Source organism: Paraburkholderia elongata (assembly GCF_013177735.1).
Taxonomy (GTDB): domain Bacteria; phylum Pseudomonadota; class Gammaproteobacteria; order Burkholderiales; family Burkholderiaceae; genus Paraburkholderia; species Paraburkholderia elongata.
This window is the reverse complement of sequence record NZ_WOEZ01000134.1, coordinates 1-57671: the sequence shown is the minus strand read 5'-3', so window position 1 is coordinate 57671 and position 57671 is coordinate 1. Positions and strand designations below refer to the sequence as shown.

Annotated in this window: 48 protein-coding genes (1 of these 48 running past the window's edge); 30 read left to right on the top strand and 18 right to left on the bottom strand. The window is 61.9% G+C overall.

What is annotated here, in order from left to right; genetic code table 11:
• On the bottom strand, positions 1 to 361 hold the beginning of the coding sequence (locus GNZ13_RS24955; protein WP_172169221.1) for a LacI family DNA-binding transcriptional regulator. Its footprint begins 656 nt before the window's first position; 361 of the gene's 1017 nt are visible here — the first part of the coding sequence; its start codon is at positions 359 to 361; the stop codon falls past the left edge of the window.
• A 205-nt stretch (positions 362 to 566) separates the two neighbouring features.
• Between GNZ13_RS24955 and GNZ13_RS24950 the strand changes: the two genes are divergently transcribed.
• From GNZ13_RS24950 to GNZ13_RS24925, 6 genes are all read left to right on the top strand, one after another.
• On the top strand, positions 567 to 1706 hold the full coding sequence (locus GNZ13_RS24950) for an ABC transporter ATP-binding protein (protein ID WP_172169218.1): 1140 nt from the start codon (positions 567 to 569) through the stop codon (positions 1704 to 1706).
• 126 nt (positions 1707 to 1832) lie between these two features.
• The gene (locus tag GNZ13_RS24945) at positions 1833 to 3086 is read left to right on the top strand and encodes an ABC transporter substrate-binding protein (protein ID WP_172169215.1); all 1254 of its coding nucleotides are present in this window, start codon (positions 1833 to 1835) and stop codon (positions 3084 to 3086) included.
• Positions 3087 to 3151: 65 nt separating this feature from the next.
• Positions 3152 to 4057 carry a carbohydrate ABC transporter permease gene (locus tag GNZ13_RS24940; RefSeq protein ID WP_172169212.1) on the top strand — a complete coding sequence of 302 codons (906 nt, stop codon included), beginning with the start codon at positions 3152 to 3154 and terminating at the stop codon, positions 4055 to 4057.
• Between the two features lie 19 nt (positions 4058 to 4076).
• Positions 4077 to 4928, top strand: a complete 852-nt coding sequence (locus GNZ13_RS24935; protein ID WP_172169209.1) for a carbohydrate ABC transporter permease — start codon at positions 4077 to 4079, stop codon at positions 4926 to 4928.
• Positions 4929 to 4965: 37 nt separating this feature from the next.
• A complete protein-coding gene (locus GNZ13_RS24930) occupies positions 4966 to 6930 on the top strand; it encodes a beta-galactosidase (RefSeq protein WP_172169206.1) in 1965 nt (654 codons plus the stop codon).
• Positions 6931 to 7076: 146 nt separating this feature from the next.
• Entirely contained in the window at positions 7077 to 8237 is a 1161-nt protein-coding gene (locus tag GNZ13_RS24925; RefSeq protein WP_172169203.1) for a glycoside hydrolase family 53 protein, read from the top strand.
• Positions 8238 to 8287: 50 nt separating this feature from the next.
• Here the strand turns inward: GNZ13_RS24925 and GNZ13_RS24920 are convergent, their stop codons facing one another.
• The gene (locus tag GNZ13_RS24920; RefSeq protein WP_172169200.1) at positions 8288 to 8617 is read right to left on the bottom strand and encodes a hypothetical protein; all 330 of its coding nucleotides are present in this window, start codon (positions 8615 to 8617) and stop codon (positions 8288 to 8290) included.
• 466 nt (positions 8618 to 9083) lie between these two features.
• Between GNZ13_RS24920 and GNZ13_RS24915 the strand changes: the two genes are divergently transcribed.
• From GNZ13_RS24915 to GNZ13_RS24905, 3 genes are read left to right on the top strand one after another with little or no spacing between them, the layout of a single operon-like run.
• Positions 9084 to 10403 (top strand): MFS transporter, encoded by a 1320-nt coding sequence (locus GNZ13_RS24915; protein ID WP_172169197.1) that lies wholly within the window; start codon positions 9084 to 9086, stop codon positions 10401 to 10403.
• A gap of 60 nt (positions 10404 to 10463) precedes the next feature.
• The gene (locus GNZ13_RS24910) at positions 10464 to 11414 is read left to right on the top strand and encodes a dihydrodipicolinate synthase family protein (RefSeq protein ID WP_172169194.1); all 951 of its coding nucleotides are present in this window, start codon (positions 10464 to 10466) and stop codon (positions 11412 to 11414) included.
• Positions 11415 to 11451: 37 nt separating this feature from the next.
• The gene (locus GNZ13_RS24905; RefSeq protein WP_172169191.1) at positions 11452 to 12528 is read left to right on the top strand and encodes a LacI family DNA-binding transcriptional regulator; all 1077 of its coding nucleotides are present in this window, start codon (positions 11452 to 11454) and stop codon (positions 12526 to 12528) included.
• Between the two features lie 6 nt (positions 12529 to 12534).
• Here the strand turns inward: GNZ13_RS24905 and GNZ13_RS24900 are convergent, their stop codons facing one another.
• From GNZ13_RS24900 to GNZ13_RS24885, 4 genes are all read right to left on the bottom strand, one after another.
• Positions 12535 to 13893: an MFS transporter gene (locus tag GNZ13_RS24900; RefSeq protein ID WP_172169188.1), complete on the bottom strand. Its 1359-nt coding sequence runs from the start codon at positions 13891 to 13893 to the stop codon at positions 12535 to 12537.
• A 75-nt stretch (positions 13894 to 13968) separates the two neighbouring features.
• Positions 13969 to 15171 (bottom strand): porin, encoded by a 1203-nt coding sequence (locus GNZ13_RS24895; protein WP_172169233.1) that lies wholly within the window; start codon positions 15169 to 15171, stop codon positions 13969 to 13971.
• A gap of 335 nt (positions 15172 to 15506) precedes the next feature.
• Positions 15507 to 16481: a M14 family metallopeptidase gene (locus GNZ13_RS24890; protein WP_172169185.1), complete on the bottom strand. Its 975-nt coding sequence runs from the start codon at positions 16479 to 16481 to the stop codon at positions 15507 to 15509.
• Between the two features lie 37 nt (positions 16482 to 16518).
• Positions 16519 to 17601: a tartrate dehydrogenase gene (locus GNZ13_RS24885; protein WP_172169182.1), complete on the bottom strand. Its 1083-nt coding sequence runs from the start codon at positions 17599 to 17601 to the stop codon at positions 16519 to 16521.
• Between the two features lie 124 nt (positions 17602 to 17725).
• Between GNZ13_RS24885 and GNZ13_RS24880 the strand changes: the two genes are divergently transcribed.
• Positions 17726 to 18667: a LysR substrate-binding domain-containing protein gene (locus GNZ13_RS24880; RefSeq protein WP_172169179.1), complete on the top strand. Its 942-nt coding sequence runs from the start codon at positions 17726 to 17728 to the stop codon at positions 18665 to 18667.
• A gap of 55 nt (positions 18668 to 18722) precedes the next feature.
• Here GNZ13_RS24880 and GNZ13_RS24875 read toward each other — a convergent pair whose 3' ends face one another.
• Positions 18723 to 19427, bottom strand: coding sequence for a response regulator (locus tag GNZ13_RS24875; RefSeq protein WP_172169176.1), 705 nt, complete (start codon positions 19425 to 19427; stop codon positions 18723 to 18725).
• 4 nt (positions 19428 to 19431) lie between these two features.
• Positions 19432 to 21120 carry an ATP-binding protein gene (locus GNZ13_RS24870; RefSeq protein ID WP_236002173.1) on the bottom strand — a complete coding sequence of 563 codons (1689 nt, stop codon included), beginning with the start codon at positions 21118 to 21120 and terminating at the stop codon, positions 19432 to 19434.
• A gap of 253 nt (positions 21121 to 21373) precedes the next feature.
• On the opposite strand from GNZ13_RS24870, the gene GNZ13_RS24865 reads away from it, so the two are divergent.
• Positions 21374 to 21736, top strand: a complete 363-nt coding sequence (locus tag GNZ13_RS24865) for a DUF2866 domain-containing protein (RefSeq protein ID WP_172169173.1) — start codon at positions 21374 to 21376, stop codon at positions 21734 to 21736.
• 143 nt (positions 21737 to 21879) lie between these two features.
• Here GNZ13_RS24865 and GNZ13_RS24860 read toward each other — a convergent pair whose 3' ends face one another.
• Entirely contained in the window at positions 21880 to 22773 is an 894-nt protein-coding gene (locus GNZ13_RS24860) for an AraC family transcriptional regulator (RefSeq protein WP_172169170.1), read from the bottom strand.
• 179 nt (positions 22774 to 22952) lie between these two features.
• Here GNZ13_RS24860 and GNZ13_RS24855 point away from each other — a divergent pair, with 179 nt between their 5' ends.
• The gene (locus tag GNZ13_RS24855; protein ID WP_172169167.1) at positions 22953 to 23735 is read left to right on the top strand and encodes an SDR family NAD(P)-dependent oxidoreductase; all 783 of its coding nucleotides are present in this window, start codon (positions 22953 to 22955) and stop codon (positions 23733 to 23735) included.
• Between the two features lie 73 nt (positions 23736 to 23808).
• On the opposite strand, the gene GNZ13_RS24850 is transcribed toward GNZ13_RS24855, so the two are convergent.
• Positions 23809 to 24186: a LysR family transcriptional regulator gene (locus GNZ13_RS24850; protein ID WP_172169164.1), complete on the bottom strand. Its 378-nt coding sequence runs from the start codon at positions 24184 to 24186 to the stop codon at positions 23809 to 23811.
• A 201-nt stretch (positions 24187 to 24387) separates the two neighbouring features.
• Positions 24388 to 25479 (bottom strand): alkene reductase, encoded by a 1092-nt coding sequence (locus tag GNZ13_RS24845; protein WP_328807286.1) that lies wholly within the window; start codon positions 25477 to 25479, stop codon positions 24388 to 24390.
• A 104-nt stretch (positions 25480 to 25583) separates the two neighbouring features.
• On the opposite strand from GNZ13_RS24845, the gene GNZ13_RS24840 reads away from it, so the two are divergent.
• Positions 25584 to 26495 (top strand): LysR family transcriptional regulator, encoded by a 912-nt coding sequence (locus GNZ13_RS24840; RefSeq protein ID WP_172169161.1) that lies wholly within the window; start codon positions 25584 to 25586, stop codon positions 26493 to 26495.
• Between the two features lie 146 nt (positions 26496 to 26641).
• Here the strand turns inward: GNZ13_RS24840 and GNZ13_RS24835 are convergent, their stop codons facing one another.
• Together GNZ13_RS24835 and bamA are read right to left on the bottom strand one after the other, a co-directional pair.
• Entirely contained in the window at positions 26642 to 27421 is a 780-nt protein-coding gene (locus GNZ13_RS24835) for a winged helix-turn-helix domain-containing protein (RefSeq protein ID WP_172169158.1), read from the bottom strand.
• A gap of 346 nt (positions 27422 to 27767) precedes the next feature.
• A complete protein-coding gene (bamA, locus tag GNZ13_RS24830) occupies positions 27768 to 30077 on the bottom strand; it encodes an outer membrane protein assembly factor BamA (RefSeq protein WP_172169155.1) in 2310 nt (769 codons plus the stop codon).
• Positions 30078 to 30414: 337 nt separating this feature from the next.
• Between bamA and GNZ13_RS24825 the strand changes: the two genes are divergently transcribed.
• The 3 genes from GNZ13_RS24825 (at position 30415) to GNZ13_RS24815 (ending at position 33440) form a co-directional block, all read left to right on the top strand.
• A complete protein-coding gene (locus GNZ13_RS24825; protein WP_172169151.1) occupies positions 30415 to 30606 on the top strand; it encodes a hypothetical protein in 192 nt (63 codons plus the stop codon).
• Complete coding sequence (locus GNZ13_RS24820; RefSeq protein ID WP_172169148.1) at positions 30599 to 30997, top strand: hypothetical protein; 399 nt, start codon at positions 30599 to 30601, stop codon at positions 30995 to 30997. The genes GNZ13_RS24825 and GNZ13_RS24820 overlap by 8 nt, the downstream gene beginning before the upstream one ends.
• A gap of 157 nt (positions 30998 to 31154) precedes the next feature.
• Positions 31155 to 33440, top strand: a complete 2286-nt coding sequence (locus GNZ13_RS24815; RefSeq protein WP_172169145.1) for an LPS-assembly protein LptD — start codon at positions 31155 to 31157, stop codon at positions 33438 to 33440.
• 14 nt (positions 33441 to 33454) lie between these two features.
• On the opposite strand, the gene GNZ13_RS24810 is transcribed toward GNZ13_RS24815, so the two are convergent.
• From GNZ13_RS24810 to GNZ13_RS24795, 4 genes are all read right to left on the bottom strand, one after another.
• Positions 33455 to 33952, bottom strand: coding sequence for an Lrp/AsnC family transcriptional regulator (locus GNZ13_RS24810; protein ID WP_120295970.1), 498 nt, complete (start codon positions 33950 to 33952; stop codon positions 33455 to 33457).
• 53 nt (positions 33953 to 34005) lie between these two features.
• The gene (locus tag GNZ13_RS24805; RefSeq protein WP_172169142.1) at positions 34006 to 35403 is read right to left on the bottom strand and encodes an aspartate aminotransferase family protein; all 1398 of its coding nucleotides are present in this window, start codon (positions 35401 to 35403) and stop codon (positions 34006 to 34008) included.
• Between the two features lie 183 nt (positions 35404 to 35586).
• Positions 35587 to 36513: a 2-hydroxyacid dehydrogenase gene (locus GNZ13_RS24800; RefSeq protein ID WP_172169140.1), complete on the bottom strand. Its 927-nt coding sequence runs from the start codon at positions 36511 to 36513 to the stop codon at positions 35587 to 35589.
• 6 nt (positions 36514 to 36519) lie between these two features.
• On the bottom strand, positions 36520 to 37419 hold the full coding sequence (locus GNZ13_RS24795) for a GNAT family N-acetyltransferase (protein WP_172169138.1): 900 nt from the start codon (positions 37417 to 37419) through the stop codon (positions 36520 to 36522).
• A gap of 279 nt (positions 37420 to 37698) precedes the next feature.
• On the opposite strand from GNZ13_RS24795, the gene GNZ13_RS24790 reads away from it, so the two are divergent.
• The 11 genes from GNZ13_RS24790 (at position 37699) to GNZ13_RS24740 (ending at position 50225) form a co-directional block, all read left to right on the top strand.
• A complete protein-coding gene (locus GNZ13_RS24790; protein WP_172169136.1) occupies positions 37699 to 39225 on the top strand; it encodes an aldehyde dehydrogenase family protein in 1527 nt (508 codons plus the stop codon).
• Between the two features lie 211 nt (positions 39226 to 39436).
• Positions 39437 to 40105, top strand: a complete 669-nt coding sequence (locus GNZ13_RS24785) for a haloacid dehalogenase type II (RefSeq protein ID WP_172169134.1) — start codon at positions 39437 to 39439, stop codon at positions 40103 to 40105.
• A 39-nt stretch (positions 40106 to 40144) separates the two neighbouring features.
• The gene (locus GNZ13_RS24780) at positions 40145 to 41419 is read left to right on the top strand and encodes an NAD(P)/FAD-dependent oxidoreductase (RefSeq protein WP_172169132.1); all 1275 of its coding nucleotides are present in this window, start codon (positions 40145 to 40147) and stop codon (positions 41417 to 41419) included.
• A gap of 66 nt (positions 41420 to 41485) precedes the next feature.
• On the top strand, positions 41486 to 43102 hold the full coding sequence (locus GNZ13_RS24775; RefSeq protein WP_172169130.1) for an ABC transporter substrate-binding protein: 1617 nt from the start codon (positions 41486 to 41488) through the stop codon (positions 43100 to 43102).
• A gap of 124 nt (positions 43103 to 43226) precedes the next feature.
• On the top strand, positions 43227 to 44180 hold the full coding sequence (locus GNZ13_RS24770) for an ABC transporter permease (protein ID WP_172169128.1): 954 nt from the start codon (positions 43227 to 43229) through the stop codon (positions 44178 to 44180).
• On the top strand, positions 44177 to 45145 hold the full coding sequence (locus tag GNZ13_RS24765) for an ABC transporter permease (RefSeq protein ID WP_172169126.1): 969 nt from the start codon (positions 44177 to 44179) through the stop codon (positions 45143 to 45145). The genes GNZ13_RS24770 and GNZ13_RS24765 overlap by 4 nt, the downstream gene beginning before the upstream one ends.
• Positions 45146 to 45168: 23 nt before the next feature.
• Positions 45169 to 46998: an ABC transporter ATP-binding protein gene (locus GNZ13_RS24760; protein ID WP_407945662.1), complete on the top strand. Its 1830-nt coding sequence runs from the start codon at positions 45169 to 45171 to the stop codon at positions 46996 to 46998.
• Positions 46995 to 47309 carry a (2Fe-2S)-binding protein gene (locus tag GNZ13_RS24755; protein ID WP_172169120.1) on the top strand — a complete coding sequence of 105 codons (315 nt, stop codon included), beginning with the start codon at positions 46995 to 46997 and terminating at the stop codon, positions 47307 to 47309. Before GNZ13_RS24760 ends, GNZ13_RS24755 begins: the two co-directional genes overlap by 4 nt.
• Positions 47294 to 48664 carry an FAD/NAD(P)-dependent oxidoreductase gene (locus tag GNZ13_RS24750; protein ID WP_172169117.1) on the top strand — a complete coding sequence of 457 codons (1371 nt, stop codon included), beginning with the start codon at positions 47294 to 47296 and terminating at the stop codon, positions 48662 to 48664. Before GNZ13_RS24755 ends, GNZ13_RS24750 begins: the two co-directional genes overlap by 16 nt.
• Positions 48661 to 49830, top strand: coding sequence for an NAD(P)/FAD-dependent oxidoreductase (locus GNZ13_RS24745; protein ID WP_172169114.1), 1170 nt, complete (start codon positions 48661 to 48663; stop codon positions 49828 to 49830). The genes GNZ13_RS24750 and GNZ13_RS24745 overlap by 4 nt, the downstream gene beginning before the upstream one ends.
• Positions 49827 to 50225 (top strand): helix-turn-helix domain-containing protein, encoded by a 399-nt coding sequence (locus GNZ13_RS24740; protein ID WP_172169111.1) that lies wholly within the window; start codon positions 49827 to 49829, stop codon positions 50223 to 50225. The genes GNZ13_RS24745 and GNZ13_RS24740 overlap by 4 nt, the downstream gene beginning before the upstream one ends.
• On the opposite strand, the gene prpR is transcribed toward GNZ13_RS24740, so the two are convergent.
• Positions 50182 to 52152 carry a propionate catabolism operon regulatory protein PrpR gene (gene prpR, locus GNZ13_RS24735; RefSeq protein WP_172169108.1) on the bottom strand — a complete coding sequence of 657 codons (1971 nt, stop codon included), beginning with the start codon at positions 52150 to 52152 and terminating at the stop codon, positions 50182 to 50184. The genes GNZ13_RS24740 and prpR overlap by 44 nt on opposite strands.
• Before the next feature lie 290 nt (positions 52153 to 52442).
• Here prpR and prpC point away from each other — a divergent pair, with 290 nt between their 5' ends.
• The 3 genes from prpC to prpF form a co-directional block, all read left to right on the top strand.
• A complete protein-coding gene (gene prpC, locus GNZ13_RS24730; protein WP_172169105.1) occupies positions 52443 to 53612 on the top strand; it encodes a bifunctional 2-methylcitrate synthase/citrate synthase in 1170 nt (389 codons plus the stop codon).
• A gap of 314 nt (positions 53613 to 53926) precedes the next feature.
• Complete coding sequence (gene acnD / locus GNZ13_RS24725; RefSeq protein ID WP_172169102.1) at positions 53927 to 56524, top strand: Fe/S-dependent 2-methylisocitrate dehydratase AcnD; 2598 nt, start codon at positions 53927 to 53929, stop codon at positions 56522 to 56524.
• A 35-nt stretch (positions 56525 to 56559) separates the two neighbouring features.
• Positions 56560 to 57671, top strand: a 1112-nt coding sequence (prpF, locus tag GNZ13_RS24720) for a 2-methylaconitate cis-trans isomerase PrpF (protein WP_172169099.1), incomplete at its 3' end; no start/stop codon positions are given.

Genomic DNA, 57671 nt, shown 5'->3' with positions numbered 1-57671 from the left:
CGAGGACACCGTCCGCGAGCGTGCCGGCGATCTGGTTCAGATACGCGCGGCCGATCTCAGCATCATCGTCAGTATTGCAAACCATCAGGAAGTACCCCGCTTTGCGCGCCGCTCGCTCGGCGGCCGATACGAACTCGGGGTAGAACGGGTTCGAAATGTTCGACAACATCAAGGCCAGGGTCGACGAGCGGCCCTCGGCCAGCGCGCGTGCGTTCAGATTGGGCCGGTAGCCGAGATCGGCGATCGCTTTCAGCACGCGTTCGGCAGTCTCCGGGCGGACCTTCTCGCGGTTGCGCAGAACGTTGGAAACGGTTGCGGCCGTAACGCGCGCGCGCTTCGCTACTTCGGACAGGGTGACCATTTTCTGTTTATCCCATATTCAGGGAATGCGCTTCAAATGTTGCAAGCAACGGGCGACGTTGATAAGTTTCTGCAAAACACAGACGAGACACCCACCATGACTTTTTCCTTCGAGATCGAATTTAAGCGATTAAATGCCTGCTGCACAAGAGCGGGCCGTTTATTTTTCATAAAAATTTAAGCGGTTAAATCCGGGAGGCAGCAGCATGGCTACGATTCGTCTTACGAACGTGCAGAAGTCGTACGGTGACCATCCGCCGGTGATCCGGCGCGTGAATCTTGAGATCGCGCAGCACGAGTTCTGCGTGTTTCTGGGGCCCTCCGGTTGCGGCAAGTCGACCCTGCTAAGAATGATCGCCGGTCTCGAAGACCTGAGCGAAGGCGAGCTGCACATCGGCGGCCGCCTCGTGAACGATGTGCCCGCTGCCGGGCGCGGCGTGGCGATGGTGTTCCAGAGCTACGCGCTGTTTCCGCACATGACCGTGTTCGACAACATGGCGTTCGGCCTGAAACTCGCGAAGCAACCGAAGGACGTCATCGAGCGGAAGGTGCGCGAAGCCGCGCGCATTCTGCAACTGGACGCCTTCCTGGATCGCTATCCGAAAGCGCTCTCGGGCGGGCAGCGGCAGCGTGTTGCGATCGGCCGCGCGATCGTGCGGGAACCCGGTGTGTTCCTGTTCGACGAACCACTGTCGAATCTCGACGCCGCGTTGCGCGGCCAGACGCGTGTCGAAATCGCCCGCCTGCACCAGCGCTTTGCGAACGCGAGCGTGGTCTATGTGACCCACGATCAGGTCGAGGCGATGACGCTTGCCGACAGAATCGTGCTGCTGCACGCAGGAGCGGACGCGGAGCGCTTCGGCAGCATCGCGCAGACCGGTGCGCCGCTGGAGTTGTATCACCATCCGAAGTCGCGCTTTGTGGCGGGCTTCATCGGTTCGCCGCGAATGAATTTTATCGATGCGGTGGTCGATTCGATCGAAGCGGGCAAGGTGGCCGTCACGCTGACAAAAAGCGGCGAACGGCTGATTGCGAATGTCGACGGTCAACGTCTTCAGCGCGGCCAGCCCGTCACGCTCGGCGTGCGCCCGGAACATCTGCGTCTCTTTGGCGACGAGCAGTTCATTCAGTGCGTCACGGTGCTATCGGAACGGCTCGGCGAGCACAGCTATATTCACGCGGACCACGAGGCCGGCACGCTTATCGCCAAGGCCGCGGGCGATACGCCGATTGGTTCGGGCGAGCGCATCTGCATTCACGTTCCGCCGTCCGCGTGTCATCTGTTCGATGCCGAGGGCGTTGCACTGCGACGCAGCACGTTCGAACCCGAGCGAGTCGCCGCTTGAGGTGCCCAGTGCATCTCAGGCATCAAAGGCGCCACCGCATTCACAAATCCCTATTCCGCCACAGAGCGGGTACATCGTCTGGCAGCGAGTCGCTGTCAGCCAACAAGGTAGTCAAGGAGACATAAGATGATTTCTGTTCGCCTTCGTCGTCTGGCACATGCGTCGATTGCGGCCGCTTTGGTCGCAGGCGCACTCTGTTCCACAGCGGCCGACGCGGCCACGCTGAACGTCAACGTATCGGCGCGCGGCAATCAGCGCTCGACCTGGCAGGACGCGTTCGACAAGTTCAAGAAAGCCAATCCCGACGTCGACCTCAAGGTGACCTACATCACCGAGGAAGCTTACAAGGTACAGATGGGCGGCTGGCTCGCCACCGATCCGCCGGACATCGTGTCGTGGCACGACGGTGAACGCATGGCGTATTACGCGCAACGCGGCCTGCTCGAAGACCTGTCGTCTGACTGGAACAAGAACGGCTGGTCGCAGCAGTATGCGTCGGTGAAAGAAGCATCGACGTACAAGGGGAAGCAGTACGCCGCTCCGCTCGGGTACGACGCCTACGGCTTCTTCTATCGCAAGGATCTGTTCGAGAAGGCCGGCATCAAGGGCGAACCGAAAACGTGGGATGAATTTCTCGACGCCAGCAAGAAGCTGAAGGCAAGCGGCGTTGCACCGATCGCCGTTGCCGCACGCGATAGCTGGACGCTTGCCGCATGGTTCGACTATCTCGACCTGCGCGTCAACGGCAACGCATTCCACCAGCAGTTGATGGTCGGCGAAATTCCGTACACCGATCCGCGCGTTAAAAAGGTCTACGCCGCGTGGAAAACGTTGATCGACGATCACTACTTCATCGACAACGCGCTCTCCTACGACCTCGATTCGATTGCACCGTTTCTCGTGAACGGCAAGGCGTCGATGATGCTGATGGGCACGTTCTTCTCGGCGAGCATTCCGGCATCGATCAGACCGCAAACCGGCTTCTTCCGCTTCCCGGTGGTCGACGCGAACGTGCCGATGGCCGAAGACGGTCCGGTCAATGTGCTGCTGATTCCGGCGAAGGCGAAGAACAAGGCCGATGCCCGCAAACTGCTGGCCTTCATGGAACAGCCGCAGATCAATGCCGATCTCGCGAAGGGCTGGGGGCAGTTGCCGTCGAACAGCCAATCGGCGGAACCTGAAGATGAAATTTCGAAGGTCGGTTTCCAGACGCTCGCTAACACGAAGGGCGGCATTGCGCAGTTCTACGATCGCGACATGCAGAAGGAAATGGCCGACGAAGGCATGAAGGCGATGCAGCAGTTCTATAGCGATCCGTCGCAACTCGACGCCGTGCTCGTTCGCCTCGAAGCGACCCGCAAGCGCATCTACAAGAAGTAAGCCCCGCAGCGCCAGCAGCGTTGCAATAGCTGGCGCTCGTCTTCGATCTCTAACGAGGCTCGATCATGTCTCTTTCCGCAGCGCGCCGCTTACCCACGGCGCGGCACCGGCACGTCTCTACGACGCGCCGTCATCAGCACCGCGCGGCGCTTTTCTTCCTGTTGCCGGGTTGTGCGCTGTTTTGCCTGTGCGTGGTCTACCCGATTATCAGCAGCATTTCGCTCAGCTTTTACAACTGGGACGGAATGACGCCGAAGACGTTTGCGGGCTTCGATAACTACGTCGAACTGTTCCATGCGGACACCTTCTATACGGCGCTCAAGAACAACCTGATCTGGCTCGCGCTGTTCCTGTTGGCGCCGCCGCTCGGACTGCTGTTCGCGTTATATCTGAACCAGCATATCCGTGGCATGCGGGTCGTGAAGTCGCTGTTTTTCGCGCCATTCGTGCTCTCGGGCGTGGTGGTCGGCCTCGTGTTTAGCTGGTTCTACGATCCTGGCTTCGGCCTGCTGCGGCTGATCGTCGGTCACGGCATTCCGGTGCTCGGCGATCCGCACACCGTCACCTTCGGCATCATCTTCGCCGCGCTGTGGCCGCAAACGCCGTTCTGCATGGTGCTCTATCTCACCGGGCTGACAGGCATCAATCCGGAAGTGGTCGAGGCGGCGCGCATGGAAGGCGCGAAAGGCGTGCGTTTGCTATGGCACGTAATTCTTCAGCAACTACGGCCCGCGACATTCATGGCCGTCGTGTTGACCGTGATCGGCGCGCTGCGCAGCTTCGACCTGATTGCGGTGATGAGCGGCGGCGGTCCGTTCGACAGCTCCACCGTGCTCGCCTATTACATGTACGACCAGGCGATCAAGTACTACCGCGAAGGCTATTCCGCGGCGATTGCCGTCGTGCTGTTCGCCATCATGCTCGTCTACATCGTGTTCCATCTGCGCCGCATGCTGCGCGAAGAACGCTGATTTCTTGGAGTCACGTGTCATGTATCCGCTTCCCGTCGAACGCTGGAAACCGCTCAATCGCGCGCTGTACAAAGCGTCGTTGCCGCTCGCGCTGCTGGTATGGCTGCTGCCGATGCTGGCCGTGCTCGTCACGTCGATTCGATCTTCGGACGAGTTATCGCAAGGTGACTACTGGGGCTGGCCTAAGCATTTCGCGCTGGTCGAAAACTACGGCACGGCGCTCACGCAAACGCCGATGCTCCATTACTTCGCTAATAGCGTGCTGATTACGGTGCCGTCGGTGATCGGCGCGATCGTGCTGGCGTCGATGGCGGGTTTTGCGTTGGCCACCTACCGGTTCCCAGGCAATACCGCAGTGCTGTTCGCCTTTGTAGCCGGCAACTTCGTACCGATCCAGATTCTGATGATCCCGGTGCGCGACATGGCGCTGAAAGTGGGCCTCTTCAATAGCGTCTGGGCGTTGGTGATCTTTCATGTGTCGTTTCAGACCGGCTTTTGCACGCTGTTTCTGCGCAACTTCATCAAGCAGTTACCGTTCGAGATGATCGAGGCGGCGCGCGTGGAAGGGGCGAGCGAATGGACGATCTACTTACGGATCGTGCTGCCGCTGATCCGGCCCGCGCTCGCCGCGCTCGGCATTCTCGTATTCACGTTTGTCTGGAACGACTACTTCTGGGCACTGTGCCTCACGCAGGGCGATGAGGCCGCACCGATCACCGTGGGCGTCGCCGCGCTTAAAGGCCAGTGGACGACGGCATGGAATCTCGTCGCCGCCGGCTCGGTGCTCGCCGCCTTGCCCTCTGTACTGATGTTCTTCCTGATGCAGAAGCATTTCGTCGCCGGCCTGACTTTCGGTGCAAGCAAGGGCTGATCGCCCGTTTGCCGTTTTCTATCAAAGAGACTCTCTCATGCAACTTGGTGTTTGCTACTACCCGGAACAATGGCCGCGTTCAATGTGGGCCGACGATGCAAAACGTATGGTCGAGCTCGGCATTACGCATGTGCGGATCGCCGAATTTGCGTGGAGCCGGATGGAGCCGCGCGCCGGCGAATTCGCGTGGGGCTGGCTTGACGAAGCCGTCGAGACGCTGGCGGCCGCGGGACTGAAACTCGTGCTGGGTACACCGACCGCGTCGCCGCCGAAGTGGCTGATCGACGCGCACCCGGACGTGCTGCCGGTGCGTGCGGATGGCGTGCGCTGGAATTTCGGCTCGCGCCGTCACTACGATATTTCCAGCGAGATATATCGGCGCGAGTGCGTGCGTATCGTCACGGCAATGGCGGAGCGCTACGGACGGCATCCGTCTATCGTCGCGTGGCAGACCGATAACGAATTCGGTTGCCACGAGACTGTGCCGAGCTATTCGCGCGCTGCTCTGACGCGTTTTCAGAGGTGGCTGCAGCATCGTTATGAGAGCGTCGATGCGTTGAACGATGCATGGGGCAACGTGTTCTGGAGCATGGAGTACCCGTCGTTCGAGGCGATCGAGCTGCCTAACCTCACGCCCACCGACGCCAATCCGATCCATCTGCTCGATTTTCGCCGCTTCATGTCGGACGAGGTGGCGAGTTTCCATCGCGAACAGATCGACATGCTGCGTGAGCATGCGCCTGGCGCGGATCTGCTGCATAACTTCATGGGCTTCTTCACGACCTTCGATCATTACCGCTTCGCCGAAGACAATGCGCTCGACGTAGCGGCATGGGACAGCTATCCGATCGCGCGCACCGAATCGATCGCACTGCCTGAGGAGCAGAAGGCGCGTTACGCACGCACCGCGCACCCCGACGTCTCCGCGTTCGATCACGACCGCTATCGCGCGATCGGCGCTGGCCGTTTCTGGGTGATGGAGCAACAGGCAGGACCGGTCAACTGGGCGCCGTGGAATCCAGTGCCGGCGAAGGGCATGGTCAGGCTGTGGGCTTACGAAGCGTTCGCGCATGGCGCGGAACTGGTGTCGTATTTCCGCTGGCGTCAGTGTCCGTATGCGCAGGAACAGATGCATTCCGGCCTCAATCTGCCGAACAACGAGCTGTCGCCAGGTGGCCTCGAAGTGCAACAGGCGGCGCGTGAAATTGCATCGTCCGAGGCGCTGTCCGGACTCGGCGCGCCGGCGCGCGCCGCCACCGCGGTCGTGTTCGACTACGAGACGCAGTGGATGTTCGAGATTCAGCGTCACGGCAAAACCTTCGACTACCAGACGCTGGCGTTCGACTACTACGAAGCGCTGCGTGAACTCGGCCTCGACGTCGACATTGTGTCGAGCAAGGCCGATCTTTCGCCGTACCGGCTGGTGGTGGTGCCGAGCATCGCCGTGATCGACGACACGCTCGTCGATCAGATCGAGCGGAGTTCGGCGCAATGGGTATTCGGTCCGAGGAGCGGCTCAAAGACCCCGACCTTTGCCATTCCGCCGGGCTTGCCGCCCGGCGCGTTGCAACGCGTTCTGCCGATGCAGGTACTCGAAGTCGAAACACTGCGCCCGACACTCACGCCAGCGCTTTCGATCGGCGACATGCAAGGCGTCGCGATGCATTGGCGCGAACACGTTCGCGCCAATGGCGAGACGACCGTCGATGCGCAATTCGACGACACGTGGCCGGCGATTCTCACCCGCGGAAGGGTTCGCTATGTGGCGGGTTGGTTGTCGCACGCGTTGCATCGCGAAGTCTTGCAGCAGGCGGCAAAGGATGCCGGCATCGGGACGCAACGGCTGGCTGACGGCCTGCGCCTTCGCCGGCGCGGCGATCTGACCTTCGCGTTCAACTTCGGCCCGGAGCAAGTGCAAGCGCCCGCACCGGCCAATGCGACGTTTGTGCTGGGACATTCACAGTTGAAAACCGGCGATGTCTGCGCGTGGAGGAACGCGTAGCCCCTCGCGTCAATGGGCTTGAGCAAGTGAGAAGTGAGAAGAGGGCGCTATCGGAGGTAGAAATGGAGGCGGCAAAAATTTAAGCGCTTCAACCCAGAACAGGCGGCCTTTGAACGAGCCGTCATTCAATCGATGGAGGAAGACAAATGAACAGAAGAGAAATGCTCGGATGGCTCGCATCTGCTGGGGCCGCCGCTGGTGTTGGCGCAATTGTCGGCTCGCCAGCTGTTGCGGGTGAACTCGACCTGGCAGGCCGCGGCAACCGGCTTGCGAAGGGTGCGGACGTGTCGACGCTGCTGGAGCTCGAGGCCAATGGCGCGAAGTTTTACGAGCACGGTTTGCCGCTCGACTGTCTCTTCATTCTGAAGAGTCACGGCATCGATTCGATCCGTATCAAAGTGTGGAATGATCCTGGCAATCCGAACTTTTTTCCGTCCGACCAAAGTCCCGCAGCCGGTTATAACAATGCCGAGCATGTACGCGTGCTGGCTCGTCGCGCCGCCGCGCTCGGCATGCGCGTGCTGATCGATTTCCACTACAGCGACTGGTGGGCCGATCCGGGCAAGCAGTATCCGCCTCATGACTGGGCCGGCAAGGATATCGAGCAAACCTGTGCGTTGTTGTCCGACTACACGTCAAACGTCCTCAAGATGCTCAAGCGCGATGGCGTGCATCCGGAATGGGTTCAGGTCGGCAACGAAATCACGGGCGGCATGCTGTGGCCGCTCGGCAAATACGACCAGTGGGACAACCTCGCGCAATTGCTGAAGGCCGGGCACGACGCGGTCAAATCGGTCGATGAACGGATCAAGGTCATGCTGCATCTCGACAGCGGTGGCAACAATGCAACGAGCCGCTGGTGGTTCGACAGCGCGGTACAGCGCGGCGTCACGTTCGATGTGATCGGCCTGTCCTACTATCCGCAGTGGCAAGGCTCGCTAAGCGACCTGCAGAACAATGCGAACGATATGGCGACGCGCTACGACAAGGACGTGATGGTCGTCGAGACCGCGTATCCGTGGACAACCAGCGACGGCAATTCGGAACCCAACGCGGTGACCAATACCGGCTCCACGAATTTCCCGCAAACACCGGCGGGTCAGACACAGTTTATCGGTGCGGTGACGGATATCGTGAAGGCGATACCCGGCGGCCACGGCAAGGGCGTGTTCTGGTGGGAGCCGGAATGGATCCCGACGCCGAATGTCGGATGGAAAGTCGGCGCGGGCGATCAGTGGAGCAACAACACGTTGTTCGATTTTCACGGGAACGCGTTGACGTCGCTGGATGCGTTCCGGAAGAGGTAGCCCTGGCTCTGGCGGCTAGCGCGGCGAGATAGCCGTGCGGATAGCAGGCACTACTGCGCGGGTGCCTGCGATTTCTGCTGGTTTGCACAGTCCGAGGTGAACGCCATGCTGGCCTGATCGGGCGTCATTTGGGGGGCGTTCGGGCTGTAGATCTTTTCGACGATGGCGGAGACTGCTTGCCGGTCGGATTCACCTTTGTAGTACTTGGCCGCTTGGGCAAGCGCTTGTTCTTTCGTCTTCTTGTGTGCGCGCCACGACGCCACCTGGCCGGCGATGTCGCCGATCGCGAAACATTGATCGCTGACTGTTTGTGCAACGGCTTCCACGGCCGGTTGCGCGAGGCAAATCGCGAGCACTGCCGATACAACTACGCGTTTCATGACCCAAATCCTGGCGTTAAATGGTTGACGATGCGGAAACGATGGCATCCCCGTCTCGGCAACCGAACGAATCAAATAGCCGGTTAGTTTATCGGGAAGTGGGGCGTGACGACTTTTACCCGTGCTCCCGCACTTGCTTGTGGCTGTTTTGTCGATGTGGGGGGCGACGAGTTGGCGGTGGGTGGTTTTCGCCGAAGACAGCTCCCAAGGACGCGGGCCTTCCTTCGCGAACGGCTGGTGTTTACCCGTTAAACCGCCTCTGGCGCTTGCAAGCTCGCCAAAATTCAACCCATAATGTAAGCGCTATCATTCAAGTTGTTAAAGGAAAATTGGCTGCAGTAGTCCGCGAACATTTGAAAAATGATCCAAAAATGTAAGCGCTAACACACAAAGAGGAGGCACAAAGCGATGGCCGGTTGCGTCGCCCGCCCACCTCAACCGAAGACATGAAACGGAGACAACGATCATGAGCGCAACCCCGAGCCTCGAGCAGGCACCACCGCGAATTCGTCGCGCCCAGATCGTGGCGCTGACGCTGCTGATGGTGAGCGGCATCGTCAACTATCTGGACCGCGGGACGCTCGCAGTCGCCAACCCGCTGATCCGTCATGACCTGGGCCTGTCGCTGGGTGAGATGGGGCTGCTGCTTTCCGCGTTCTCCTGGAGCTACGCGCTATTTCAGCTGCCGGTGGGAGGCCTCGTCGACAAGATCGGACCGCGCAAGCTGCTTGGCATCGGACTCGTCGTCTGGTCGCTCGCGCAGGCGGCAGGCGGATTCGTTTCGAGCTTCGGCTGGTTCATCCTTGCGCGGATCGTGCTCGGCATTGGCGAGGCGCCGCAGTTTCCGTCGGCGGCGCGTGTCGTCAGCAACTGGTTTCCGCTGCGCGCGCGTGGCAAGCCAACGGGCATCTTCAACTCGGCGTCGCCGCTCGGCACGGCGCTTGCGCCGCTCTGCCTGTCGGTCCTCGTCGTGCAGTTTCACTGGCGCTGGGCGTTCATCGTGACAGGCGTGTTGGGGCTGATTGTGGCGATCGTATGGCTCGCGGTGTATCGCGATCCCGCGAAGGCCGCCATGACCGAAGCCGAGCGCCGCTATCTCGAAGGCGACGAAGCCGACCGCAAACCGGCACCCGTGCTCACCTTCGCGGACTGGCGTTCGCTGTTTTCACACGGAACCACGTGGGGGATGCTGATCGGCTTCTTCGGCTCGGTCTACCTGAACTGGGTGTACCTCACGTGGCTGCCGGGCTACCTGACGATGGAACGCCACATGAGTCTGATGCATACGGGAGTCGCCGCATCGGTGCCGTTTTTCTGCGGCTTTCTGGGCTCGCTGACCGCCGGCTGGTTCTCCGACCTCATCACGAGCCGAAGCACGAGTCCGGTCGCGAGCCGCCGTAACGCGGTCGTGATCGCGATGCTCGGCATGGTCGCGTTCACGATTCCGGCTGCCCTCGTCGAGAGCAATACGATCGCGATCGTGTGCATCTCGGTGGTGATCTTTCTGGCGAACGCCGCGTCTGCCAGTTCATGGGCGCTCGCCACCGCTGCCGCGCCGCCGAACCGCGTCGGCTCGCTCGGCGCGATCCAGAACTTCGGCGGCTTCCTAGGGGGCGCCCTTGCGCCGATCCTGACCGGCTATATCGCGCAAACATGGTCGTTCGTGCCCGCGCTACTGACCGCAGCAGGCATCGCGTTTGTCGGCGCGATGAGTTACCTCCTGCTCGTGCGCAAGCCGATCGACGACCAGCCCGCCCCCGCCGAGGCCGCGCGAGCGGCTGCATGAGCGGCTACATGAGCGAGCCAACCGTCCCACAAACCGAATCCTTTCCGGGAGAGCAATAGCATGACACCCTCCAAGCCAGCCTCAACTTCAATCGAAGGCATCGTGCCCGTGATGCTGACGCCGTTTAACGATGCCGGCGCGATCGACTACGCCGGGCTCGAACGCCTGATCGAGTGGTATATCGCGCACGGGTCGGACGCGCTCTTCGCCGTCGCGCAGTCGAGTGAAATGCAGTTCCTCACGCTCGCCGAGCGTGGCGCACTGGGGCGCTTCGTCGTCGAGAAGGTCGCGGGCCGCATTCCCGTTGTCGTCTCCGGCCATGTCAGTGACGACGCCCACGCTCAGGCCGAAGAATTGAACGTCGCCGCTTCGACGGGCGCACAAGGCGTCGTACTCGTGACGAACCGGCTCGACCCGCTGCACAATGGAACGGAGGTGTTCGCCGCGAATCTCAAGGGACTCCTCGCGCGCCTTCCGTCCGACATTCCGCTCGGCCTGTACGAATGCCCCGCGCCGTATCGGCGGCTTCTCTCCGACGACGAATTGAAGATGTGCATCGATACCGGCCGCTTCGTCATGCTGAAAGACGTGAGCTGCGATCTCGCTACCGTCAAGCGGCGCGTGGCGCTCGCACAGGGTTCGCCGCTGAAGATCCTGAACGCGAACGCGGCAATCGCGTGGGACGCCATGAAGGCCGGCTCGGCAGGCTTCAACGGCGTATTCACGAACTTCCACCCGGATCTGTACAAGTGGCTGCGCAACGATGCGGCACAAGACCCGGCTCTCGCGGAGGAACTGGCGACGTTTCTGGTGCTCGCCGCGGTGTCCGAGTCGCTCGGCTACCCCGCGCTCGCGAAGATCTACCATCAGCGCATTGGCACATTCGATTCGATTCGCTGCCGCGTGATCGACTATGACGTGCGCGAACGCTTCTGGGCGCTCGATGCGGTGCTCGACAAGATCGTCGCCGGCGCCGAGCATTTCCGCGCGCGCATCGCGGCAGTAAGATGACGGGCGTTCCCCGATTCACCCTTCGCTTTCTGATCCGATGCCCGACTTCCTCGACCCTCCGGCCACAGCCCGAACCCAGACGAGCCGTGCCCGCCGCAACACTGGCCGCACGGTGCTTTCCGATGTGGCCAAGCTCGCGGGGGTATCCACGGCGACTGTATCGCGGGTCTACAACGAGCCGGACAAGGTCTCCGCGAACGTGCGCGAGCGCGTCGAGCATGCCGCGCTCACGCTCAACTGGTTTCCGAATGCAGCGGGACGCGCCCTTGCTTCCACGCGCAGCCACATTGCCGGCATCATCATTCCGACGCTGGATGACCAGGTGTTCGCTTCACAGGTGAGCGGGATGCAGGCGGCATTCGCGGCACGTGGCATCACGCTCGTGCTCGGCTGCTCGAACTACGATCCTGCGCAGGCGCTCATGCAGGTGCGCGCGATGCTCGCGCGGGGCGTCGAGGCGATGGCTGTCGTGGGCGAGGCCCATCCGGCCGAACTGTTCGATGCCTTGCGGCGCTACCGCGTGCCTTATGCGGTCACGTACGCATATCGCGAGGGCAGTCCGCACACCTGCATCGGCTTCGACAATCACGCGGCCTACGTGGAGATCACCGAACATCTGATCGGCCTCGGGCACCGCTCGTTCGCGGTCTGCATCCAGCCTACGCGCGACAACGACCGCGTGCAGGCACGCGTCGCGGGCATCCGCGCGACGCTCGAACGCCACGGCCTCGCCGTGCGGCCAGAGCATATGTTCGAGGGTGAATCGACAATGGGATTCGGACGCCGCAGTCTGCGCACGATCTGGCAAGCGCCGTGCGAGCGTCCAACCGCGATCATCTGTGGCAATGACCACATCGCGCTGGGCGTGCTGCGCGAGGCGGAGGAACTGGCTATCGCGATTCCCGGCGAATTGTCCGTAACGGGCTTCGATGATCTCGAAATCGCGAAAGAGATGCGCCCCGCGCTGACGACGATGCGCGTCGACACCTACGAAATCGGACGGCTTACCGCGCAACATCTGCTCGACTCGCTCGACGGCAAGCGCCCTCTAAACGGCCAGAAGGTGAATGCGCTATTGCAACTCAGGCAGTCGACAGGGCCGTCCGCGAGATAACCGGGCTTAGTGTCCGAAGGACTCCGCTTTCGCGCCAGCCTCCGCCGCCACATGCGGCCGTGCCGCCTGCTTGATCAGCAAGGCCACGCACGAGATCAGACCCGCCGCCGCGACCGTCGCGAAGATGCCGCCAAACGTGAAGTGGCGGCGCGTCAGCTCGGCCACTAGGAACGAGCCCGCGATCCCGCCGAAGCGGCCGATCCCCAGCATCCATGCCACGCCCGTGCCGCGACCTTGGGTCGGATAAAACGCTGCAGCAAGTGCCGGCATCGACGATTGCGCCGTATTCATTAGCACGCCCGCCACGAACACGATGAACACCAACCCGCCGACGTTGCCGACCGCCTGGCCGATGAAGTACACGCTCACCGCCGTCAGCGCGTAGCAGGCCGCAATGATGCGGTTCGCGTTGAAGCGGTCCATCAGCACGCCGCACAGCACGGCGCCCACGCCGCCGAGCGGGAACAGCGCGGAAATCAGCGTCGCGCGTTGCGGCGTGAGTCCGGCGTCCTTCAGCAGAATCGGCATCCAGTTGATCGACGCGTAGAAGATCACGAGGCCCATGAAGTAAGCAATCCACAGCATCACCGAGCCGATGATGTACGAACGCGACAGCACCACGCCCATGCCCTTGCCGCCGGTTTGCGGCGCGGTTTCGGTCATGACGAAGCTGCCGGCCTGCGCCGCTTCGCTCGAAATGCGCGCAAGCGCTGCACGGATTCGTTCGACCGGCTTGTTATTGGCCACCATATAGCGGACCGATTCCGGCATCTTCAGCACCAGCACGATCAGCAGCAACAGCGGCGTGACACCGCCGAGCAGCAGCACACTGCGCCAGCCGAAGTGCGGAATCATCCACGCAGCAAGAAAGCCGCCGAAGGCTGCACCCAGCGGGAAGCCGCAGAACATCAGATTGATCACGGTCGCGCGGCGGCGATCCGTGCAGTACTCGCCCATCATCGTCACGGCGTTCGGCATGGCCGCGCCGAGGCCGACGCCGGTGATGAAGCGCAATATCGTCAGGTGTTCGATGCTGTTCGAGAACGCCGAAGCGAAGCAGGTCACACCGAACAGCAGCACGGAGCCGAGCAGCATCGAGCGCCGGCCGAGCCGGTCGGACAGCGGTCCTGAGCCGAGCGCGCCGCACGCGAGACCGAACAGCGCCGCGCTGAGCACCGGTGCGAGGGCCGGCCGGGTGATGCCCCATTCGGCAATCAGCGACGGCGCGATGAAGCCGATCGCGGCTGTGTCAAAACCGTCCAGCAGGACGATGATGAAACACATGAAGAAGATGAGCCACTGGAACGGCGAGAAGGGATGTTCGTTGATAAACGTTTGAACGTTCACAGCGGTGCTGCGGCTCATGATGGTCTCCTGACTGCAGAATATGGAAAGGCCCGCCGTAACGAGCCCATCCTTTCTTTTACGATCGTACGCCGTTTAGAAGCGGTGCACGATGCCTATGCCGGCGGCGAACTGGCTGCGCGACGACGACGGCGCGCTCTGGAAACCGTCGCCGATGGTCGCGGTGGCCGTGATGATGTGGCCCGAACCCGCCGTGCCGAGCGTGTTGCCGTTAGTGCGCTGGAACGCCTGCAGCGCATAGAGGCCGGTACGCTTCGACAGTGAATAGTACTCGGACAGGTTGACCTGCTGGTACTGCGCCGAACTCGTGATGCCGTTCGCCTTCGTGGCGCGCGTGTAGCTGTAGCCGGTCGCGAAGTCCCATGCAGTTGTCGGCTTCCAGTGCAGCACGGCGCCGGCCGTGTTGAAGATCGCCGTATCGCGGAAGCTCGAGCCTACACCCGGAATGTACTGCACGTTCGAGTAGGCCGCGGACACGTCCCAGCCGTTACCGAAGTTGTAGCCGCCGGTGACCGCGAAGCGCTGCTGCGCCTGCGCCGTCTGATAGCCGTTGGTCACGGCCGACACGCCCGGTTGCACGCCGTTGTTCGACACGGTCGAATCCGCGCCGTACGCGCCGCCGCCCAGCGTCGAATTGTTGATGCGCATGAAGCCGACCGCGACGCCGACCGGACCGTTGAGGTACTGGATCGCGCCGCTCCACGTCGAGCCGCGGTTCAGGCTGCCCGGCACGCCGCCGACTGAATACGAACCGCTGAACGTGAAGCCGTACAGTTTCGGCGAGGTATAGACCAGCGAATTGTTGGCGCGGTAGATCGTGTCGAGTGCGTCGACGTCGCCCGGGTGCGCGCCGTAGTAGCCGGTGAGCCACGTTGTCGGGCTATACGGCGACAGCAGCGTGTAGTACGCCGTGTATTGACGGCCCGCGGTGAACGTACCGTAGGTCGGGTTCGTCACGCCGACCCATGCCTGGCGGCCGAACAGCGCGTTCGTGTATTGCTGCGCGCCGGTAGCGGAATTGAAACCGGACTCCAGCTGGAAGATAGCCTTGGTGCCGCCACCGAGATCTTCCCCGCCCTTCAGGCCGAAGCGGCTTCCCGCCCATACGCCGTTGATCATCTTGACGTTCGATTTGCCGCCCGACGTCGAGCCGAGGGACGCCGCCTGGCTGGATTGATAGCCGATACCCGTATCCACGATACCGTACAGCGTGACACTGCTTTGCGCGAATGCCGGCGCGCTGGCCAAGGCTGCGATCGCGCAAGCGATCCGGGTCATAGTGATGTTGCGATTCACGTGGTGCTCTCCAATTCGACCTGCCTGACCTGCGAGAAGATCTGGGCGACCCGGTCGTCGATGATTTTTTGTCTGTTTTGTTCTCATATAGAACTACCATTCGTTATGCGAACAGGCCGAACTGTAAGTAGTTTGACAACGAGGGGCAACGCGGGATTACCCGACTATGTGGCAGATGCACATCGAATCGGGCGGAGCGAATGGACAGCGGAATGGCTGTGGATGCCGCGACGCAGGGCGCGCCGGGAGTGGGGCGTAATGGGAGTGGGGGTGACGAGCGCCGGGAGGCGGCGCTCGGGCAGTCTTTCAGGCGGTGCTCAGAAGTTCGTCACGGTTCGTTCGATCTTGCCGAGCCGCACGACGGTTACGCCGGGCCGCAACTGCCGCAGCGACGGCATCACCAGCATGCAGTTGTCGTAAGGCGTGAGCACTGCTTCGCCGTTCGACCAGCCGATGACCGTACCGGCATCCGGAAAGACCTCCAGCCCGGTGTACGGCGCCGCGAAACGAAAATCCATGCTGGTCGCGACCACCGGCTGCGTCACGCGGACGATGTGCTGGGTGGGCGGCAGCGGCGCCAGCCAGCCGTCCGGCAGATCGGCTTCGTCGATCACGCCGGCCAGCAGCAGGAAGCGCGCGGTCGTGTCGCGCGCCACGGCGACCGCGCTGCGTTCCCAGTGCTGGCCGCATTCGATCAGCAACGCGTTTTTCGCGCTATCCGCCGTGCCGAAGCCTTCGTAATCGCGCATGCGGCGGCCTTCGGGATGGCCTTCGTCGCAGATCACCGTGGCGGGCGTGCCGAGACACACTGCAAGGTCGATGCCTTTCTCCAGCGGTCCCGCCACGATCAGCGGCTTGCTCTTCTCATGCATCGAATGCAGATCGAGCAGCGCGTCGACCGTATCGATCACCGGGCGCATCTCGCGTGCGCGGGTCAATTCGCTCGACGTGCGGGACGTATCGTCGAGCATCGCTGCGGTCCAGACGCGATTGAAGTCCTGATCGACGAAGCGGGCCGCATCGGGCTCCGCAGGATCGAAGCGCTGATAGGCGGCGACGTTCGCAAAGGCGAGCGTGAGGCGTCCGCGACGCGGCCTTAACGCGCGGCGCAGCAGTTCGTCGACGACGATCGCCCCGCACACTTCGTTACCGTGCGTGAGTGCGTTGATCATTACATGCGGCCCCGGCACACCCGAGTCGAACGTATGAACGTAGGCGATGCCGGACGACGATTGTTCGTGAACCGAAATATCGGGGAATTCGACTTCGATGGGATAGGCTTCCATGCTCATTCGAAAGTGTCCTCGCAGAGGGTTGGGATCGACAGGCTCAGGCGAGTTTAGCCGCGATGGCCTGGCCGACTTCCGTGGTGTTCGCCTTGCCGCCGAGGTCGCCGGTATGCGGACCTTCGATCAGCGTCGCTTCGATCGCGGCGAGAATCGCGTCATGCGCCTCGCGTTCCGTGCCCTCGTGATTGCCGAGGAAGTCGAGCATCATCGCGGCCGACCAGATCATCGCAATCGGATTGGCGATGTTCTTGCCGGCGATGTCGGGCGCCGAACCGTGCACCGGTTCGAACAGTGAAGGAAACTTGCGTTCCGGGTTCAGATTGCCCGACGGCGCGAGGCCGATCGTGCCCGTGCAGGCAGGACCGAGATCGGAGAGGATGTCACCGAACAGATTGGTGGCGACCACCACGTCGAAGCGGTCCGGGCTCAGCACAAAGCGCGCGCAGAGAATGTCGATGTGCTGCTTGTCCCACGTCACATCCGGATATTGCGCGGCGATTCCGGCCGCACATTTGTCCCACCACGGCATGCTGATCGCGATGCCGTTGCTCTTCGTCGCCACGGTGATCTTCTTGCGTTCGCGCCGTTGCGCGAGATCGAACGCGAACTTCAGCACGCGCTCGCTGCCGTGCCGCGTGAACACGGATTCCTGCAGCACGAACTCACGCTCGGTGCCTTCGAACATCACGCCGCCCACCGACGAATATTCGCCCTCGGTGTTCTCGCGCACGATCCAGAAATCGATGTCGCCCGCCTTTCGGCCCGCGAGCGGCGAAGGCACGCCGGCGAAGAGCCGGGCAGGGCGCAGGTTGATGTACTGGTCGAATTCGCGCCGGAACTTCAGGAGCGACCCCCACAGCGAGATATGGTCGGGCACCGTGTCGGGCCAGCCGACCGCACCGAACAGAATCGCGTCGACGGATTGCAGTTGGGCTTTCCAGTCGTCCGGCATCATCTTGCCGTGCTTTGCGTAGTAGTCGCAGCTCGCCCACTCGATGTGCTGATACTCCAGTTCGATACCGAAGCGCTTTTTCGCCGTGTCCAGCACGCGAATGGCTTCCGGCATCACCTCGACACCGATGCCGTCGCCGGGTATGACCGCAATCCGATAGGTCTTCGACATGTTCCTGCTCCTCCATTGGGACTTTCGATGTTTCGATCGTAGTTATTTTATTCCTGCCGTTTAAGCTTAAAATGCTCGCTTTAGTTAAGCCACTGTGCACGAATCGTGTACAAACAAGCAGCCTATGAATGCCGTCCCGTCACCCGATCTCGGCGATTTGCGCGTGTTTTGTGAAGTGGCGCGCAAATCAAGTTTCAGCGCGGCGGCGGAGGCGCTGTCGGTCTCGCCGGCGTACGTCAGCAAACGCATCAATGTGCTCGAGACTACGCTCGGTACGCGCTTATTGCATCGTTCCACACGGCGCGTCGCGATTACCGAGGCCGGCGAACGCGTCTACACGTGGGCCGAAAAGATTCTCGACGACGTCGACCAGTTGGTGGAAGACGTTTCCACCACGCGCCGCATTCCCGGCGGGAAGCTGCGCATCTCCAGCAGCTTCGGCTTTGGCCGCCGTTTCGTTGCGCCCGCGCTGGCCCGGTTCTCCGAGCGGTATCCGCAACTGAGCGTGCGGCTCGATCTGTTCGACCGTCTCGTCGACGTGGGCGGCGAAGGCTTCGACCTCGATATCCGCATCGGCGACGAGATCGCACCGCATCTGATTGCCAAACGGCTCGCGTCCAATCACCGCGTGCTGTGCGCGTCGCCCGGCTATCTCGCGCGGCATGGCACGCCGCGGCAAGTCGCCGATCTGTCGTCGCACGCGTGTCTCGCGATCAAGGAGCGCGACCATCCATTCGGTTTGTGGCGCTTGACGGTGCGCGGCGAAGCGGCGTCGATCAAGGTCACGGGACCGTTGTCGACCAATCACGGCGAAGTGGCGGTGCAATGGGCGTTGGCCGGACGCGGGATCGTGCTGCGTTCGATGTGGGACGTGCGGCCGTTGCTCGACAGCGGGCAGTTGCAGCAGGTTTTGCCCGAGGTCACGCAACCCGCGAACCTGTGGGCGGTGTACCCGGCGCGGCTCGCTCAGTCGGCGAAGGTACGGGTGTGCGTCGACTTTCTGAGCGAGGAATTCGCGCAATGGAGCCCGCCGCCTGACACAACGGCGGCGGGGCAGGCGAACTGAGTTCGACAATGGATACGTCAGATGAGGTGGGCATCGAGGCATCCGGGCCTATCGATCAGATTTCCAGGCGATAACCCACGCCGTACACGGACGCGATAGGCTCGCTGTCCGGCCGTGCTCCCTGCAGCTTGCGGCGCAGGTTCTTGATATGGCTGTCGATGGTGCGATCGGTGACCACCCGGTGATCCGCATAGAGGTGACTCAGCAGGTAGTCGCGCGAAAAAATGCGTCCCGGCGATTTCATCAGCAGCGCAAGGAGCCGTAACTCAAGCGGCGTGAGCTTGAGCTCCTTGCTGTCGAGTAAAGCAAGATGAAACTGCTCGTCGACTTCGAGACCGCGTGGCGCCTGGGGCAAACCGTCCGCCGCCACCGCAGTAGCCGCAGGCGTTGCACGGCGCAGGATCGCCTTGACGCGCGCCACCACTTCGCGTGGGCTGAACGGTTTGCAGACGTAGTCGTCGGCACCGATCTCGAGACCCAGCAGACGGTCGATTTCGTCGATGCGCGCGGTCAGAATAATCACGGGCAAAGCCGAAAATTGCCGTAGCTCGCGGCAGATATCCATGCCGCTACGCCCGGGCAGCATGAGGTCGAGCAGCATCAGCGCCGGCGGCGTTGAGCGAATGAATGGCATCACCTGATGGCCGTCGTCGAGGATCGTGGTGGCGAAACCCTCGAGGTGCAAGTACGCTTCGAGCACGGCGGCGAGCTTGGGTTCATCCTCGACGATCAGGATGTGCGCGGGACGCCCTTCGGTCATGATGTCAGTCTCCTTCCGGCGGAAAGCGGGCCGTGATCCAAATGCCGCCGAGTGGCGACGCCTTGGCGCCGATCGTACCGCCATGCGCCGTCACAATCGCGTGGCACAGCGAGAGGCCGAGGCCCGCGCCACCGTTCTGACGGCTGCGTGATTCGTCCACGCGATAGAAGCGGTCGAACAGATGGTCGAGCGCGGCCTTGGGCACACCGGGCAGCGAGTCCTGCACATCGAGTTGCCAACCGCTGGCGCTTTGCGAAAGCGACACGTGCACGTGGCCGTCCGGATCGGTATAACGCAAGGAATTTTGCAGCAGGTTTTTCAGCAGTTGTACGAAACGCGCGGGATCGACCGCGAAACTTGTGTTGGCGATTTCCGGCATGCAGCTCAGGTCGAGTTCGATTCGTTTCGCCTTGAACGGCTCCCGCATGGCCTCGATCGAAGCCCGCGCCAGCTGCGCGACATGGGTCGGCGTCTTGCGATAGCTGAGTGCGCCGACATCGCTCAGAGAAAGCTCGTAGAGGTCCTCGATGAGCTTGTTGAGCATGTTCACTTCGGTTTGCAGCGAAGTGAGCGAATCGCGGTTGAACACATGCACACCGTCTTCTATGGCTTCCAGCTCGCCGCGGAGCACGGCGAGCGGCGTGCGCAGCTCGTGTGAAATATCCGCGATGAAATCGCGCCGGGAGCGCTCGGCTTTTTGTAGCGAATCGGCCAATACGTTGAAGTCGCCCGCCAGCCGGCCAAGCTCGTCGCGTCTGCCGGCCGGCACCCGTGTCGTGTAGTCGCCGCCGGCAAGGCGGTGGGTCGCGTTCATCAAACGCTTGACCGGCGCGAGAACGATGCGTGCAAGTATCAGCGCGACTAGCGCCGCGAGCACGACAGCCACGCCCGCGATCTCCCAGGTCGAGCGCTTCTGTTGTGCCTGGAATGCGATGTCGGCAGCGTCCGAAAGGGTATCGGGTCCGTTCACGGAGAGCCAGCCCACGACCTTGCCGTTGTAGACAACCGGTCTCATCGTGCTGCCGGGTGGCGCAGGCTGGCCGGTGCTCGCCACGAGTTCGTGGCTGGCGTCGTAGAGTGTGACGGGCGGCCCGTCGGGCGGCGTGTCACGCGCCACGCTGTCATGCGACGGCGGCGAGGAAGGAGAAGGCGCGAACGAGGCTGAGGGAGCTGAAGGAGTCGGCCGGTCATAGCGACTGTCGCCGCTCACGACACCGCTTGCCGACACACGGTCACGCTCCATCGCCATGTCCGGATTGGACGGTGGCGCCGGCGGCAGGCGCATGCCCCAGTGCGGTCCTTCAGACGGGCCCGAGAGCGGCCCGAGCAGTTGCTGAACGCTGCCGCTTCCGGGAAAGGTTCGCCAGCCCGGCAGCTTGCCCAACTGCGCTGTGGCGAGTTCTTCGCGCAAGGCGTCGTGTGCGGCGCCGTCCAGCAGCGCGAGCCATGCGTCGGGATGCTCGCGTAAGAAATTCCAGTTGCCGTGAGCGGCGTATTCACTCGTGACCTTCGCCATGACGGCTTTGATGCGCCCGGCGTTGCGCTCCCGAACATAGTGCAGGAAACCGTTTTCGAAGCTCACGCGCAAGGCGTAGCCCATCGTTAAGGAAATCGCAAGGCATGCGACTAGTACCGCGAGGAACATTTTCCAAGTAATGCCAAAGCGGCCAAAGCGGCCAAAGCGCATCTTCATTCGCTGTTGCTGCCGCACGCGCGCGAGAAGGGTCCCGAAAGGGCGGCTTGGACGAATTCGGATAGTTTCACTTTGCATGGCTGGATTCTAGATGAACGCTGCGTCAATCCGCAGTTACGGGCGAATCTCCACAACTTCTCCATCCTTTCTTCGTTGTGTCTGCGTGTTGTCTGGATAAGATGGTGTGGCACTTTTATGGTGGCCTGACTAAGAGGCCATATCCGGTGGTCAGTTCCGTCAGTGGAGCAATCTCATGCAAGTCTCTTCACCTGTGAGCCGTGCCGAGTCGCGCGGTTTCCGGCCCGGCCGAAAGACAGTCAACGCTGCCAGCGTCCGTGGCGAGGCTAAAAGCGGTGTTAGCGCACCGCGGGTTACAGACGTCGTGAAGATACGCGGCTACCGCGTTTCCGCGCCCCTCATGCAACCGTGGGGCGAGTGCTGCCGGATCGTCGAGTGGATCAACCGCAACGGTGAGTACTCTTGCATTGCCGTGCGAGGTGCCGCGACCGTGGCCGAGATCAGGGAGCGCGTGCGTATGCATCGCGACGGTCAGCGTCACACCTTGACGGATGACCCCGCTACGCCTGCGGGCCGCGTGCGTCTGCGGCGTGGCTGAGCGCTGCTTAACCTCGCTCACGCAAGTAGGTTGGTCCAGCGGAAAGGGAGTGTAATTTAGCCAAAAAAACTTCGGTATCCTATGGCTGTCTGATTCACAAGTTCAACTTTGAGCATTTCCCTTACATCCTTTTCGCCCGTCCACTATGCGAAGGCGGTTTGTAACTCGGCGATATCACGTTTTGGTGGCGTCCCGAACATCCGCGCATATTCGCGGCTGAACTGCGAGATGCTTTCGTACCCGACCCGATAGGCCGCTCCAGTTACGTTGGCGCCGTCTGTCAACATCAGGCGTCGTGCCTCAAGCAGCCGCAACTGTTTCTGGTATTGGATTGGCGTGAGCGATGTGAGCGATTTGAAGTGCTGGTAAAACGACGACGGACTCATTTGTGCCACATCGGCAAGTTGCTCTATGCGAAAAGGGCGGGCGATGTCATCGTGAAGGAGCCGGATGGCGTTGGCTATCCGTTGCGTGTACCCGTGAGGAGTGGCGAGCTTGCAGATTTCTCCCGCGTGCTTGCCTGTCAGCAGCCAATAGGACACTTCTCTCATGAATGCGGGATAGAGGACTGGCGCAGCTTGGGGCGTGCTTAGCATCTGGACCATTCGGTTGATGCAGTCAGCCAGCGGGCCCTCGACATCCATGACGAATACTCCCATGCCTGCATTTCCACTCGACTTAGGTGGCGGGGTGAGTTGTCCCATTACCTCGCGCAGGACACTGAGATCGAGCTCCAGGATGATACCGAGGTAAGGTCTATCCGTAGTTGACCGAGTGACCCTGCCGACGCCAGGTAGTTCAACGCTAACGACAAGCGCCTGCATTTTCCCGTAATCAAACAGCCTGTCGCCGAACAGCCCCTGTTTTGCCCCCTGTACCGTAATGCAGAGTGCGGGCTTATAGACCACATGGTGCGGAAGACTTTCACCTGTCGTGCGCATCAGAAAGAAACCTTCGATCGGTGTGACGACGGCTCCGTGGTCCCCGCCATTTTCATCAAGGTACTGATTCAGGATGTCGATCATGAGTGGCGACATGCGTGGCCTCTATTCGAACGGGAAACAGCAAACTGCAGCCTATGGGCGATCCTAGCCTTCCCGCCAAAGATAGCGGTGGGCTTTGTAGCATTAGGCAATTTTTTTGAGAATTCCGGCAAGCGGGCAGCGGGCACGTAGCTCATACTTTCTTCACCGACTATTCAAGGTGGAGGCTTCAGATGCTGGGCGAAACGCAACGAAATTCATCGCAAACGGTGGTGATTATCACCGGCGGCAGCCGCGGACTGGGTCGTGCGACCGCCGTCAGTCTGGCTGAACGCGGCACGGACGCCATCATCACCTACCACTCGAACCGGGATCAAGCTGACAGTGTTGTCGCCGAGATCGGGGCGCTGGGCCGGAGAGCGGTCGCTCTGCAGCTCGATGCAGGCAACGTCGGTTCGTTCGGCGCTTTCGTGGCGCAGGTGCAGGACGTACTGCGCAACGAATGGGCGCGGGATCGTTTTGATTTCCTCGTGAACAATGCCGGTACCTATCATCCCGGCCCCATCGGCAAGATTACTGAGGCAGACTTCGACAGGCTCTGCAACATCCATTTCAAGGGTGTCCTCTTCTTGACCCAGCAGCTTCTACCGGTCATCGCCGACGGTGGGAGAATCGTCAATCTTTCCAGTGCCCTCGCCCGCTTCGTGGGGCCGGGCAGTGCTGCCTATGCGTCGATGAAAGGCGCCGTCGAAGTGTTGACGCGCTACATGGCGAAGGAGCTTGCCGGGCGCGGCATTACAGTCAATGCGGTTGCGCCGGGTGCGATCGAAACCGACTTCGCTGGAGGCGCGGTCCGGGACAATCCAGACATCAACAAGGATGTAGCTGCGAACACCGCACTCGGCCGGGCAGGCGTGCTCGACGATATCGGACCGATGATCGCATCTTTGCTCTCCGATGCGAATCGCTGGGTGACAGCTCAGCGCATAGAGGCTTCGGGTGGCATGTACCTCTAACATAGCGACGAATGTAACCGTGAAGTTTCGACGCGGGCCGTCTTGACGCTGATAAACGCGCGAACGATCAGCGCTAGCGTTGAATCGGGACCTCCGCCTTTGCTTTCCGTACAAGCCTGCTCGACGCTCGTGGCCACGTTGTCGAGATGCCGCGCTCTGCCTCGATATTTTCGAGTGCCTTTTGCGCCGCCAGTACAGTCATGTAGACGGCAAGGCAGTGTGTGTATAGCTGCTCGCCCGCGCGCGTAACATCTATGCGCCGGGTCGTTCTCGTGAGAAGTGGTGCTCCAAGCTCCTGTTCCAGGTCGGCGACGATACGACTCAACGTCGACTTGCTTACGCAGACTTCCTTCGCGGCTGCGCTGAAACTTCCGTTCTTGACTACGCACGCGAAGTAAATAAACCGGTTTGCTTCAATCATCGTCGAGTGGTTGCCTGTTCGCTGTGTCATGGTATATCGCCTTGTCGATCCGGAGTTAGCGCTTTAGCTGTCGAGCAGAGTTCGCGCTTCAGCGCGTTACTCTGGTCCCATGCAGAGCACTTACTCCGGTCCCATGCAACGCGGTCGATCAGGACAGTGGGCGCGACACAGCATCGGTCACGACGTCGCCCCAATCGCGGCTGTATGCGATGAAGTAATCGGCGCGACCGCTCAGGGTTCCACGGCTTCGGCCAACACCGGATAGTCGATATAACCTTGTCCATCGCCGCCGAAGAACGTATTGGGGTTCGCATCGTTCAGCGGTGCACCGGTCTTCAGGCGCGCAACGAAATCCGGGTTGGCCAGCACCATCTGGCCATAGGCTTCCAGATCAGCGAGCCCCGATGCGACGTCGGTGCCAGCCTGGTCGCGGGAGCGGCCGGGCCGGTTCAGGATCAGCGTGCCCGTCCAGAGCTTGCGAATGTCAGCCAGCAGCGGTTCGTTGCCCTGATGCGTGACGTGCAGGTACGCCAGACCGAGTTTGTCCAGTTCAGCCACCAGATAGCGGTAGAGCGCCGGTCCTTCGGCGCCTTCGTCGATGCCCCACAGCGTCATGCCGGGGGACAGGCGAATGGCCGTCCTGTCAGCTCCGATTTCTTCGGCGATCGCAGTGGCCACCTCGATGGCAAAGCGGGCGCGGTTTTCGATCGAGCCGCCATATTCATCGGTGCGGGTATTGGCGCTTGCTGCGAGAAACTGATGGACCAGGTAGGCATTCGCACCGTGGATCTCGACGCCATCGGCGCCGGCCTCGATCGCGCGGCGTGCCGCGAAGCGGAAGTCGGACACCGTCTGGCGCACCTCCTCGGTCGTCAGTGCACGCGGTACCGGAATGTCCTGCATCCCCTTGGCCGTGAACATCGGCGTATCGGGCGCCGCGATGGCCGAAGGCGCGACGCTCTGACGATGATGCGGCGTGTTGTCCGGGTGCGACATGCGCCCTGCGTGCATGAGCTGGATGAAGAGATGGCCACCGCGGGCATGCACGGCAGAGGTGATCATCTTCCATCCGGCGACATGCGCGTCGGAATAGATGCCCGGCGTCGCGAGATAACCCTGCCCATCGTCCGAGGGCTGAGTCCCTTCAGTCACGATCAGGCCGACGCTCGCGCGTTGCGCGTAGTACTCCGAGGCCAACTCTCCCGGCGTGCCGTCAAACCCGGCGCGGCTGCGGGTCAACGGCGCCATGACCAGGCGGTTCTTCAGTTCCAGCCTGCCGAGGCGAACGGGAGCAAGCAGGCGTTCAAGTGCGTTCGTAGTCACGATCAACTTCCTTTTCAAAGATGTGTGAGCTACTGTACAAACTAGGAGATTGTTGAAAAAGTGGCTAAATCCGATAACTTTATCTACAGGGATAGATAATCGACATGGACCAGTTGCTAGCCATTCGCGTGTTCGCCCGCGTTGTCGAAGCGGGCGCATTCACGCGTGCCGCCGACTCGCTCGACATGCCGCTCGCCACGGTGAGCAAACTCGTGCGTTTGCTGGAACAGCATCTCGGCGTCAAGCTGCTCCAGCGAACGACGCGACGCGTCACGGTCACGCCCGACGGTGCCGCGTACTACGAGCGCACCTCGCGCGTGCTGAAGGAGCTCGAGGACATCGACACGGGTTTCGCCAGCGCACATCAGCGTCCGCGCGGACGGCTACGCATCGACATTGGCTCGGCGAACGCAAGCTGCGTGTTGATCCCCGCACTGCCCGACTTCATCGCGCGATATCCCGACATACGTGTCGATCTCGGCGTGAGCGACCGGCAGGTCGATCTCATCGGCGAGAACGTAGATTGTGTCGTGCGCGGGGGCAACGCCGACGAGCTGTCGCTAGTCGCACGTCCGCTCGGGCGTGCATCATGGGTGACATGCGCGACACGCGATTATCTGAAGCAGCACGGTAGGCTGACGCATCCCGACCAGCTGAAAAGCGGCCATCGCATCGTGAGCTACGTTTCGGCACGGACCGGACGCGTCATGCCGATGCGTTTTCAGAAAGGCAGCGAGCGACTCGAAATCGGCAGCTTACAGGGCATGGGTGTCAACGAGAGCAACGCACATGTCGCGGCTGGGCTGGCCGGCCTTGGTGTGATTCAAACCTTCTCCTTTGCTGCGAAGGACGCGATCGCGCGTGGCGAGCTCCTGCCGATTCTGTCGACGTGGCAACCGGATCCATATCCCTTCTTCCTCGTGTATCCGCCAGACAGGCACATGAGCCATAGGTTGCGCGTCTTCATCGAATGGGCGACGGAGCGGTTTGCACACAAGTTCGATCGGGCAACGTAGCCCGCGCCGCGAACCTGGCTATTTCGGAATGCGGCGCGCGCTGCAAAGCGGCCGGCGCACAGAAAACGGATTATGCAGACCTTCCCTAGCAGTGGCGGAAGGTCGAAAATAGCACTGCATGGTGGTTCTTTATATCGACCCGATCGTCATACGGCCCCGGCGCCTCGTTCGCCAAACTCCCTGTGCGCGATAAAACTCGCACTTTCGCGCACCCCATAGGAGGGTGACGACTCCGGCGATGGTACGAACATATAGCCTCGTCCGCGCAAGGTCTGAATGAACTTAGGGGCGGACGGATCGGCCTCGATCACGCTGCGCAAGCGGCAGACTGCAACATCCAGACTGGCCTTCTGGCTCTCCGCTCTTCCTAGCTGGCTGTTGACCATCGCGCGCGTCAATAATCGCATCGGATTACTTACAAACAGCTTGAGTAAGGCAAATTCGCCGGATCGCAGCGAGATTTCGCAGCCGTTCTTCACCAGGCGTCGCGTAGCGAAATCTATCTGGTAACTGCCGAACGAACCCTTCTCACGAATTTCCGGCGCGTCGCAAAGCGAGCGGTTGCAGCGTTGCACTGCGCGCTTGATCCTGGCGGTCAGTTCGTGCGGATCGATTGGGTCGACGATATAGTCGTCCGCACCCAATTCGAAAGCGACGATTTTGTCGACGATCTCGTCGGAGGTGCTTTGTACGAATATGGGCATGTCGTAGCCGGCTAAGCGCAGTTGCCGGAGCGCCTCGCGCGCCTCGATCATCGGCGACTCGGCGCGCAATAGAATCGCTGACGGACACTCCCGTTCCACCCGGCTCACAAGCTGAACCGCGCTATACAGTACTGAGAGCGCGATCTGGTTCTTATGAAGGTGAAAGCGCAACTGATCCCGGACTGATTGATCCGGTTCGACTACAAGAAGGCTGATAGTCATAAATCTGCGTTACCTCCCAACCGGAATCGACGGTTGCAGTCTGTGCGATGTTCACCTTCAGCCATTTCAGCCATCCGCTACGTTGGAACGACATATCGAACTCAGAAAGCGGACCGGACACAGTCGCTCTGATGATGAGCGAATGATAGATATCAATGTCGGAGCAACAATGGCGAAATTGAGGAGACTTTGTGAAGTCGGAGCGGGAGGGCGAAGATGCAGCGCTTTGAACGGGCCGTGAACCGATTCAGGCCGAGTGCGTGCCAGGACGGTGGCTGAAAACGCGACCGAATGATGCGTGCGATGCCCGCGGTCCTCATACCATGACCGCGAGCATTGTTCCTGATCAGAACGATGTGCCGATCTGAAACTGGAATTTCTGGTACTTGTCGGTGGCGTGTTTGATCAGTGGGAAGCCAAGAGACAGCTTGAGTGGGCCGATCGGTGAAATCCATTCAAGACCCGCGCCGTAGCTGTACCGCAATCCATTGGCACCCGTGCTGTTACCCTCGTCGCCCCAGACGTTACCCGCATCCATGAACGTGAAGACACGCAGCGTCCGGTCCCAGCCGGTGCCCGGCAGCGGGAACGTCATCTCGACATTGGCCACGACCATGCGCGAGCCGCCGATCGGGTCGCCGGTCGTCTTGTCGGTAGGGCCGAGCGAACCCGCTTCGTAGCCGCGTACCGAGCCGATACCACCCGCGTAGTAGTTCTTGAAGATCGGATACGCTTTCCCGGCAAAGCCGTTGCCGTAGCCGCCTTGAAGATTCAGGCCGAGAATGAAGCCGCGCGCGAATGAGTAGTAATACTGCGCCTGAACGTCCGCCTTGTAATACTCGGTGCCGCCAAGCGGTGTGCCCACTTCGCCATTGCCTTGCAGGAAATAGCCCCGGCTTGGGACCAATGCACTGTCGCGATCGTCGCGGGCCCAGCCCGTTGTGAGCGGCACGTTGTTCACCACGTGGCCGAATTCGGCTACGTAGTCCTTGTAGCTCTGAGGTGTCAAGGAATCCGTCGTCAGCCGGTTCTGTTCGATACCGACGCCGAAATAGACTGTGTCGGCTTCGGAGAACGGAATGCCGAATTTCAGGTCGGCACCGATAGTGAGGATCCGGAAGCTCGTATCGGTATAGTTGTAAAGAGGATAGGTGGTGCGGTAGTAGACGTCGGTGATCCGCTTGATGCCGTCCACTGTGAAGTAGGGATCGGTTTGCGTCACAGTCAGCGTGCGGTAGGTTTTCGCGGTGTTCACATTCAAGGCGAGGCTGGTGCCCGAACCGAACACATTGTCCTGCGACACGCCCGCGGAGAGCACCACCTTGTCCGTCGACGAGTAACCCGCGCCCAGCGTGATGGCACCGGTCGGCTTTTCGCTCACCTTGACGTCCACGTCGACCTGATCGGGCGAACCCTCTACCGGCACCGTGGTGACTTCGACATCCGTGAAGTAGCCGAGACGGTTGACCCGGTCTTTCGACAGCGCGAGGCGGTTCGAATCGAACCACGAGCTTTCGAGCTGGCGCATTTCGCGGCGTACCACTTCATCACGCGTGCGCGTGTTGCCGACCACGTTGATGTGACGCACGTACACACGGCGGCTCGGGTCCACTTGCAGCGTCAGGTCGACGGTGCGATGTTCCTGATCGATCTGCGGCTGCGCGTTGACGGTGGCGAACGCATAGCCGTACTCGCCGAGTCTGTCGACGATGGCTTTAGTGGTGGCCTGAAGCTTTTCGGCGGAGAAACGCTCGCCAGGTTTGACATTGACCAGCTTCGCCAGCTCGGGCTCGCGATCGAGCAGGTTGCCCGCGAGCTTGATCGATGAAATCGTGTACGGCTCGCCTTCATGCAGCGTGACCGTCAGGTACATCTCTTTCTTGTCCGGCGTAAGCGACACCTGAGTCGACTCGAAGTTGAACTCCAGATAGCCGCGGTTCAGGTAATACGAACGAATGTGCTCCAGGTCCCCGGTCAGCTTGTCTTTCGCGTACAGGTCGTTCTTCGTGTACCACGAGAACCAGTTCGGCGTGGACATTTGCATTTCATCGCGTAACGTGTCCTGGCTGAATGCCTTGTTGCCGATGAAGTTGATCTGGCGGATCTTCGCGCTCGGACCTTCTACGACCGAGAACAGCACTGCCACCCGGTTGCGGTCGATCGGCGTGATCGTGGTGGTGACTTGGGCGGCGTAATAGCCGCGCGTCAGGTACTGGCGCTTCAGCTCCTGCGCGGCTTTGTCGACCAGCGCCTTGTCGTAGTAGCGCCCTTGCGACAGCCCGACCGAATTGAGTGCCTTGGTGAGGTTTTCCTTGTCGAACTCATGAATGCCGGCGAAGTCGATCGTGCCCACGGCCGGGCGTTCCTCAACCCGAACGATGACGGTATTGCCTTCAGTCGAGATCTTGACGTCATTGAAGAAGCCTGTGGCATACAGCGCGCGAATGGCTTCCGAAGCCTTGTCGTCGCTAAACATGCCGCCTTGCTTGATAGGAAGATAGGCAAACAGGGTGCCGGGTTCGATGCGTTTGAGTCCCTCGATCCGGATGTCTTGCACGACGAACGGCTGTGCCGCGTGAGCCGACCCGGCACTCAGCGTGATGCCGGCGAGCGAGAGCGCGCCCGCGATACGGCTCGTTAAAGTTTGAAGATTCATCTTGGGGTTCTGTCCTGATGCTGCGCGCGAAGCGCAAACAAGAACGCTCGACAGCGAGCGATGCATTCGAAACGACGTTCCATGGCACTGGAAAGCGCGAAGTATAGGAGCGTGTTTCCCTGCTATCCGTTACTGAAAACTTACCGCCCATTAGGGTTGCTAACGTACGTGTCGCGCCGGCTACTCGGGCCGGTGCGGATTACAGTGCGAGCGTCGAAATAATGCGTTACAGATCCAAAGGAAGCGTAGGGCGCGCGTAACCTGAAGCCGTTCTTGCGCTGGTATCGTCAAATGGTCGGCTTCCGCTACCTGCGTAGCACCATTTGGAGAATTGATCATGATCGAATTTCTTTCACCGGCGATTCTTGCGGCTGTCTTGCGCGTCAGCTCATCGCCGATCTTTTCAGCATGCCTGGCGATGGCGTCGAAGCGCACGCTGCGCGACGTGTCCGGCAGCACGGTGAGCGCCGCGCAGGGGAGGGCCGTGAACCATGCCGCGGGCAAGCAGGAGGGCGCGCGCCGTGTCTGATCCGTCGACCTTCATGCTGAATTCGATCAGCGATATGCAACTGACGGCGGATGGTCAATATCTGCTGATACACGGCAATCAACCCACGGCGGCACTCCACCGTTCGGTGCTCAATGACCTGCTGGTTGCGCTCCCGAACGCAATCGAGCACGCCGACCGCGTGATTCATAACAATCAGGAAATGGGCTTTGCGCTGCACTGCCAGGGCTGGGAAGTCGGCAGGCTGAACGGCATGGAAATGGTGGTGATCCGGTTCCGTTTATCCGGCAGCGCGGGGCTGTCGTTTTCTTTGCCCGCAGAGCAGATTCCGTATCTGCTGCAGGCGCTGGGTGGCGCAGCGAGCGCGGCAGGCGCGGCGGATCCCCGCTCTAACGACGTCACGCTCCAATAGCGCCGCGGGCACTCGCCGCTGTTCATCCTGACGCAGCTCAGGGCTTCTGTTCGCCTTGATGCCGCCTTGATGCGTCTGTCATCCTTTCCGATCCTTATCTGTTTTGATACTACGCGGTGTATTTCGACGCCTACGCTTAAGGCCTCTCGTTTCGTTCATGCTGGGTACGGCTGGATGCGTGCCGCTTGCCGGATATGCACAATTAGTCGGCGCGTCTGCGATTCCGGAACCGCTCGACGGTATCTGGGGTCTGCGGCTTGATCCGCAATTGACCGAGCAGCCCTTACCGGCGGGCGACAAGCCCGCTACTTCGGTCATTGCCGATTCAGCCACCACCACGACCGGCACGGACGTTTCGCTGAAGGGACACGCACAACTGCGGCGCTACGCGTCGATCGTCAAGGGCGATGCGCTGCACTACGACGTCGATACCGATAAGGCCGACGCTTACGGACAGGTGCGACTGGTCGACAACGGCAATGTGTTCGATGGTCCGGACGCGCATTTTTACGTCGAAGCGAATGAAGGCTACATCAGCGTGCCCAAGTATCGGTTTCATCTAACGGGAGGATGGGGTAGCGCTCAACGCGTGGATCTGGTCGATAACGAGCGCACGGTCGTTCATCACGGCACGTACAGCACCTGCCAATGCGAGTCGGATCCTGCGTGGTATCTGAAGGCATCCGAATTCGACATCGACAGCGGCAACGACGAAGGGATCGCACATAACGGCGTGCTGTTTTTCCAGGGTGTGCCGCTCCTGGCGAGTCCGTGGTTATCGTTTCCCTTGTCCGGCGCGCGGCGCAGCGGCTTGCTGCCGCCCACGTTCTCGATCAGTTCGACCAACGGTGTCGACGTCGCGTTGCCGTACTACTTCAACCTCGCACCGAACTATGATTTGACGCTAACGCCTCGCATCATGTCGAAACGAGGCGAGATGTTGACGGCAGACTACCGCTATCTCCAGCCGAACGATTCGGGGTCGATCTCGGTCGCGTGGCTGCCGCACGATGCGATCACCAAAACCGACCGTTACTCGATTGCGCTGAGTCAGAACTGGAAGCTCGGCTCGGGCTTTGGCGCCTACGTCAACTACAACCGGGTGTCGGACTCGACGGTGGTGACCGATCTTGCGTCGGGTGTCGCGTTTCCGACGGGTTCCACCACGCTGTATCAGCAGGAAGCGGGTTTGACTTACACAAACGGACCGTGGAGTGTGTTGGCTCGCGAGCAACGTTGGCAAGCTTTTACCAGCGACTCGACGTATAACCGCGAACCGCAGGTCAATGTTCATTACGCGCGCTATAACGTGGGCGGTTTCGACTTCGGCGCCGAAGCGGATGCGACGCGCTTCACGATCTCGTCAGCGGATGCGACACAAGGCAGCCGCTTCGTTTTCAACCCGTACGTCAGCTATCCGATCGAGCGTCCCGGCTGGTTCATTACGCCGAAGCTCGCATGGCATTTCGCGGCGTATGACCTGACGACGATCGGATCGAATGCGCCTGCCGGGCAGCCGAAGACGTTCGACGTCAACGTGCCGACATTCAGCCTCGATTCGGGAATGCGCTTCGAACGAAGCGTGCGGCTCTTCGGGCAGTCGTACATTCAGACGCTCGAACCGCGGCTGTTCTATGTGTACACGCCTTACCGCAACCAGTCGTTCGCGCCGTTGTTCGATACGGCGACGGCCGATTTCGGGCTGGCGGAACTGTTCATGCCCAACAGCTTCGTCGGCAATGATCGGGTGTCCGATGCCAACCGCCTCACTGCGGCCTTGACGACGCGTTTCATCGATCCTGCGAGTGGCGACGAACGGGCCCGTTTCGTCCTTGCCGAGCAGTACGACTTTCGCACGCCACGCGTGACCCTCAACACAGACGATGCAATTGGCACCGTCGCGCGCACAAGTGTGATTGGCGGCGCCTCGTACAAGCTGGGTCCGGGTTTTTCAGCGGAACAGGCCGTGGAGTACAGCCAGGCCAACCGCTATCTCACGAATGCGGAAGCCGGTTTCGGCTGGTCGCCGGCCGCACGGCAGGTGTTGAATGTCGCGTATCGCTACACGCGCGCCAACAGCACGCTCGACTATCAACCGGTCAATCAGTTCATCGTGTCTGAGCAATGGCCGCTCTCGCACAACGTTGGCAGCGTTGCGCGTATCAATTACGACATGAGCACCCATCGGCTGATGGCAGGCTTGCTGGGACTTCAATACGATGCGGATTGCTGGTCGCTCGGCGTGGCGTTCGAGAAATACACCAACGCCACCAGCTCGACCACGTCGCCCAGCACGGGCACGCGTGTGTTGATGCAGCTCCAGCTCAAAGGCTTTTCCCAGGTCGATAACGGCTTGCTCAATCAGTTTCGCGCGAATGTGCCTGGTTATACGCCGGCGACAACGGAAAGCGAACCGACGTCGCGGTTTAGCGATTATCCGTAAGACGGGATGTCGTACTAGTTGTGGTTCTGCGAGAACAACGTTTCGAGCGGATAGTGACTCTTCACGAACGGCGACTTGATGATCACGTAGCTGAAGTACTTCTCGATGCCGATATCGCGCTCCAGCAAGCCCTCGACAATGCTCTGATAGTGGCTCACGCTGCGCGTGACGAACTTCAGCAAATAGTCATAGCCGCCGCTCGCCAGATGGCACTCGACGATCTCGTCGACGTCTTTGATCGCATTCACGAACTTGATGAAATCTTCCCGCCGATGATCGGCGAGCGTGACTTCGGTAAACACGATCTGCACGTCGCCGAGTTTTTCGAGCTGGATCTGCGCGCCGTAGCCGATGATGTAGCCGGCTTTCTCCAGACGCTTGACGCGGATAAGGCAAGGACTGGGCGAAAGGCCGACCGCGTCGGCAAGCTCGACGTTGGTTATGCGGCCTTTCTTCTGCAACTGTGAAAGTATGCGCAGGTCAATTCGGTCTAGCTTGCTGTCGCTGCTCATCGTAACGTTATCGCTCCGGCGATGGGTGAAAGGGTCTCGAAGGACCCTCTACTCTAGCATGCAGTGGCATGATTTTTGACCTTCAGCGCGGCCCGGACATCGGCTTGCGCGAGAACGTCGTCGAGGGTCTTTTCGAGGCGCTCGAACATCAGATCGAACTCCGCCTCCGTGTACGACAGCGCCGGCGCAAAGCCGAGAATGTTGTCGCCGAACGCGCGGAAAATCAGGCGGTTTTCATACGCCGCAGCAGCGATCCGTTCGGACAGTTTCAGCGCAGGATCGAAACCTGCCTTGCTGTCTTTGTCCGATACCAGTTCGAGTGCGCCGAGCAGGCCACGATGGCGCGAGTCGCCCACCAGCGGATGCGCGAGCAGCGCGTCGAGGCCGCGGGCGAAACGCGGGCCTCGTGCCACGCCGTTCGCAAGCAGGCCGCCTTCGTGATAGAGGCGCAGCACTTCGAGACCGATCGCCGCGCTGACCGGATGCGCCGAATACGTATGGCCGTGGCCGACGATCGCTTCGGCGTCGCCATCGGCGATACCTTGATAGATTTCATCAGACATCAGCACGGCGCCCATCGGCGCATAGCCTGAGGTCAAACCCTTTGCCACCGTCATCAAATCCGGTTCGACGTTTTCGCCCTGGCACGCGAATAGCGGACCCGTACGGCCGAAACCGGTGATGACTTCATCGGCGACGAACAGAATGCCGAGCTTACGGCAGCTTTCACGCATCGCTTTCAACCAGCCGACCGGCGGCACGATCACGCCGCCCGAGCCCTGAATCGGTTCGCAGAAGAAGGCCGCGACGTTGTCCGCGCCGAGCTCGGCCACCTTCGCTTCGAGCGCGGCCACCGAGGCGGCGATCAACGCGGCGTCGTCGGCGAAATCGTTGCGGTACGCGTACGGCGACGGCAGGTGATGCTGGTTCGGCAGCGGCAGATCGAAATTGCGGTGAAACGCGGGCAATGCGGTCAGCCCTGCGCCCATCGTCGACGAGCCGTGGTAGCCGCGTTGCAGTGCGATGATGTGTTTCTTCGACGGCCGCCCGGTTGCGTTGAAGTAGTGTGTGATGAAACGGATGGCCGAATCGACTGCATCGGAACCGCCGAGCGTGAAATACACGTGTTGCAGCGAAGCTGGCGACACTTCCACCAGCTTTTGCGCCAATTCGATCGCCGGGGCCGAGCCGAAATGGAAATAGCCGGTCGCGTAGGGCAGTTTCTTCATCTGCTCGGTGGCGGCATCGACAATGCTCTGCTGGCCGTAGCCTACATTGACGCACCACAGGCCCGAGAAGGCGTCGAGCAGTTCGTTGCCGGCCGCGTCGCGCAGGAACGCGCCGCGGGCGGACTCGAGGACGGTAACGCCGCGGGCTTCGTGCGCGCGGTAGTTGATAACCGGGTGAATCAGATGCTTGCGGTCGGCTTCGATAAGCGAATGAATCGGCATGATGGTTTCTCGTCGCGGGAAAGGGCTGTTGACCGTTCCATACTACTGACCCACGAGGATCACCTGCTCACCTAAACAATTGTCCGAAAAGCGCACCCGACGCGTTTTGATACGTGGCCTTAGCATTTTCTGCTGCGGACGCTGAAAAGCCGCGGCGGGTGGGCGTTTCAATCAGTGCCGCGTTCAATATCCCCGGGTCCGGTCAATCTGACCGAGCATCGGCAGGCCTTTGCGATGGCGGCGCAGATTATCGAGCACTACGTCGACGGCGCTTTCGGGCCGCGTAGCGCTGGCGATATGGGGCGTGATGCGCACACGTGGATGCGTCCACAACGGATGACCGGCGGGCAGCGGCTCGGGATCGGTGACGTCGAGAATGGCGTTGTGCAACTGGCCGCTGTCTAGCGCCGCCAGCAGATCATCCTGGTTCAGATGCGGACCGCGCCCTGTTTGAATCAGCGACGCGCCGCGCGGCAGCTTCGCGAACAAGCCGGCATCGAGCAGGCCGCGTGTGGCGGGCGTTAGCGGCAACAGGCAGATCAGGATGTCGGTGCGGGCGAGAAACTCATCCAGCGCGCCTTCGCCTGCATAGCAATCGACGCCCTCGATCTCGCGCGGCGAACGGCTCCAACCCGCGCAAGCGAAGCCGAATAGCCGCAGCTTTTCCAGCACCGCCGTACCCAGCACGCCGAGCCCCAGCACGCCAATGCGGCGCGCGCTGGCCAGCTTGAGCGGCAGTTCACGCCAGACCTGCTGTTGTTGCTGAAGACCATAGTCGAACAGATCGCGATGAATCGTCAGCACGGCTTGCGTGACGTACTCGACCATTCCTTCGACAATGCCTGGCTCGATCATCCGCACCACCGGTATATGTGCCGGCACGCCTGACAGGTCGAACTGGTCGATGCCCGCGCCGACCGAGAACACGATTTCGAGGTTCGGGAAGGTGCGGGTGGGATCTTCCGGCGGTTGCCAGGCGGCGAGGTAGCGGATCGCGGCCGGGTTGCCGAGGTCGGGCCAGATATGAAACGGCAGGTCCGGCGCTTTCTGCGCGAAGAGTTTGGCCCATTGCGCGCCACGCGCCGGGTCGGCTTTATAAAGGAAGGCCATGATGGATCAGCAGATCGCCTGATTGATGATGCCGTATTGCAGATAAGGCGCGTTCTTGCCGGTGGCGGTGCTGGCGCTTGCATTGCCTGCGTTCGCAAGATCGGCGGGCGTGGCGTGCTGAACCATTTTGACGACCGTATCGACCCGCGGCAGTCCCAACTGCTCCAGCCATTCGGTTAGCCCGCTCTCGCCCGGCGTATCGATGCGTACGAAGACGCCCTCGTTAAGCGCCAGCCAGTGGCTGATCAACGCCTTGGCGCGGCTCGAATCCTTCGACGCGGGCGCGACAACCGGTCCAATCGCAAAGCCCCGTCCGAAGCGGCGGAACAGGGCGAAGCCGATCAGCTCGCCGTCGCGATCGAGGGCGATGCCATCGGCGGCGCTCAACAGTGCGGGCAAGACTTCTCCACGGTCGAGGCCGCTTGCCTGCGACGCCAGTTCGACCAGCCGCGCCGTATCGCTCGAGCCGAGCGGGCGCAAGCGTTCCCCGGGCGGCAAGGAAACGAGCGGCGGCTGGAATGCCGCGCCCTGATGCTGGTCTAGCGTGCCGACCGCGCGAAAGCCGAGCTTTTCGTACAAAGGCTGTCCCGCCGTGGTGGCGTGCAGAAACGTAACCCGGCCGCCGAGTTCTTCCAGCACCAGATCCATCAGCTTTCTGCCGATGCCGCGCCCTTGCTGCTCGGGGGACACGATCACCATGCCGAGCGAGGCCCGGTCGGCGCCGTATTTCCAGCACAACGCCGTGCCGATCACGCCGCTCGCGTCTTCCGCAACGAAACCCACACCCAATTGCGCGACGAATCTCCAGTCGTCCGCGCGATGCGGCCATTTGAGCTCGACCGTCAGCGCATGCGCGGCGGCGATGTCGTCGTGGGTGAAGGGTCTATAGGTAATCGAATCGGACACGCCGTACTCCCAGAATGGCTGAAGGCTTACGCCGTCACTTTGTCATCCGGTGCGCGGTGTGACTAGGACGATCTTTTTATCCGGGGCGCTGGAAAGGGCCGCATCGCAAATCGATGCAAAACACCCAGTCTGGGGGCTCATTACAAGCGTGTTCTGCCGTGGAGGGATTTTTGTCGGCGACATATGCCGCGCCCGCGGCTCTACGATTTTGTCATGGCGGCGGCGTGGTCGAGACGCACCGCCCGGGACTAACAGCCAGTCACACAGGAAACTTTGCTCATGGACAGCTTCAATCCGGACGACGTCGCGATTCGCAGCGGGCATTTCATCGGCGGTGAGTATGTGGAGGGGGGCGTGCGTAGCGGCGTGCGCAGCGACGTGCGTAGCGGCGGGCGCCGCATCGAGGTGGCGCGTCCCTCGGACGGCGTGATCTACGCCTCTGTGCCGCTCGCCGACGCCGAGATGGTGGATCGGGCGGTGGAGAACGCGTGGCAGGCTTTTAGAACGAGCGGCTGGGCGCGCATGGCGCCACGTGAGCGCGCGAAGATCCTGCGCCGTTTCGCCGAGCTGGTCGAAGCCGATGCGCCGTTTTTGGGCCGTCTGGAGGCGCTTGGTTCGACCCGTCCGATCGCTCAGGCAATCGGTTGGGATGTGCCGTTCACCGCCGAAGGCATCCGCTTCTACGCCGAATTTGCCGACAAGCTGGGCGGCGATGTGACCGCAACCGATCACGACCACCTCGGCATGACGATCGCTGAGCCGTATGGCGTGATCGGTGCCATCGCGCCGTGGAACTTCCCGCTGGTGATGGCTTCGTGGAAGATCGCGCCCGCACTGGCGGCGGGCAACGCCGTCGTGCTGAAGCCGTCCGAGATGACGCCGTTTTCGGTGTTGCGGCTCGCCGAACTGGCCATCCAGGCAGGCGTGCCTGCGGGTATCTTCAACGTGGTTCAAGGCGACGGTCGCGTCACCGGCGACGAACTGGTGCGCCATCCGAAGATCAGCAAGGTCACTTTCACCGGCTCCACGCGTACCGGCGCCGCGATCATGGCGGCTTGCGCCAATAGCGGTACCAAGCCGGTCACGCTCGAACTCGGCGGCAAGAGTCCGCAAATCGTGTTCGCCGATGCCCCGCGTCTCGACGACGTGGCCCGCCGGATCGCCGGCGCCATCACCGGCAACGCCGGCCAGGTGTGCGTGGCGGGCTCGCGGCTGCTGGTCGAGCGAAGCCTGGCGGAGCCGCTGGCCGAGCGCATCGGCAAGGTCTTCGCCGAGTTGAAACCCGGCGCGACGTGGGCCACCGGCACCACGTTGTCGCCGATCATCTCCGCGCCACAGGCGGCGCGCATCGAAGGGATCGTCGGGCGCACGCTGGAGGCGGGCGCGACGCTGCGCTATGGCGGCGTGCGGATTGACGGCGGGGCGGCTGGCGCGTCGAGCGGGGCGTTCTATACACCGACGCTCCTGACGGACGTTACGGCCCACTCCGAAGCCGTGCGCGAAGAAGTGTTCGGCCCCGTGCTGACGCTGCAGACCTTCGACACCGAAGAAGAAGCGCTCTCGCTTGCCCAGCATCCCGAGTACGGCCTCGCTGCGGGTGTGCACACTGCCGACCTCGGCCGGGCGCTGCGCTTCGTGCGTGGCCTCGAGGCGGGGACGGTCTGGGTCAACCGCTACGGCCGCACCTCCGACTTCATGATCCCCACAGGCGGCTACAAGCGCTCCGGCATCGGCAAGGACCTCGGCCGCCAGGCTTACGAGGCAAACCTGCGCTTCAAGAGCGTGCTGATCGACCTGCGGCCTTGATTCCCCCAATACCAATACGGACGGGGCTTCCAGCCCGTCCACCGCAGACTGTGCTGCGCAACGGCCTCAAAACGCATGGTTTGTGTCATCAGCAGCGCCCTAATCAGGAACATCTATGTTTTTGCGCTGATTAAATCTTTTACAGGAATGAGCTTTTGCTGTTTTCGCCAATGAACTCAATGTGGGTTCGCCACCACGATAGGACTGCACCATGATCGAATTCGAACCGAAATACATCACCTTCGACTGCTACGGCACGCTCACCAAGTTCCGTATGGCCGACATGACCCGCGAAATGTTCGGCCACCTGCTGAACGCCGAAGACCTGGAAAAGCTCGTTGCGTTCTACGCGGGCTATCGTCGCGACGAAGTGCTTGGTGCATGGAAGCCGTATCGCGACGTGGTGGTCAACGCCTTGCGCCGTGCATGCAAGCGCATGAACGTCGCGTTCGATGAAAAGGAAGCCGAGAAGATCTACCTGGCCGTGCCGACCTGGGGTCCGCATCCGGACGTACCGGAAGGCCTCTCGCGTCTGGCGAAGAAGTACAAGCTGGTGATTCTCTCGAACGCGTCGAACAACCAGATCCAGAGCAACGTCGACAAGCTCGGCGCACCGTTCCACGCGGTCTTCACGGCAGAGCAGGCGCAGTCGTACAAGCCGCGCATGCAAGGCTTCGAGTACATGTTCGACCAGTTGAACTGCAATCCGGAAGATGTGTTGCACGTGTCGTCGAGCCTGCGTTATGACCTGATGACCGCACACGACCTGGGTATCAAGCACAAGGCCTTCGTCAAGCGCGGCCACGAACCGTCGACGCCGTACTACCAGTACTACGAAGTCAACGACATTCCGCATCTGGCCGCGGAACTCGGCCTGTAAGCGTCGTTGGCCCCATTGCCCATCTCAAGGACAGACCGGATGAAGCTCGATTCCTATTGGCTCGACACCGCACCGCCGCTCGTTTCGGCGTGTGAAGGTCCGGTGGAAGGCCAGACCGATGTCGTCGTGATCGGCGGCGGCTTCACCGGGCTCTCGGCGGCGCAGGCGTTGGGCAAGCGCGGCGCCTCGGTGACGGTGCTCGACGCGGGCCGCATCGGCGGCGGCGCGTCCGGGCGCAACGGTGGGCAGGTCAATACCGGCGTCGCGCAGGACTTCGTCGCGCTGGTCGCGCAACTGGGTGTGGAGCGGGCCAGTGCCTGCTACCGCGCGTTTTCGGATGCGGTCGATACGGTCGAGCGTCTGATTCGCGAGGAAAACATCGACTGTAATTACATTGCGACCGGCAAACTGAAGCTGGCGTCGAAGCCGCATCACCTGGCGCACTTGGAGAAGACGGCGGAGTTGATCCGTCGCGAAGTCGATACGGATATCGAACTAATCGGGCGCGAGCGGATTCGCAGCGAAATCCAGTCGGACAGTTTTTACGGTGGGTTGCTGCAACGGCATGGCGGCCAGATGCATATGGGCAAGTTCACGGTCGGACTCGCCGACGCCGCGGTGCGTCGCGGCGCGAAGCTGTATGAAAACGCGGCGGTCACCGCGATCGCGAAGGACGGCAGTGGCTTCAGGGTCACGACCGCACGCGGCGAAGTGCGCGCGAAGCAGGTGCTGATCGCCACCGGCCCGTCGCGGCACGGTCCGTTTGGCTGGTATCGGCGGCGTCTCGCGCCGGTGGGTTCGTTCATCGTCGTGACGGAACCGCTGCCGTCGGAACTGCTGGCGCAAGTGTTTCCGAACCGCCGTGCTTACACCACCACGCGGCTGATGCACAACTACTTCCGCGTGACGCCGGATTCGCGCTTGCTGTTCGGTGGTCGTGCGCGTTTTACGGCGTCCGAGCGACCCTCCGACGCGAAGAGCGGAAGGATTCTGCAACAGGGTCTCGCCGCAATGTTCCCGATGCTGGCGAAAGCACGCATCGACTATTGCTGGGGCGGCCTGGTAGACATGACCGCCGACCGTCTGCCGCATGCCGGGCAGCACGACGGCATCTATTTTTCGCTGGGTTACAGCGGCCACGGCACACAGATGTCGACGCATATGGGCCAGGTGATGGCCGACGTGATGGACGGCCACGAAGAGCGTAATCCGTGGCGCGGGTCCGAGTGGCCCGCGATCCCGGGCCACACCGGCAAACCCTGGTTCCTGCCGCTGGTGGGGACGTACTACCGCATCAAAGACATCTTCTATTGATTCTTCATTGTTGTATTTGCCATTAAAACCACGCAGCTATCCCTGTCACCCTCGCGGAGAAGATCGATGAATAAGGAAACCTCACAACATGACGCTTTTCAACTCGGCACCGAGTTGGAGCGATTGACGTCAAAAGGCACGTCGCGGCGCGGCGTGCTGCGCGCGATGGCTGCGGCCGGGATGATGTCGGTGACGGGCGCCGGCCTTCTGACCGCGAGCGGCGCGGCCTTTGCGCAAGCGAAGCCGAAGCAGGGCGGCAAGATCCGGGTGGCGACGCAGTCCGCATCGGCCGCCGACACGCTCGACCCCGCCAAGGGCGCGCTCGGCACGGACTATGTCCGCGGCTTCATGTTCTACAACTGCCTGACCGAACTCGATTCACATCTCGGCGCGAAGATGGCGCTCGCCACCTCACTGGACACGAAGGATGCGACAGTGTGGGTCGCCAAGCTGCGCACCGGCGTGCAGTTCCACGACGGAAAGCCGCTCACGCCGGCCGACGTCGTGTATTCGATCATGCGCCATAAGGATCCGGCGACGGCGTCGAAAGCGAAGACGCTGGCCGATCAGATCAAGGAAGTGAAGGCGACGGGCCCGAACGAAGTGACGATCACGCTGGAAGGTCCGAACGCCGATCTGCCGGTGATTCTCGCCACCTCGCATTTCCAGATCATCAAGGACGGCACCAAGGATTTCAAAACCGCGGTCGGCACCGGCCCGTTCAAGGTCAAGGAATTCTCGCCGGGCGTGCGTACGGTCGGCGTGAAGAACACGAATTACTGGAAGCCGGGCCTGCCGCACCTGGACGAAGTCGAATTGATCGGCATTGGCGACGAATCGGCGCGCGTGAACGCGCTGCTCTCGGGCGACGTGCAACTGATCAACTCGGTGAGCCCGCGTTCGACTGCCCAGATCAAGGGCGCCGGTGGTTTCGCCGTTCTGGAGACGAAGACGGGCGAGTACACGGACCTGATTGTTCGCGACGAAGGTGGCATTACCGCCAACGACGATTTTCGGCGAGGCATGATGTACCTGCAGGATCGCGAGCAGATGCGCCGGGCGATCTTCCAGGGGTACGGCGCGATCGGCAACGATCAGCCTATCGATCCGACCAACAAGTACTACCTGGCCGGTTTGCCGCAGCGCGCCTTCGATCCGGACAAGGCGAAGTTCCATTTCCAGAAGGCCAAAGTCGGCAGCGCGCCGATCCAGATTTTCGCGTCGCCGGCGGCAGAAGGATCGGTTGAAATGGCGATGTTCCTTCAGCAGGTGGCGCCGCAAGCCGGTCTGAATCTTCAGGTGTCGCGCGTGCCGTCCGACGGCTACTGGTCGAACCACTGGATGAAGCATCCGCTGGGGTTCGGCAATATCAACGCGCGTCCGAGCGCCGACGTGATCTTCACCCAGTTCTTCAAGTCGGACGCGCCGTGGAACGAAGCGAACTGGAAGAGCGCGAAGTTCGACCAGATGCTGGTCGCGGCACGTGGCGAACCGGACGATGCGAAGCGTAAGAAGATCTACGGCGACATGCAGGTGCTGGTGCATGAAACCGGCGGCGTCGGCATTCCGCTGTTCCAGAGCTCGCTCGATGCCTACACGGCGAAGCTCAAGGGCCTCGGCTCGATTCCGCTGGCCGGCCTGATGGGCTTCATGTTCGCGGAAAACGTCTGGCTGGAGGCCTGAGCCGGCCGTGACTGACGAACAGTAACAAAGGGTTTCCAGTCTGACGAACTGGGAAGTCGAACCCGGCAATACGCACGCCGCTTGCTCGCGGCGTGCGGCTTCACCCCAGAGGAGGCGACTTTCGATGAAAGCACACGCGCAACGACTCATTGCCGCGCGCCTTGGCCTCGCGCTGCTTACGCTGCTGCTGGTCTCGGCGGTCGTGTTCGCCATCACCGGGCTGCTTCCCGGCGATGCCGCTCAAGAGGCGCTCGGCCAGGCGGCGACCCCGGAAGCCGTCGCGGCATTGCGGCATCAGTTCGGCCTTGACCAGCCGGCGCTGCAACGCTACTTCGAGTGGCTCATTCATATTCTCAGCGGCAACTTCGGCACCTCGCTGTCGAACAATCTGCCGGTCAGCGAGTTGATCGCCACGCGCCTGCCGAACTCGCTGGTGCTGGCTGGGCTGACGGCGCTGGTCTCGGTGCCCGTAGCCTTGCTGATCGGTATTTCGTCGGCGATGTTCCGCGGCTCGCTGCTCGACCGCACGCTTAATGTGCTCACGCTGTCGACGGTGGCCGTGCCGGAGTTTCTGATTGCTACCATCGCTGTGCTGATCTTCGCCGTCAAGCTGCGTTGGCTGCCCGCGCTGTCGTATCTCTCGGAGGTGCATTCGTTCGGCGCGCTGCTGCGCATCTACGCGATGCCGGTGATGACGCTGTGCTGCGTGATCGTCGCGCAGATGGCGCGCATGACGCGGGCCGCGGTGCTCGATCAGCTCAATTCGTCGTACGTGGAAATGGCGGTGCTCAAGGGGGCCTCGCCTGCGCGTGTGGTGCTGCGGCATGTGTTGCCGAACACGATCGGGCCGATTGCCAATGCGGTGGCATTGAGCCTGTCGTATCTGTTCGGCGGCGTGGTGATCGTGGAGTCGATCTTCAACTATCCCGGCCTCGCGAGCCTGATGGTGGATGCCGTCACCAACCGTGACATGCCGCTCGTGCAGGGCTGTGTGATGGTGTTCTGCGCGGCGTATCTCGCGTTGGTGCTGATCGCCGACCTGTGTCAAATCGTATCCAATCCGAGGCTGCGTCGATGATGAGCCAACCTACCAATCCCCACGTTCCTCATGTTCCCCATGCCAGCACCGAGCTGTACGACCTGGACCTAGGCCTGGACCTCGATGAACCCGCTGTCGAGCCGCCGGTCGTCGAAACGGCAGCACTTAAGCAAGGCGTGTTGAAACGGCTGGTGCACCGCTTCTCCGTGCTCGGCCTGATTGGCCTCGTGCTGGTGACGTTCTGGCTGATCGTCGCGTTCATCGGGCCGCTGGTCGCACCGTATAACGGCGGCACGCTGACATCGACGGAGATTTTCGGCAGCTATAGCGCGGCGTATCCGCTCGGCACCGACTATCTCGGCCGCGATATGTTGAGCCGGATTCTCTACGGCGCTCGTTATACGGTGGGCCTCGCGCTGGCGGCCGCGGTACTCGCCAGTTTGATCGGCACGTTCTTCGGGCTGCTCGCCGCGGTGTCCGGGCGCTGGGTCGATGAAATCCTGAGCCGGTTGTTCGATGCGCTGATTTCGATTCCGAGCAAGGTGCTCGCGCTCGTTGTCATCGCCGCGTTCGGTTCGTCGATCCCGATGCTGACGACCGTTGCCGCCTTGGCCTATATCCCCGGTGCATTCCGCATTTCGCGCTCGCTCGCGGTGAACCTGATGGGCCTCGAATATGTCCAGGTGGCAAGAGCGCGCGGCGAGGGCATCTTCTATATCGCACGCGTTGAAGTGCTGCCGAACATGATTCATCCGATGCTCGCCGATTTCGGTTTGCGCTTCGTGTTCATCGTGCTGCTGCTGAGCGGGCTGAGCTTCCTCGGCCTCGGTGTGCAGCCTCCGAATGCGGATTGGGGTTCGCTCGTGCGCGAGAACATCGGCGGTTTGTCCGAGGGCGCGCCTGCTGTTTTGATGCCTGCTGTCGCGATTGCGACGCTGACCATCGGCATGAATCTGCTGATCGACAACCTGCGGCGTCGCGGCCGTAGCCATGGGGGTGCATGATGGCTGATCGCGCTGATCGGGACATGATTGAAGTGAAAGGGCTGCGGGTCGTCGCGGGTGCGGCGCCGGGGCCGGTGACCGAGATCGTCAAGGGCGTCGATTTTTCGGTGAAGAAGGGCGAGGTGCTGGCGCTGATCGGCGAGTCCGGGTCGGGCAAGACGACTATCGCGTTGTCTTTGCTCGGCTATGCGCGGGCAGGTTGTTCGATCAGCGGCGGTTCGATTCGTATCGGCGATGTGGATGTGCTGTCGCTCGATGCCAAAGGCCGTCGCGGTTTGCGGGCGCGGACCGTGGCGTATGTCGCGCAGAGTGCGGCGGCAGGTTTCAATCCGGCGCGCACGATCATGGATCAGGTGACCGAGCCGGCGTTGCTGCATCACTTGATGTCCGCCGAAGCAGCGCGCACGAAAGCGATCAGCTTGTTCCGCGCGCTCGCGCTGCCCGCGCCGGAGACGATCGGCGACCGTTATCCGCATCAGGTGTCCGGTGGCCAGTTGCAGCGCTTGATGGCCGCGATGGCGCTGATTACCGATCCCGCTGTCGTCGTGTTCGATGAGCCGACCACCGCGCTCGATGTCACCACGCAGATCGAGGTGCTCGCGGCCTTCAAGAAAGTGATCCGCGAACTCGGCACAACCGCCGTGTACGTGTCGCACGATCTGGCTGTGGTCGCGCAGATGGCGGACCGCATCGTCGTGCTGAATGGCGGCGCGGTGAAGGAGAACGGCGCGGTCGCGCAAGTGCTCGATGCGCCGGTGGATGCCTACACGCGTCAACTGCTCGCTGCCACACGCCGTCCGGAAGCGGAGCTGGAGACGCCGCAGAGTGCCGGCAAGCACATCCCGCCGTTGCTCGAAATTCGCGGGCTCTCGGCTGGCTACGGACGTATCGATCGCTTCGGCGCGCCCGCCGTGCGCGTGCTCGACGACGTCAGTTTGGCGATCCCTCGCGGCAGCACGCTCGGTGTGATCGGCGAATCCGGCTCCGGCAAGACGACGCTCGCGCGCGTGGTGGCCGGTCTCGTCGACCGCGCGGGCGGCGAAGTGTTGTTCGATGGCAAGCCGTTGCCCGCACAACTGTCGCGCCGCACGCTGGAGCAGTATCGGCAAATCCAGATCGTGTTCCAGAACGCCGACACCGCGCTGAACCCGAGCCATTCGATCGCCGACATCCTTGCCCGTCCGCTGGCGTTCTATCACCATCTGGGTGGCTCGGCTGCTAAGAAACGCATGCTGGAACTGCTCGATCTGGTACAGCTGCCGGCCTCGATTGCCACGCGCACACCTGCCGGACTCTCCGGCGGCCAGAAGCAGCGCGTGAATCTGGCGCGCGCGCTCGCTGCCGATCCCGCTTTGATCCTCTGCGACGAAGTGACCTCCGCGCTCGATACAGTGGTCGGCGCGGCGATCCTCGACCTGCTGGCCGAATTGCGCCGTGAGCTCGGCGTGTCGTACATGTTCATCAGCCACGACATCTCGACCGTGCGCGCCATCTGCGACGAAGTGATCGTGCTGTACGCGGGGCATCGCGTGGAAGCCGGGCAGCGCGACGTGCTCGCGGCGCCGCCGTATCACCCGTACACGGGCTTGCTGGTCGATTCGGTGCCCGCGCTGAAACCGGGCTGGCTCGATGCGCGCCGCGAGATCGGTTGTGCCGCGTTGCCGCCGATGGGCGAGAGCTCCGATATTCCAGAGTTGTGCGCGTTCCGCGCGCGCTGCCCGGTGCGCATCGACGGGATGTGCAATATGACGCCGCCGTCCCTGAAGAAACTGCCTTCGGGCGCGGAGATTCTTTGCCATCATCCGGCGGCCGAATTGAACCGCTTGCAGACCGCGGAGGCGACCCCGGCATGAGCGGACGATTTGTGCGGCTCGCTGAGACAGGCCGCAAGACCTTTCCGATTACCGTGGACGGCGTCGTGCATGAGGCCGCCGAGGGCGACACGTTGATGGTCGCCTTGCTGACCGGCGTGAGCACATTGCGCGATTCCGAATTCGGCGACGGCCGCCGCGCCGGTTTCTGTTTGATGGGCGCTTGCCAGGACTGCTGGGTCTGGACGGCGCAAGGCGAACGCATGAGGGCGTGCAGTACGCCTGCGGCGCCCGGCATGTCGATCGTCACGAAGCTCGCCGAAGCCGGGGAGGGTGTATGGCCCCGCGTGTAGTGATCATCGGCACCGGGCCGGCGGGCGTGCGCGCCGCGCAGGCGCTGGTCGAAGCGGGGCTGCGGCCGACGGTCATCGACGAAGGGCGGCGTGACGGGGGCCAGATTTATCGGCGGCAACCGGAAGGTTTTTCTCGCAGCTATGAGACGTTGTACGGCACCGAGGCAGAGCGCGCCGCTTCGCTGCATCAAAGCTTCGATGCGCTGAAGGGCAAGATCGATTATCTGCCGGAGACGCTGGTCTGGAATATCTCGCCGAACACCGTGCATCTCGCGAGCGGCACGCGCTACCAGACGCTGACGTTCGATTCCCTGATTGTTTGCAGCGGCGCGACGGACCGGCTGATGCCGGTCAAGGGCTGGCACCAGGCCGGCACGTATAGCCTCGGCGGCGCGCAGGTTGCGCTGAAATCGCAGGGATGCGCGATCGGCTCGCGCATCGTGATGATGGGCAGCGGTCCGCTGCTGTATCTCGTGGCCGCGCAATATGTGAAGGCGGGCGCGCAGGTGGCGGCGGTGCTCGATACTTCGACATTCATGCAGCGTGTGGCCGCGCTGCCCCGGTTGCTGGCGATTCCTGCCGCGCTCAAAAAGGGGATTGCGTTGACGCGTGTGCTGGCAAAGGCGCGCGTGCCGGTTCATCGCGGCGTGCAGCCTGTGGAAATCAAAGGCTCGCCGCAAGACGGTGTAAGCGGCGTTGTGGTTGCGTTGCCTGACGGCAAGCAACTCGAACTTGCATGCGATGCCGTCGCGCTCGGTTATCACCTGCGTCCCGAGACGCAGCTCGCGGACCTCGCGGGGTGCGGCTTCCTGTTCGACGACAACACGCAGCAGTGGCTTCCGCAAATCGACGACGATGGCCGTAGCAGCGTCATGGGCGTCTATCTGGCGGGCGATGGCGCAAGGGTGCGCGGTGCGGACGCAGCGGAACGTTCGGGCCGACTCGCGGCGTTGGCGGCGTTGCGCGATCACGGCGTGAAGGTCGAAGGCGTCGAGCAGTTGCGCGCCGAACTCGCACGTTTCACACGCTTCGCCGCGGGCCTGCGGGAAGCCTTTCCGTGGCCGGCGAAATTCGCCGCGTCCCTGCCGGATGAAACGATTGTCTGCCGCTGTGAAGCGATTACGGCCGGCGAACTGCGCCGTGTCGTGCATGAGACCGGCGCCCAGGAAGCCAATCGCGCGAAGGCTTTTTCGCGCGTCGGCATGGGCCGCTGCCAGGGGCGCTACTGCGGCCACGCTGGTGCGGAAATCATCGCAGCGGCGGCTTGTGTGCCGTTGTCCTCGGTGGGACGGCTGCGCGGTCAGGCGCCCGTCAAGCCGCTGCCTGTGGCGCTTACCGAAGAGGTGGGCGAATGAGCGCGACGACCACTAACGAAGCCGATGTCATCGTGATCGGCGGCGGCATCATGGGGACGACGACCGCCTTCTTCCTGCGTCAGCGTAACCGTTCGGTGATCCTGCTCGAACGTGGACTCACGGGGCAGCAGGCGAGCGGCGTGAACTTCGGCGGCATTCGCCGGCAGGGCCGCGCGCTGCCGCAACTCGAGATGGCGAACCGCGCACTGCGGACATGGCAACGCTCGAAGGAACTGCTCGGCGAAGACATCGAGTTTCTTGCGTCGGGCCACACGCGCGTGTGCTACCACCAGAAGGACGTGGAGAATTTCGATCAATATGCGATCGATGCCCGTGCTTACGGTCTCGACCTCAAAGTGTTGCACGGCGATGCCATGTTCCAACGCTTTCCGTTTCTCGGGCGCGAGGTGCTGGCGGCATCGATTTCGCCACTCGACGGTCACGCCAATCCGCGTCTCGCTGCGCCCGCGTTTGGTCGTGCGGCCGAGCGGCTCGGCGCCCAGGTGATCGAGAACACCGAGATCGTGCGTGTCGAAAAAGACGGTGAGCGGTTTCGCGTGGAGAGCGCACACGGCGACGTGTATTGGGCCGCGCAACTCGTGATCTGCGCGGGCGCCTGGGCGAGCCGTCTCACCGAACAGTTCGGCGAACCCGTTCCGCTGACCGCGAGCGGACCGCAGATGGCCGTGACCGAGCCGGTGCCGTATGTGTTCAAGTCGTCGATGGGTGTGTTCACATCGATCAAGGAAGAGAGCATCTATTTCCGGCAGATTCCGCGCGGCAATATCATTCTCGGCGGCGGTCCCGGTGGGCCGGCGGATGCCGTGACGTGCCGCGCATCGGTCCTGCCGCGCAATACCGTGCGGCAAGTCGCGCAGTTGCGGCGGCTCGTGCCCGCGATGGCGCCGCTGCATGTGATTCGCGTGTGGAGCGGCGTGGAAAGTTATCTGCCCGACGGCGAACCGGTGATCGGGCCGAGCAGTAAGGTCGATGGTCTTTACTATGCGTTCGGTTTCTGCGGCTCGGGTTTCCAGATCGGTCCGGGCGTCGGCGAGACGCTGGCCGAGTTCGTCGACACGGGTAGCACCGTTATTCCCCTCGACGTGTTTTCCGTCACCCGGTTCGCGAAGCAAGCCGCGCCCCGCTCGACCATCGCGACGCCATGAAACAGTCCATCAGCCTCAACGCCGCAAGGGCGTTTATCGAAGCCCATTTCGACGAACCGGTGACGCTCGCGCAACTCGCCGCGTTGTCCGCGCTCAGCGTGTCGCGCTTCGCGACGGTGTTTCGTCAGCAGTACGGTTCATCGCCGTATCGCTATCTGTGCGGGCTGCGGATTCAGCGGGCGCAAACCTTGTTGCTCGAAGGCGTGCCGGGATCGGTCGTCGCCACTGAGGTGGGATTTTTCGATCAAAGCCACTTTGGTAGGCATTTCAAACGATGCTGCGGGATGACGCCCAGCATGTTCATTGCGCGCGCCGGAGCGAATGCGGCGGAACACAGTAGCGTGGTTCAGGCTACTGCGCCGCGTTCAGCTTCCGCCATAAGGTCGTCTTGCTGATGCCGAGTGCCTGGCAAACTGCATCGCGATCGCCGTCGCATGCGGCGAGAGCGGCGCGGATTTCGTCTGCTTCCACGTGACGGCTGCGCTCGCGTAACGTTAGCGCCGCTTTCTTCGCGAGCACGCGGGGTTGCTCGAAGATTTCAGGTGCGACGGTGCGCAGTACCTCGCGTGTGAAGACGGTTTTTGTCGCGCCGTTTGGGTTCGTGTCCGTATCCGCGTCTGCCAGTTCAACCGCAATCCGTTCGATCACGTTCTGCAATTCACGCACGTTGCCGGGCCACGTGTAACGCTTTAGCGGCTCGCTGAGACTAGCGAGGACGCGCTTGGTCGCATCCGCATCGGGCAGCCGGGCCGCCAGCCTCGGCTCACGCGACGCCGCCTGCAGCAGCAGTTCCGCCGCGAGCGGCAGCAGATCGGTGGGCCGCTCGCGCAGCGGCGGCAGGGCGATGCTCAGAATGTTGAGCCGGTAGTACAGATCCGCGCGGAAGCTGCCCGCCTCGATGCCCTCGGTCAACGCGCGATGGGTTGCCGCGACGACCCGGATGTCCACTCGTGTCGGCTCCGTCGAACCGAGCCGCACGACTTCGCGCTCCTGCAGCACACGCAATAGCCGACTTTGCAACGACAACGGCATCTCGGCGATTTCGTCGAGAAACAACGTGCCGCGGTGCGCCACTTCGATCAGCCCCGCCTTGCCGCCTTTGCGTGCACCCGTGAACGCGCCTTCCTCATAACCGAACAACTCGCTCTCGAGCAATGCCTCAGGAAACGCGCCGCAATTGATGGCGACGAAGGCGAAATCACGCCGCGCGCTCAGCTGATGCATGCTCTGCGCGACCATCTCCTTGCCGGTGCCGCTTTCGCCGAGAATCAGCACGGTGGCGTCCGATTTGGCGTAGCGCTGCACGAGCGTGCGGACCCGTTCGATCGAATCGGATGCGCCGACGATATCGCCAAGCTGGTAACGCGCGCTGAACTGCTGCACGCGCTGCCGCGAGCGCAAGGTGCGGTCGAGTCGTTCGACCGCGCGCGATTCCTGAAACGTCAGCACGGTGCCTGACGCCGAACTGCTGCTCGCCAAGGGCCCGCGATGTACGACGTAGCTCGCACCACGCACGGTGCAGAACGTGTCGCCGTCCGAGTCCGGCAAGCTGCCTGCGAGATCCGGCGCGAGGTCGAGCAACTCGCGGCCCACTGCCTGTGCCGCGTCGATGCCGAGCACGCTGGCAAGGCGCTGGTTCATCGCTTCGACGCACCCTTGCGCATCGAGCGCGACGACGCCGTCGCGCAGATGCTGCAGCAGATTGTCGAGCCGTTGACGGCGAATCGTTTCGCGGCGGGTGGCCTGCGCGACTTCGAGTGCGGTATCGAACGCGGCACGTACGGACGCGCGTGAGTACAGAAACACCGCGCCCATGCCGGCGTTCGCCGCAAGATCGGTGACGAGCCCCGGGCCGACCACGACGTCGATGCCTCGATCGCGCAGATCGAGCACGACACTCTCCGCATCCTGAGCCGACTGATACGAAGCGAACGTCACGTCGATGCCGTACGCGGTGGTGAAGCGGCGCACTTCGTCAGGCGTGTCGCCGTGCGTGACGAGCGCGACCTTCGCGCCGTCACGCCGCGCTCGCGCGAGCGCGTGCATGACGTCGAAACCGGTTGGGTTGATCAGCACGACCGGTACGCTGACGCGCGTTTTCAGATACGCGCCGTTGGAGCCACCGGCAATCACGACGTCCGGACGCCCGGTGCCGACTACGTCGACCTCATGCACGGCGTCTTCGAAGCCATGCGAGACGATGCGCAGATCGGCGCGTTCAACGTACTCGCCGGCGATGTCGAAGAACAGATCGCGCAGCCGGCTGATGCTGACGGCCCAGATGCGGGGGCGCTGCGCAGGGTCGAAGGGGGGCGTGCTCACGGCGGGTGGCTCGTTGTCTGGAGAAAGGGGCGGGAAGGATGAGAAGCCCGCCCATTATGCACCTGTCGTTTTCGAATTTGAAATTCGCGATTTCACTTATGAAATCGGTCGGCAGTGTGGCCAGGAGATGATTTTTTGTTAAATCAGGCACTTAGCGGTTCATGTTCCGCATGGCCCATTCTTTGCGTTATGAGTCTCCGTTTTCACCGGTCACCGCATTGAAACCCTGAAAGACAAGCTCGGCGCGCTGATTGCCGCACGAACGCAACCCCGCAGTTGGAGAAGAAATTATGAGTGAAGCCGATAACAGCACGCCGAACGCAGGCGCCTTCAAACCGAAGAAATCCGTCGCCCTGTCCGGCGTGACGGCGGGCAACACCGCGCTGTGCACGGTCGGCAAGACCGGCAACGATTTGCACTACCGCGGCTACGACATTCTCGACATCGCCGGCGCATGCGAATTCGAAGAGATCGCTTATCTGCTGGTCCACGAAAAGCTGCCGACGCAAGCCGAACTGACCGCCTACAAGACCAAGCTCAAGGCGCTGCGTGGTCTGCCCGCGAACGTTAAAGCCGCGCTGGAATGGATTCCGGCCGCCGCTCACCCGATGGACGTGATGCGCACCGGCGTATCGGTGCTCGGCACCGTGCTGCCCGAGAAGGACGACCACAACCTGCCAGGCGCACGTGATATCGCCGACAAGCTGATGGCCTCGCTCGGTTCGATGCTGCTGTACTGGTACCACTACTCGCACAACGGCAAGCGTATCGAAGTCGAAACGGACGACGATTCGATCGGCGGTCACTTCCTGCATTTGCTGCACGGGGTGGAACCGTCGAAAGAATGGGTCGATGCAATGCATGTGTCGCTGAACCTGTATGCCGAGCACGAATTCAACGCGTCGACCTTCACCGGCCGCGTGATCGCGGGCACGGGCTCGGACATCTACTCGGCGATCACCGGCGCGATCGGCGCACTGCGCGGTCCGAAGCACGGCGGCGCCAACGAAGCCGCGTTTGAAATCCAGTCGCGCTATCAGACGCCTGACGAAGCCGAAGCCGATATCCGCAAGCGCGTCGAAAACAAGGAAGTGGTGATCGGTTTCGGTCACCCGGTGTACACGATCTCCGACCCGCGTAACAAGGTCATCAAGGAAGTCGCGAAGAAGCTCTCGAAGGAGGCGGGCAACCTGAAGCTGTTCAACATCGCCGAGCGACTTGAAACAGTGATGGCAGATGTGAAGAAGATGTTCCCGAATCTCGACTGGTTCAGCGCGGTCTCGTATCACATGATGGGCGTGCCCACAGCGATGTTCACGCCGCTCTTCGTGATCGCCCGTACGGCAGGCTGGAGCGCGCACATTATCGAGCAGCGGATCGACAACAAGATCATCCGTCCGAGCGCGAATTACACCGGTCCCGACGATCTGCCGTTCGTGCCGCTCGCCAAGCGCGTGTAAGGGTGTAAGCGCAAAGCCGCAAGCGTTTCTCCTCCATTGCGTCTCATGAGCGCGACGTAATGAAGTTTGGGCCTTGGCTCGCTGGAACCCCGAGCCAAGGCTGTTTTTTTGCAGCGCGCGTTGCGGTGCATTGCGCGGTGCGTTGTGCGACGCATCAACGAAACACACGGCAAGTCGGCGCGCCACCGCGAGCTAAACTACACAGATTGTCCGATTGACACGCAAGGGTTGCGCCGCTTGAAAGAGGGGCAGCGGATTCTGAAGCACGGCTGCCGCCATCGTCCCCGGATCATTATTGTTTTGTCCCCTACGCCATGAATACTGCCAACCGCAAACGCCTTCCCGGCACCCAACTGGATTTCTTCGACACGCGTGCCGCCGTCGATGCGATCCAGCCCGGCGCCTATGACAAGCTGCCGTACACCTCGCGCGTGCTGGCCGAAAACCTCGTGCGCCGCTGCGATCCGGTGACGCTCACTGCGTCGCTCAAGCAGATCATCGAACGCAAGCGCGAGCTGGATTTTCCGTGGTTCCCGGCGCGCGTGGTGTGCCATGACATTCTCGGTCAGACCGCTTTGGTCGACCTCGCCGGCCTGCGCGATGCGATTGCCGCGCAAGGCGGCGATCCGGCGATGGTCAACCCGGTCGTGCCGACGCAGCTCGTAGTGGATCACTCGCTTGCCGTCGAGTGCGGCGGTTTCGATCCGGATGCGTTCGCGAAGAACCGCGCCATTGAAGATCGCCGCAATGAAGACCGCTTCGACTTCATCAACTGGACCAAGCGCGCGTTTAAGAACGTCGACGTGATTCCGCCGGGCAACGGCATCCTGCATCAGATCAACCTCGAGCGCATGAGCCCGGTGGTGCAGGTGAAAGACGGCGTGGCCTTCCCCGATACGCTCGTCGGCACCGACTCGCATACGCCGATGGTGGATGCGCTCGGCGTGATCGCCATCGGCGTGGGTGGTCTCGAAGCGGAAAGCGTGATGCTGGGCCGCGCGTCATATATGCGCCTGCCGGATATCGTCGGTGTTGAGCTCACGGGCAAGCCGGCTGAGGGCATTACCGCGACCGACGTCGTGCTCTCGCTGACCGAATTCTTGCGCAAAGAAAAAGTGGTCGGCGCGTACCTCGAGTTCTACGGAGCAGGCACGGCCAACCTGACGCTCGGCGATCGCGCGACCATCGCCAACATGGCGCCCGAATTCGGCGCGACGGCGGCGATGTTCTACATCGACGAGCAGACCATCAAGTACCTCAAACTCACCGGCCGCGACGACGAACTCGTCAAGCTGGTCGAGACCTATGCGAAGGAAACCGGCCTGTGGGGCGATACGCTGAAGCATGCCGAGTATGAGCGCGTGCTGACGTTCGATCTGTCTACCGTGGTGCGCACGCTGGCGGGTCCGTCGAATCCGCATCGTCGTTTGCCGGTTTCTGAGCTGGCCGCGCGCGGTATCAGCGGCAAGGTGGAGAACGAGCCGGGCCTGATGCCGGACGGCGCGGTGATCATCGCTGCGATCACGAGCTGCACGAACACCAACAACCCGCGCAACATGATCGCCGCCGGTTTGCTGGCGCGTAATGCCAATCGACTCGGATTGACCCGCAAGCCGTGGGCGAAGACTTCGCTCGCGCCGGGGTCGAAGGCGGTCACGCTGTATCTGGAAGAGGCGGGCCTGTTGCCGGAACTGGAGCAACTGGGCTTCGGCGTGGTCGCGTATGCGTGCACGTCGTGCAATGGCATGTCGGGTGCGTTGGATCCGATGATCCAGAAGGAAATCGTCGATCGCGATCTGTATGCGACGGCTGTGCTGTCCGGTAACCGTAACTTCGACGGCCGTATTCATCCGTATGCGAAGCAGGCCTTTTTGGCGTCGCCGCCGCTGGTGGTGGCCTACGCGATTGCGGGCACGATTCGCTTCGATATCGAGAAGGATGTGCTTGGCGTCGACGCTGACGGCAATGCGATCAAGCTAAAGGACATCTGGCCGTCGGATGAAGAGATCGACGCGATCGTCGCTTCGAGCGTGAAGCCGGAACAGTTCCGCAAGGTGTATGAGCCGATGTTCGCTGTGTCTGTCGATACCGGTGAGAAGGCTGATCCGCTGTATGACTGGCGTCCGACGAGTACTTATATCCGCCGTCCGCCGTATTGGGAAGGCGCGCTTGCCGGTGAGCGCACACTCAAGGGCATGCGTCCGCTGGCCGTGCTGGGCGACAACATCACGACCGACCACCTTTCGCCGTCGAATGCGATTCTGGCTGACAGCGCGTCGGGTGAGTACCTTGCCAAAATGGGCTTGCCGGAAGAGGACTTCAATTCGTACGCAACCCACCGTGGCGATCACCTGACCGCGCAGCGTGCCACCTTCGCGAATCCGACGCTGAAGAACGAAATGGTGCTGGAAGACGGCAAGGTGAAGGCGGGTTCGTTGGCCCGCATCGAGCCTGAGGGCAAGGTGACGCGCATGTGGGAAGCGATCGAAACCTACATGGAGCGCAAGCAACCGCTGATCGTGATTGCCGGGGCGGACTACGGTCAGGGTTCGTCGCGTGACTGGGCGGCGAAGGGCGTGCGTCTTGCCGGCGCGGAGGCGATTGTTGCGGAAGGATTCGAGCGGATTCACCGCACGAATCTGGTGGGCATGGGCGTGTTGCCGCTGGAATTCAAACCTGGTGTGAATCGTCTCACGCTCGCTATCGACGGCACCGAAACCTTCGACGTGATCGGCGAACGCAAGCCGCGCTCCGACCTCACGCTCGTGATTCATCGCAAGAGCGGTGAGAGCGTGGAGGTGCCGGTGACGTGCCGCCTGGACACCGCGGAAGAGGTTTCCATCTACGAAGCCGGCGGCGTGTTGCAACGTTTTGCGCAGGACTTTCTTGAATCGACGAAGGCTGCGGCTTAAGGCTTTTAAGCTTCTCTCATCAGGACACTACTTTTATGGCCCACAAACCTCAGATCAAGATTCCAGCGACGTACATGCGCGGCGGTACCAGCAAAGGCGTGTTCTTTCGGCTGCAGGATTTGCCGGAGGCGGCCCAGGTTCCGGGCGCTGCGCGTGACGCGTTGCTGATGCGTGTGATCGGCAGCCCAGACCCGTATGGCAAGCAGATCGACGGTATGGGCGGCGCGACTTCCAGCACGAGCAAGACGGTCATCATCGCGAAGAGCAGCAAGCCGGATCATGACGTGGATTACCTGTTCGGGCAGGTTTCTATCGACAAGGCTTTCGTCGATTGGAGTGGCAATTGCGGCAATCTCTCTGCTGCGGTGGGGCCGTTTGCAATTAGCGCAGGTTTCGTCGATGCGAGCCGGATTCCGCAGAACGGTGTGGCTATTGTGCGCATCTGGCAGGCGAATATCGGCAAGACGATCATCGGGCATGTGCCTATTACCAATGGCGCCGTGCAGGAAACTGGGGACTTTGAACTCGACGGTGTGACCTTTCCGGCTGCAGAGGTTCAGCTCGAGTTTATGGACCCGGCTGCAGAAGAAGAGGGTGCGGGCGGCGCGATGTTCCCCACGGGGAAGCTGGTCGATGACCTCGAAGTGCCGGGTGTCGGTACGCTGAAGGCGACGATGATCAATGCCGGTATCCCGACCATTTTCGTGGATGCGGAAGCAATCGGTTATAAGGGCACCGAACTACAGGACGCCATCAATAGCGACGATAAGGCGCTGGCGATGTTCGAAACCATTCGCGCACATGGTGCGGTGCGTATGGGCCTCATCAAAAATATCGATGAGATCGCGACGCGGCAGCATACGCCGAAGGTTGCTTTTGTCGCCAAGCCTGCCGACTACGTTGCTTCTAGTGGCAAGCGTGTTGCCGCGAGTGACGTCGATCTGCTGGTGCGGGCAATGTCGATGGGTAAGCTGCATCACGCGATGATGGGGACGGCTGCTGTGGCGATTGGTACGGCGGCGGCGATTTCAGGCACGTTGGTGAATCTCGCTGCGGGTGGTGGGGCGCGGGATGCGGTGCGGTTTGGACATCCTTCCGGGACGTTGCGGGTGGGGGCCGAAGCTCGGGAGGAAGGCGGGGAGTGGAC

Bases quoted from the DNA above. Each gene is read 5' to 3' on its own strand.
- GNZ13_RS24950 (WP_172169218.1), top strand. From the start codon at position 567: ATGGCTACGATTCGTCTTACGAACGTGCAGAAGTCGTACGGTGACCAT.
- GNZ13_RS24945 (WP_172169215.1), top strand. From the start codon at position 1,833: ATGATTTCTGTTCGCCTTCGTCGTCTGGCACATGCGTCGATTGCGGCC.
- GNZ13_RS24940 (WP_172169212.1), top strand. From the start codon at position 3,152: ATGTCTCTTTCCGCAGCGCGCCGCTTACCCACGGCGCGGCACCGGCAC.
- GNZ13_RS24935 (WP_172169209.1), top strand. From the start codon at position 4,077: ATGTATCCGCTTCCCGTCGAACGCTGGAAACCGCTCAATCGCGCGCTG.
- GNZ13_RS24930 (WP_172169206.1), top strand. From the start codon at position 4,966: ATGCAACTTGGTGTTTGCTACTACCCGGAACAATGGCCGCGTTCAATG.
- GNZ13_RS24925 (WP_172169203.1), top strand. From the start codon at position 7,077: ATGAACAGAAGAGAAATGCTCGGATGGCTCGCATCTGCTGGGGCCGCC.
- GNZ13_RS24920 (WP_172169200.1), bottom strand. From the start codon at position 8,617: ATGAAACGCGTAGTTGTATCGGCAGTGCTCGCGATTTGCCTCGCGCAA.
- GNZ13_RS24915 (WP_172169197.1), top strand. From the start codon at position 9,084: ATGAGCGCAACCCCGAGCCTCGAGCAGGCACCACCGCGAATTCGTCGC.
- GNZ13_RS24910 (WP_172169194.1), top strand. From the start codon at position 10,464: ATGACACCCTCCAAGCCAGCCTCAACTTCAATCGAAGGCATCGTGCCC.
- GNZ13_RS24905 (WP_172169191.1), top strand. From the start codon at position 11,452: ATGCCCGACTTCCTCGACCCTCCGGCCACAGCCCGAACCCAGACGAGC.
- GNZ13_RS24900 (WP_172169188.1), bottom strand. From the start codon at position 13,893: ATGAGCCGCAGCACCGCTGTGAACGTTCAAACGTTTATCAACGAACAT.
- GNZ13_RS24895 (WP_172169233.1), bottom strand. From the start codon at position 15,171: ATGACCCGGATCGCTTGCGCGATCGCAGCCTTGGCCAGCGCGCCGGCA.
- GNZ13_RS24890 (WP_172169185.1), bottom strand. From the start codon at position 16,481: ATGAGCATGGAAGCCTATCCCATCGAAGTCGAATTCCCCGATATTTCG.
- GNZ13_RS24885 (WP_172169182.1), bottom strand. From the start codon at position 17,601: ATGTCGAAGACCTATCGGATTGCGGTCATACCCGGCGACGGCATCGGT.
- GNZ13_RS24880 (WP_172169179.1), top strand. From the start codon at position 17,726: ATGAATGCCGTCCCGTCACCCGATCTCGGCGATTTGCGCGTGTTTTGT.
- GNZ13_RS24875 (WP_172169176.1), bottom strand. From the start codon at position 19,427: ATGACCGAAGGGCGTCCCGCGCACATCCTGATCGTCGAGGATGAACCC.
- GNZ13_RS24870 (WP_236002173.1), bottom strand. From the start codon at position 21,120: ATGAAGATGCGCTTTGGCCGCTTTGGCCGCTTTGGCATTACTTGGAAA.
- GNZ13_RS24865 (WP_172169173.1), top strand. From the start codon at position 21,374: ATGCAAGTCTCTTCACCTGTGAGCCGTGCCGAGTCGCGCGGTTTCCGG.
- GNZ13_RS24860 (WP_172169170.1), bottom strand. From the start codon at position 22,773: ATGTCGCCACTCATGATCGACATCCTGAATCAGTACCTTGATGAAAAT.
- GNZ13_RS24855 (WP_172169167.1), top strand. From the start codon at position 22,953: ATGCTGGGCGAAACGCAACGAAATTCATCGCAAACGGTGGTGATTATC.
- GNZ13_RS24850 (WP_172169164.1), bottom strand. From the start codon at position 24,186: ATGACACAGCGAACAGGCAACCACTCGACGATGATTGAAGCAAACCGG.
- GNZ13_RS24840 (WP_172169161.1), top strand. From the start codon at position 25,584: ATGGACCAGTTGCTAGCCATTCGCGTGTTCGCCCGCGTTGTCGAAGCG.
- GNZ13_RS24835 (WP_172169158.1), bottom strand. From the start codon at position 27,421: ATGACTATCAGCCTTCTTGTAGTCGAACCGGATCAATCAGTCCGGGAT.
- bamA (WP_172169155.1), bottom strand. From the start codon at position 30,077: ATGAATCTTCAAACTTTAACGAGCCGTATCGCGGGCGCGCTCTCGCTC.
- GNZ13_RS24825 (WP_172169151.1), top strand. From the start codon at position 30,415: ATGATCGAATTTCTTTCACCGGCGATTCTTGCGGCTGTCTTGCGCGTC.
- GNZ13_RS24815 (WP_172169145.1), top strand. From the start codon at position 31,155: ATGCTGGGTACGGCTGGATGCGTGCCGCTTGCCGGATATGCACAATTA.
- GNZ13_RS24810 (WP_120295970.1), bottom strand. From the start codon at position 33,952: ATGAGCAGCGACAGCAAGCTAGACCGAATTGACCTGCGCATACTTTCA.
- GNZ13_RS24805 (WP_172169142.1), bottom strand. From the start codon at position 35,403: ATGCCGATTCATTCGCTTATCGAAGCCGACCGCAAGCATCTGATTCAC.
- GNZ13_RS24800 (WP_172169140.1), bottom strand. From the start codon at position 36,513: ATGGCCTTCCTTTATAAAGCCGACCCGGCGCGTGGCGCGCAATGGGCC.
- GNZ13_RS24790 (WP_172169136.1), top strand. From the start codon at position 37,699: ATGGACAGCTTCAATCCGGACGACGTCGCGATTCGCAGCGGGCATTTC.
- GNZ13_RS24785 (WP_172169134.1), top strand. From the start codon at position 39,437: ATGATCGAATTCGAACCGAAATACATCACCTTCGACTGCTACGGCACG.
- GNZ13_RS24780 (WP_172169132.1), top strand. From the start codon at position 40,145: ATGAAGCTCGATTCCTATTGGCTCGACACCGCACCGCCGCTCGTTTCG.
- GNZ13_RS24775 (WP_172169130.1), top strand. From the start codon at position 41,486: ATGAATAAGGAAACCTCACAACATGACGCTTTTCAACTCGGCACCGAG.
- GNZ13_RS24770 (WP_172169128.1), top strand. From the start codon at position 43,227: ATGAAAGCACACGCGCAACGACTCATTGCCGCGCGCCTTGGCCTCGCG.
- GNZ13_RS24765 (WP_172169126.1), top strand. From the start codon at position 44,177: ATGATGAGCCAACCTACCAATCCCCACGTTCCTCATGTTCCCCATGCC.
- GNZ13_RS24760 (WP_407945662.1), top strand. From the start codon at position 45,169: ATGATTGAAGTGAAAGGGCTGCGGGTCGTCGCGGGTGCGGCGCCGGGG.
- GNZ13_RS24755 (WP_172169120.1), top strand. From the start codon at position 46,995: ATGAGCGGACGATTTGTGCGGCTCGCTGAGACAGGCCGCAAGACCTTT.
- GNZ13_RS24750 (WP_172169117.1), top strand. From the start codon at position 47,294: ATGGCCCCGCGTGTAGTGATCATCGGCACCGGGCCGGCGGGCGTGCGC.
- GNZ13_RS24745 (WP_172169114.1), top strand. From the start codon at position 48,661: ATGAGCGCGACGACCACTAACGAAGCCGATGTCATCGTGATCGGCGGC.
- GNZ13_RS24740 (WP_172169111.1), top strand. From the start codon at position 49,827: ATGAAACAGTCCATCAGCCTCAACGCCGCAAGGGCGTTTATCGAAGCC.
- prpC (WP_172169105.1), top strand. From the start codon at position 52,443: ATGAGTGAAGCCGATAACAGCACGCCGAACGCAGGCGCCTTCAAACCG.
- acnD (WP_172169102.1), top strand. From the start codon at position 53,927: ATGAATACTGCCAACCGCAAACGCCTTCCCGGCACCCAACTGGATTTC.